This is a genomic window from Streptomyces sp. NPDC005195 (assembly GCF_040608315.1).
In the GTDB taxonomy this organism is placed as follows: domain Bacteria; phylum Actinomycetota; class Actinomycetes; order Streptomycetales; family Streptomycetaceae; genus Streptomyces; species Streptomyces kaempferi.
In genome coordinates, this window is record NZ_JBEXHZ010000011.1 from 57,672 (window position 1) to 115,342 (window position 57,671).

The 57,671-nt window shown below is 71.9% G+C and carries 47 protein-coding genes (1 of these 47 only partly in view); 14 read left to right on the plus strand and 33 right to left on the minus strand.

From position 1 onward, the window contains the following. Window positions 1-134: 134 nt before the first annotated feature. Complete coding sequence (locus ABZV34_RS15040; RefSeq protein WP_356275391.1) at window positions 135-974, minus strand: polysaccharide deacetylase family protein; 840 nt, start codon at window positions 972-974, stop codon at window positions 135-137. Window positions 975-1,062: 88 nt separating this feature from the next. Beyond that, entirely contained in the window at window positions 1,063-4,341 is a 3,279-nt protein-coding gene (gene lysX / locus ABZV34_RS15045) for a bifunctional lysylphosphatidylglycerol synthetase/lysine--tRNA ligase LysX (protein WP_356275394.1), read from the minus strand. 303 nt (window positions 4,342-4,644) lie between these two features. On the opposite strand from lysX, the gene ABZV34_RS15050 reads away from it, so the two are divergent. From ABZV34_RS15050 to ABZV34_RS15065, 4 genes are all read left to right on the plus strand, one after another. Then, on the plus strand, window positions 4,645-5,109 hold the full coding sequence (locus ABZV34_RS15050) for a universal stress protein (RefSeq protein WP_356275397.1): 465 nt from the start codon (window positions 4,645-4,647) through the stop codon (window positions 5,107-5,109). 304 nt (window positions 5,110-5,413) lie between these two features. Further along, a complete protein-coding gene (locus ABZV34_RS15055) occupies window positions 5,414-5,953 on the plus strand; it encodes a sigma-70 family RNA polymerase sigma factor (protein WP_168531333.1) in 540 nt (179 codons plus the stop codon). Window positions 5,954-6,087: 134 nt separating this feature from the next. After that, window positions 6,088-6,603: a hypothetical protein gene (locus ABZV34_RS15060; protein ID WP_356275400.1), complete on the plus strand. Its 516-nt coding sequence runs from the start codon at window positions 6,088-6,090 to the stop codon at window positions 6,601-6,603. A 410-nt stretch (window positions 6,604-7,013) separates the two neighbouring features. Further along, complete coding sequence (locus ABZV34_RS15065) at window positions 7,014-7,679, plus strand: zf-HC2 domain-containing protein (protein ID WP_356275683.1); 666 nt, start codon at window positions 7,014-7,016, stop codon at window positions 7,677-7,679. A 7-nt stretch (window positions 7,680-7,686) separates the two neighbouring features. On the opposite strand, the gene ABZV34_RS15070 is transcribed toward ABZV34_RS15065, so the two are convergent. The 3 genes from ABZV34_RS15070 to ABZV34_RS15080 form a co-directional block, all read right to left on the minus strand. After that, complete coding sequence (locus ABZV34_RS15070; protein WP_356275403.1) at window positions 7,687-8,547, minus strand: DNA-formamidopyrimidine glycosylase family protein; 861 nt, start codon at window positions 8,545-8,547, stop codon at window positions 7,687-7,689. 121 nt (window positions 8,548-8,668) lie between these two features. Continuing rightward, window positions 8,669-10,744: a SpoIIE family protein phosphatase gene (locus tag ABZV34_RS15075; protein ID WP_356275406.1), complete on the minus strand. Its 2,076-nt coding sequence runs from the start codon at window positions 10,742-10,744 to the stop codon at window positions 8,669-8,671. Between the two features lie 108 nt (window positions 10,745-10,852). Beyond that, on the minus strand, window positions 10,853-12,091 hold the full coding sequence (locus tag ABZV34_RS15080) for a DUF6777 domain-containing protein (protein ID WP_356275409.1): 1,239 nt from the start codon (window positions 12,089-12,091) through the stop codon (window positions 10,853-10,855). Between the two features lie 117 nt (window positions 12,092-12,208). Here ABZV34_RS15080 and ABZV34_RS15085 point away from each other — a divergent pair, with 117 nt between their 5' ends. Further along, window positions 12,209-13,630 carry a lipase maturation factor family protein gene (locus tag ABZV34_RS15085; RefSeq protein ID WP_356275412.1) on the plus strand — a complete coding sequence of 474 codons (1,422 nt, stop codon included), beginning with the start codon at window positions 12,209-12,211 and terminating at the stop codon, window positions 13,628-13,630. On the opposite strand, the gene ABZV34_RS15090 is transcribed toward ABZV34_RS15085, so the two are convergent. The 8 genes from ABZV34_RS15090 to ABZV34_RS15125 all read right to left on the minus strand — a co-directional run bounded on the left by ABZV34_RS15090 (window position 13,618) and on the right by ABZV34_RS15125 (window position 21,567). Then, entirely contained in the window at window positions 13,618-14,457 is an 840-nt protein-coding gene (locus ABZV34_RS15090; RefSeq protein WP_356275415.1) for an amidohydrolase family protein, read from the minus strand. The genes ABZV34_RS15085 and ABZV34_RS15090 overlap by 13 nt on opposite strands. Then, entirely contained in the window at window positions 14,454-14,768 is a 315-nt protein-coding gene (locus ABZV34_RS15095) for an L-rhamnose mutarotase (protein ID WP_356275418.1), read from the minus strand. The genes ABZV34_RS15090 and ABZV34_RS15095 overlap by 4 nt, the downstream gene beginning before the upstream one ends. After that, window positions 14,765-15,751 carry an aldo/keto reductase gene (locus ABZV34_RS15100; protein ID WP_356275421.1) on the minus strand — a complete coding sequence of 329 codons (987 nt, stop codon included), beginning with the start codon at window positions 15,749-15,751 and terminating at the stop codon, window positions 14,765-14,767. Before ABZV34_RS15100 ends, ABZV34_RS15095 begins: the two co-directional genes overlap by 4 nt. Further along, window positions 15,748-16,506 carry an SDR family oxidoreductase gene (locus tag ABZV34_RS15105; protein WP_356275424.1) on the minus strand — a complete coding sequence of 253 codons (759 nt, stop codon included), beginning with the start codon at window positions 16,504-16,506 and terminating at the stop codon, window positions 15,748-15,750. Before ABZV34_RS15105 ends, ABZV34_RS15100 begins: the two co-directional genes overlap by 4 nt. Further along, window positions 16,503-17,858, minus strand: coding sequence for an L-fuconate dehydratase (locus ABZV34_RS15110; RefSeq protein WP_356275427.1), 1,356 nt, complete (start codon window positions 17,856-17,858; stop codon window positions 16,503-16,505). Before ABZV34_RS15110 ends, ABZV34_RS15105 begins: the two co-directional genes overlap by 4 nt. A gap of 61 nt (window positions 17,859-17,919) precedes the next feature. Next, window positions 17,920-18,945: an ABC transporter permease gene (locus tag ABZV34_RS15115; RefSeq protein WP_356275686.1), complete on the minus strand. Its 1,026-nt coding sequence runs from the start codon at window positions 18,943-18,945 to the stop codon at window positions 17,920-17,922. Next, entirely contained in the window at window positions 18,938-20,494 is a 1,557-nt protein-coding gene (locus tag ABZV34_RS15120; RefSeq protein WP_356275430.1) for a sugar ABC transporter ATP-binding protein, read from the minus strand. The genes ABZV34_RS15115 and ABZV34_RS15120 overlap by 8 nt, the downstream gene beginning before the upstream one ends. Beyond that, on the minus strand, window positions 20,491-21,567 hold the full coding sequence (locus ABZV34_RS15125; RefSeq protein WP_356275433.1) for a sugar ABC transporter substrate-binding protein: 1,077 nt from the start codon (window positions 21,565-21,567) through the stop codon (window positions 20,491-20,493). The genes ABZV34_RS15120 and ABZV34_RS15125 overlap by 4 nt, the downstream gene beginning before the upstream one ends. 193 nt (window positions 21,568-21,760) lie before the next feature. Here ABZV34_RS15125 and ABZV34_RS15130 point away from each other — a divergent pair, with 193 nt between their 5' ends. Further along, complete coding sequence (locus tag ABZV34_RS15130) at window positions 21,761-22,483, plus strand: FadR/GntR family transcriptional regulator (RefSeq protein ID WP_356275436.1); 723 nt, start codon at window positions 21,761-21,763, stop codon at window positions 22,481-22,483. A gap of 24 nt (window positions 22,484-22,507) precedes the next feature. Here the strand turns inward: ABZV34_RS15130 and ABZV34_RS15135 are convergent, their stop codons facing one another. The 6 genes from ABZV34_RS15135 to ABZV34_RS15160 are packed head-to-tail and all read right to left on the minus strand — an operon-like array spanning window position 22,508 to window position 32,021. After that, window positions 22,508-25,525, minus strand: coding sequence for a glycoside hydrolase family 38 C-terminal domain-containing protein (locus tag ABZV34_RS15135; RefSeq protein WP_356275439.1), 3,018 nt, complete (start codon window positions 25,523-25,525; stop codon window positions 22,508-22,510). A gap of 30 nt (window positions 25,526-25,555) precedes the next feature. Beyond that, a complete protein-coding gene (locus ABZV34_RS15140) occupies window positions 25,556-27,565 on the minus strand; it encodes an endo-beta-N-acetylglucosaminidase (RefSeq protein ID WP_356275442.1) in 2,010 nt (669 codons plus the stop codon). A gap of 39 nt (window positions 27,566-27,604) precedes the next feature. Beyond that, entirely contained in the window at window positions 27,605-28,837 is a 1,233-nt protein-coding gene (locus ABZV34_RS15145) for a glycosyl hydrolase (RefSeq protein WP_356275445.1), read from the minus strand. 38 nt (window positions 28,838-28,875) lie between these two features. After that, window positions 28,876-29,787 carry a carbohydrate ABC transporter permease gene (locus ABZV34_RS15150; protein ID WP_356275448.1) on the minus strand — a complete coding sequence of 304 codons (912 nt, stop codon included), beginning with the start codon at window positions 29,785-29,787 and terminating at the stop codon, window positions 28,876-28,878. Next, window positions 29,784-30,722 (minus strand): sugar ABC transporter permease, encoded by a 939-nt coding sequence (locus ABZV34_RS15155; RefSeq protein WP_356275451.1) that lies wholly within the window; start codon window positions 30,720-30,722, stop codon window positions 29,784-29,786. Before ABZV34_RS15155 ends, ABZV34_RS15150 begins: the two co-directional genes overlap by 4 nt. A 6-nt stretch (window positions 30,723-30,728) precedes the next feature. Then, window positions 30,729-32,021 carry a sugar ABC transporter substrate-binding protein gene (locus ABZV34_RS15160; protein ID WP_356275454.1) on the minus strand — a complete coding sequence of 431 codons (1,293 nt, stop codon included), beginning with the start codon at window positions 32,019-32,021 and terminating at the stop codon, window positions 30,729-30,731. Between the two features lie 221 nt (window positions 32,022-32,242). Between ABZV34_RS15160 and ABZV34_RS15165 the strand changes: the two genes are divergently transcribed. Both ABZV34_RS15165 and ABZV34_RS15170 read left to right on the plus strand, forming a co-directional pair. Beyond that, window positions 32,243-33,289, plus strand: coding sequence for a LacI family DNA-binding transcriptional regulator (locus tag ABZV34_RS15165; protein ID WP_356275458.1), 1,047 nt, complete (start codon window positions 32,243-32,245; stop codon window positions 33,287-33,289). Between the two features lie 340 nt (window positions 33,290-33,629). Next, on the plus strand, window positions 33,630-34,370 hold the full coding sequence (locus tag ABZV34_RS15170) for an alpha/beta hydrolase (protein WP_356275461.1): 741 nt from the start codon (window positions 33,630-33,632) through the stop codon (window positions 34,368-34,370). A 309-nt stretch (window positions 34,371-34,679) separates the two neighbouring features. On the opposite strand, the gene ABZV34_RS15175 is transcribed toward ABZV34_RS15170, so the two are convergent. Then, a complete protein-coding gene (locus ABZV34_RS15175) occupies window positions 34,680-37,025 on the minus strand; it encodes an alpha-L-fucosidase (RefSeq protein ID WP_356275464.1) in 2,346 nt (781 codons plus the stop codon). Window positions 37,026-37,279: 254 nt separating this feature from the next. Between ABZV34_RS15175 and ABZV34_RS15180 the strand changes: the two genes are divergently transcribed. Next, window positions 37,280-38,623 carry an amidase gene (locus ABZV34_RS15180; protein WP_356275467.1) on the plus strand — a complete coding sequence of 448 codons (1,344 nt, stop codon included), beginning with the start codon at window positions 37,280-37,282 and terminating at the stop codon, window positions 38,621-38,623. A gap of 76 nt (window positions 38,624-38,699) precedes the next feature. Here ABZV34_RS15180 and ABZV34_RS15185 read toward each other — a convergent pair whose 3' ends face one another. Beyond that, window positions 38,700-39,182 (minus strand): GNAT family N-acetyltransferase, encoded by a 483-nt coding sequence (locus ABZV34_RS15185; RefSeq protein WP_356275470.1) that lies wholly within the window; start codon window positions 39,180-39,182, stop codon window positions 38,700-38,702. A 61-nt stretch (window positions 39,183-39,243) separates the two neighbouring features. Then, window positions 39,244-39,366, minus strand: a complete 123-nt coding sequence (locus tag ABZV34_RS15190) for a hypothetical protein (protein ID WP_356275709.1) — start codon at window positions 39,364-39,366, stop codon at window positions 39,244-39,246. Between the two features lie 544 nt (window positions 39,367-39,910). Between ABZV34_RS15190 and ABZV34_RS15195 the strand changes: the two genes are divergently transcribed. From ABZV34_RS15195 to ABZV34_RS15205, 3 genes are all read left to right on the plus strand, one after another. After that, on the plus strand, window positions 39,911-41,095 hold the full coding sequence (locus ABZV34_RS15195) for a permease (RefSeq protein ID WP_356275473.1): 1,185 nt from the start codon (window positions 39,911-39,913) through the stop codon (window positions 41,093-41,095). Between the two features lie 95 nt (window positions 41,096-41,190). Beyond that, on the plus strand, window positions 41,191-41,646 hold the full coding sequence (locus ABZV34_RS15200; RefSeq protein WP_356275476.1) for a hypothetical protein: 456 nt from the start codon (window positions 41,191-41,193) through the stop codon (window positions 41,644-41,646). Between the two features lie 25 nt (window positions 41,647-41,671). Next, entirely contained in the window at window positions 41,672-42,478 is an 807-nt protein-coding gene (locus ABZV34_RS15205; protein ID WP_356275479.1) for an SDR family oxidoreductase, read from the plus strand. A gap of 193 nt (window positions 42,479-42,671) precedes the next feature. On the opposite strand, the gene ABZV34_RS15210 is transcribed toward ABZV34_RS15205, so the two are convergent. From ABZV34_RS15210 to ABZV34_RS15230, 5 genes are all read right to left on the minus strand, one after another. Next, window positions 42,672-44,195 carry an SDR family NAD(P)-dependent oxidoreductase gene (locus ABZV34_RS15210; protein WP_356275482.1) on the minus strand — a complete coding sequence of 508 codons (1,524 nt, stop codon included), beginning with the start codon at window positions 44,193-44,195 and terminating at the stop codon, window positions 42,672-42,674. Window positions 44,196-44,311: 116 nt separating this feature from the next. After that, window positions 44,312-45,643, minus strand: coding sequence for a wax ester/triacylglycerol synthase family O-acyltransferase (locus ABZV34_RS15215; protein WP_356275485.1), 1,332 nt, complete (start codon window positions 45,641-45,643; stop codon window positions 44,312-44,314). A gap of 401 nt (window positions 45,644-46,044) precedes the next feature. Then, window positions 46,045-47,304: a glucose-1-phosphate adenylyltransferase gene (gene glgC, locus ABZV34_RS15220; RefSeq protein ID WP_356275488.1), complete on the minus strand. Its 1,260-nt coding sequence runs from the start codon at window positions 47,302-47,304 to the stop codon at window positions 46,045-46,047. Window positions 47,305-47,384: 80 nt separating this feature from the next. Further along, a complete protein-coding gene (gene glgA / locus ABZV34_RS15225) occupies window positions 47,385-48,536 on the minus strand; it encodes a glycogen synthase (RefSeq protein WP_356275689.1) in 1,152 nt (383 codons plus the stop codon). A 74-nt stretch (window positions 48,537-48,610) separates the two neighbouring features. Continuing rightward, window positions 48,611-49,390 carry a (2Fe-2S)-binding protein gene (locus tag ABZV34_RS15230; protein ID WP_356275491.1) on the minus strand — a complete coding sequence of 260 codons (780 nt, stop codon included), beginning with the start codon at window positions 49,388-49,390 and terminating at the stop codon, window positions 48,611-48,613. Window positions 49,391-49,601: 211 nt separating this feature from the next. Between ABZV34_RS15230 and ABZV34_RS15235 the strand changes: the two genes are divergently transcribed. Then, entirely contained in the window at window positions 49,602-50,813 is a 1,212-nt protein-coding gene (locus tag ABZV34_RS15235; RefSeq protein ID WP_356275494.1) for a DMT family transporter, read from the plus strand. Here the strand turns inward: ABZV34_RS15235 and ABZV34_RS15240 are convergent. Further along, the gene (locus tag ABZV34_RS15240; protein ID WP_356275497.1) at window positions 50,803-52,008 is read right to left on the minus strand and encodes a transglycosylase family protein; all 1,206 of its coding nucleotides are present in this window, start codon (window positions 52,006-52,008) and stop codon (window positions 50,803-50,805) included. The genes ABZV34_RS15235 and ABZV34_RS15240 overlap by 11 nt on opposite strands. A 375-nt stretch (window positions 52,009-52,383) precedes the next feature. On the opposite strand from ABZV34_RS15240, the gene gndA reads away from it, so the two are divergent. Next, complete coding sequence (gndA, locus tag ABZV34_RS15245) at window positions 52,384-53,823, plus strand: NADP-dependent phosphogluconate dehydrogenase (protein WP_356275500.1); 1,440 nt, start codon at window positions 52,384-52,386, stop codon at window positions 53,821-53,823. Window positions 53,824-54,305: 482 nt separating this feature from the next. Here gndA and ABZV34_RS15250 read toward each other — a convergent pair whose 3' ends face one another. The 5 genes from ABZV34_RS15250 to ABZV34_RS15270 form a co-directional block, all read right to left on the minus strand. Continuing rightward, window positions 54,306-54,995: an arylsulfatase gene (locus ABZV34_RS15250; protein WP_356275692.1), complete on the minus strand. Its 690-nt coding sequence runs from the start codon at window positions 54,993-54,995 to the stop codon at window positions 54,306-54,308. Window positions 54,996-55,048: 53 nt separating this feature from the next. Next, window positions 55,049-55,393 carry a GNAT family N-acetyltransferase gene (locus ABZV34_RS15255; RefSeq protein ID WP_356275503.1) on the minus strand — a complete coding sequence of 115 codons (345 nt, stop codon included), beginning with the start codon at window positions 55,391-55,393 and terminating at the stop codon, window positions 55,049-55,051. 110 nt (window positions 55,394-55,503) lie between these two features. Next, a complete protein-coding gene (panD, locus tag ABZV34_RS15260) occupies window positions 55,504-55,923 on the minus strand; it encodes an aspartate 1-decarboxylase (RefSeq protein WP_356275506.1) in 420 nt (139 codons plus the stop codon). A gap of 528 nt (window positions 55,924-56,451) precedes the next feature. After that, complete coding sequence (locus tag ABZV34_RS15265) at window positions 56,452-57,543, minus strand: DNA helicase (RefSeq protein WP_356275509.1); 1,092 nt, start codon at window positions 57,541-57,543, stop codon at window positions 56,452-56,454. Further along, on the minus strand, window positions 57,540-57,671 hold the final stretch of the coding sequence (locus ABZV34_RS15270) for a DUF1998 domain-containing protein (protein WP_356275512.1). 1,722 nt of this gene lie beyond the right edge of the window; only the last 132 of its 1,854 coding nucleotides appear in the window; the start codon falls outside the window, past its right edge — the gene reads right to left on this strand; it ends in the stop codon at window positions 57,540-57,542. The genes ABZV34_RS15265 and ABZV34_RS15270 overlap by 4 nt, the downstream gene beginning before the upstream one ends.

The window sequence follows — 57,671 nt, forward strand, 5'->3', positions numbered from 1 at the left end:
CACGGCCCGTCCCGCCGGTCGCCGGCGGCGGACCGCGGACGGGACACGGCGGACCGCTGACGACACGGAAGCCGTCGGCCGCTGCCGCCGGACCGCACACGGCACACGGCGGCCCCGGACGGCGCCCCGCGGTCTCAGGTGTAGCGCCGTCGCGGCACGGTGAGGTGGTAGCCGCTGTCCAGCAGTTGGGGCAGGTAGTCGCGCAGCGCCCGTACGGTCTGGGAGCGGTCGCCGCCCGCGTCGTGGGAGAGCACGATGACGCCCGGGGCGGCGCCGTGCTCCACCCGGTGGACGATGGTGCCGGTGCCGGGCGTGGTCCAGTCGCGGGAGTCGACCGTCCACGCCAACGGCTCCATGTCCAGGTCGGCGCCGATCTGGAAGGTCGCACGGTTCCAGGCACCGTAGGGCGCGCGGAACCACAGGGGCCGCTCGCCGTAGGCGTCCTCGATGACGTCGCTGGTGCGCTCGATCTCGGAGCGGATCTGCGGGCGCCGGAGGCGGGTCAGCAAGGGGTGCGTCCACGTGTGGTTGCCGACGATGTGCCCGTCGTCGGCCATCTCCGCCAGCAGGTGTTTGCTGGCCGCGGCCATCCTGCCGCAGACGAAGAACATCGCCCGCACGTCGTACGTGCGCAGGGTCTTCAGGATGGTCGGGGTGTAGTGCGGATCGGGGCCGTCGTCGAAGGTCAGCACCATGCTGCGGCCACGCCCGGACATGTGCAGGAGCGGCTCGCGCCGGACGGGGGGAGGCAGGGGTCTGCTGCTCGGTGGCCCGTCTCCGGCCATGGGCAGCAGCCGGTGGGCGGACGGCTTGAGGGCCGTGCGTGCCTGCGGGCCGGCGGCCGGGGGGCGCACCGGGCTCTCCGCCGGTTCGGCGGTGAGGACGCGGGCCGTGCCCGTCGCCCCCGCCGCCCCCAGGACGGCGGCGCCGGCGATCAATGCCCGGCGTCGCGTGAGCAGCTGGTCCATTTCCATGACCCATCAGTCGCCCAACGGGCGGGCGACGCGGCTGAGAAACACCGGCGCGACCTCGGGAAAGCACCCGTTGGGACCAGTTCGGCGATCAGCGACGACGCACCAGGGGGAACGGCAGCGTCTCACGGATCGTCAGACCGGTGAGGAACATGACCGTCCGGTCGACGCCGATGCCGAGCCCGCCGGTGGGCGGCATGGCGTACTCGAGCGCCTCGAGGAAGTCCTCGTCGAGTTCCATCGCCTCGGGATCGCCTCCGGCCGCCAGCAGCGACTGCGCGGTCAGCCGCCGGCGCTGCTCCACCGGATCGGTCAACTCGGAGTAGGCGGTGCCCAGTTCGGTACCGAAGGCGACGAGGTCCCAGCGCTCGGCGAGGCGGGGGTCGGTGCGGTGCTGCCGGGTGAGCGGCGAGACCTCGGTCGGGAAGTCCTTGTAGAACGTGGGCAGTCGGGTCTTCGCCTCCACCAGGCGTTCGTACATCTCCAGTACGACGTCGCCGCGGCCGTCGTCCGCCCGGTACGGCACGCCCGCACGGTCGCACAGCCCTTGCAGCGCCGCCGGCGAGGTGTCGGCGTCGACCTCCTCCCCCAGTGCCTCGGAGAGGGCGCCGTACACCGTCCTGACGGGCCACGGGCCGGAGATGTCGTACTCGGTGCCGTCCCGGCGGGCGACGGGTGTCCCGAAGGCGGCGGTCGCCGCGCCCTGGATCAGTTCGCGGGCGAGGTCGAGCATGACATCGTAGTCGGCGAACGCCTGGTAGGCCTCCAGCATGGTGAACTCGGGGTTGTGCTTGTGGGAGACGCCCTCGTTGCGGAAGGTGCGGCCCATCTCGAAGACCTTCTCCAGGCCACCGACGCACAGCCGCTTGAGGTACAGCTCGGGGGCGATGCGCAGATAGAGATCCAGGTCGTAGGCGTTGATGTGGGTCGTGAAGGGGCGGGCGTTGGCACCGCCGTGGATCTGCTGGAGGATCGGCGTCTCGACCTCCAGGTAGCCGCGGTCCAACAGCCCCTGGCGCAGCGCCTGCACGGCGGTGGAGCGGACCCGGACGACCTGGCGCGCCTCGGGGCTCGACACCAGGTCGACATGGCGGCGGCGCACCTTCGCCTCGGGATCGGTCAGGCCCCGGTGCTTGTCGGGCAGCGGGCGCAGGCACTTGCCGGTGAGCTGCCAGCCGGTCACGAAGACGGTGAGGGTGCCGCTGTCGCTGGCACCGGAGACGCCGTCGGCGGTGAGGTGGTCGCCGATGTCGACGTCCGTGCGGAACCGGTCGAGGGCGGGTCCTGACCGGGAGCGGGTGAGGGCGATCTGCAGGTCGCCCGACCAGTCGCGCAGTACGGCGAAGACCAGGCCGCCGAAGTCGCGTACGAGGACGACCCGTCCGGCGACGGTCACCCGCTGTCCCGCGCGCACCTCGGCGAGGGTGTGGGTGCGCGCCGCGACGCCCACCGGGTACGGGTCGGTGCCCTCGGCGCGGAGCCGTTCGAGCGTGCGGTGCCGGAGGCGGACCTGCTCGGGCAGGCCCGCGGCCGGATCGGGGACCCCGGCCGGCTCCTCTCCGCCGGTGCCCGGAGCCGGCGGTGCGGGCGGGCTCTCGGTGCCCACGGGTGCGGGCCGGGCCTTCGTGCGTCCCTTGCCCCACAGCTTGCGCAGCGACGGCACGGAGACGAAGCCCTCGGCGATGCCGGACGCCATGCCGATACGGGCGAGGGAGCCCGCGTCTCCGTAGCAGAGGAAGCGGGGGTACCACTCGGGGTGGTACTTGGCGTTGGACCGGTACAGGGCCTCCAGTTGCCACCACCGGGAGAAGAACAGCAGCAGCTTGCGCCAGAGCCGCAGCACCGGTCCGGCGCCGATCCGGGCGCCCTCCTCGAAGACCGAACGGAACACCGCGAAGTTGAGGGAGACACGGCGTACGCCGAACTTCCCGGCCACCGCGCACACCTCGGCGACCATGTACTCCATGACGCCGTTGGGGGCTTCGCGGTCACGGCGCATCAGGTCGAGCGAGACGCCGTCGTCGCCCCAGGGCACGAAGGAGAGCAGTGCGAGGAGCCTGCCGTCGGCGTCCATGGCCTCGACGAGGAGGCAGTCCCCGTCCGCCGGGTCGCCGAGGCGGTCCAGGGCCATGGAGAAGCCCCGCTCCGTCTCGGTGTCGCGCCAGGCGTCGGCCCGGTCGACGACTTCCTCCATCTCCTCGTCGGTGAGGGTGGAATGGCGGCGTACCCGGCAGGTGGCCCCGGTGCGGCGTACGCGGTTGACGGCCTGGCGGGTGACGCGCATGTCGCGGCCGTCCAGGTCGAACCCGGCGACGTACAGGATCGCCTCGTCCCCGAGTTCGAGTGCTCCGAGGCCGGCGCGCACGAAGGCCTTGGCGCCGTCCTCGGAGGCGCCCATGACGGCGGGCACCCAGGCATAGCGGCGGGCCAGGTCCAGCCAGGCGTCGATGGCGTGCGGCCAGGCCTCGCGGTCGCCGACCGGATCGCCGCTGGCGAGGCAGACCCCGGCCTCGACGCGGTAGGTGACGGCGGCCTTGCCGCTGGACGAGAAGACGACGGCCTTGTCCCGGCGGGTGGCGAAGTAGCCGAGGGAGTCGTCCGCGCCGTAGGCCCGCAGCAGCGAGCGGATACGGGACTCCTCGCCGCCGTGCAGGGCCGCCTCCAGCCGTTGGGAGCGGAAGAGCGTGGTGGCGGCGTTGAGCAGGGCGACGGCGCCGAAGAGGCCGAGGAGGAAGTAGATCTGGTGGGGTGGGCGTCCGCCGAACGAGTCGGCGGAGACGAGTCCGCCGCACACCCGGCCGGCCGCCCACGTCAGCCGGTCGCCGCGCGGCAGGGTGCCGGGGAACAGCTCGACCAGGCCCCAGCCGAGCAGGATCGCCACGACGAGCCCGGCGACCAGGACGGCCAGGGCGCGCCACACGGCGCCGCGCCGGGAGTCGGCGTAGAACTCGCGGCGCGCCACCACCAGGAGCACCAGGGCGGTTCCGCAGACGGCGAAGGACGGCAGCGACTCGGCGTACAGGCCCATCGCGAGGCCGACGACATCGGACAGGACCAGCAGGCCGAGGTAGACGACGACCAGCCACCAGGCGACCTTCTTGCGGGCGGCGGTCGCGGCGGCGAGCAGGAAGAGGAAGGCCGCGTACGCGAGGTTCGCGCTGACGGGGACGATCAGCCGGTCGAGGAAGTCCACCACGGGACGCAGCAGACGGCGCAGGGGCTCGATGAAGGCCAGCACGACGCAGAGCGCGCAGAGGGCGCCGAAGAAGGCGCCATAACCCTCCGGCACCTTGCTGAGGAACCCCTCCCGGGACGGTCGAACGGGGCCTTCGGCGCCCTTCGGTCCGCGGGCCTCGACGGTGGCACTCATGGTTCCGACTCTAGGAAGAGCCGGGCGGCCCCGCCCGTCGAGCGACCCGGTGCCCGGTAGCGCGTCGCGCGCGGGAGCCACCCCTGGCGTACGCCCCCGCAAGCCGACCGGAGGACACTCCCCGTGCGGCGGCCCGGGTGCTTCGTCCCGCGATCACTTGGTACGCCGGTCGGGACCGGGCGTCGTCCGGCCGCCGGTGCGGCACCCCATCCCCTCGCGCGGGTACGGCCGACACGCCGTCCCCCTGGTGTCCACACGCCCCACCCGCCTCCCGGACCTGCGGCTACCGATAGCCTCAGCGGTGTGGCGGAACAGCAACCCTCGCACCAGTTCGAGCGCGGCACGGACGGTCCCAAGGTCATCGTCGTCGGCGTGGACGGCTCCGACTCCTCGCTGCGCGCCGCGGCGTACGCGAGCGGCCTGGCCAGGCGGCAGAACGCGCTGCTCGCCGTCGTCTACATCCAGCCCGTCATGGCCGCGGGAGCGGCCTTCGGGGCGCCGGTCGCGGAGACGACGGACCGGATCGCGGAGGACCTCATCGCGCAGATCCGTGAGGCCGCCGGACGGCTCAAGGGCATATTCGCCGTGCGCTGGGAGTTCCACACCTTCCGCGGCGACCCGTACAACGGCCTGGTGAAGGCGGCGGACGAACTGACGGCGGACGCCGTGGTGGTCGGCGCCTCCGAGCAGGCGGGGCACCGCATCGTCGGTTCGGTGGCGATCCGGCTGGTGAAGGCGGGGCGCTGGCCGGTCACGGTCGTTCCGTAGCGGCCGGGGCCGCGTGCCCGTCGTCGGCGGGCCCTCACCGGTCGTCGCCGTCACCGGTCGTCGCCCTCACCCGGAGGTGGTCCCCTTCGGCCGGAGGGAGCCCGGGAGCCGAGGAGTCCCGAGGCCGTAGGCCCGTCCGTCCCCCGCTGACGCGCCCGTTGGCGGAAGGGGCGCGCGCCGGGCAGCGGGCGCGCGGGGCCCGCTGAACCGTTCACCGTGCCGTTCACCGACTGCATCGACCGCCCACCGCAGACCCGTGCCCCGCCCCTGTCCGAGCGGGGCGGCAGCCGCTGGCATACAGGCCATGACGGCCGGAACCACCACCAAGACGACCGCCGAACACGAGCTGGCCGCGCTGCAGCGCGAGCACGGACGGCCCCTCTTCGCCCTGCTGCTGCGCCTGTCCGACGGCGACCGGCAGCGCGCCGAGGATCTGCTGCAGGAGACGTTCGTACGGGCCTGGCAGCACCCCGAGGCGCTGCGCGCCGACGACTTCGCCTCCGTACGCCCCTGGCTGCTCACCGTAGGACGACGGCTCGCGATCGACGCGCGGCGGGCCCGTCAGGCGCGGCCCCCCGAGGTGGGTGACGCGGTGCTGGACAACGCGCGGGTGTGCGCGGATCACGCCGAAAGGTCGGCGGCGACGCTCGATGTGCGGGAGGCTGTGAAGACTCTCACTCCCGAGCACCGTGAAGTCCTGGTGCAGGTGTACTTCCAGGGGGCGAGTGTGGCGGAGGCCGCCGCCGCGCTCGGAATTCCGCCCGGTACCGTGAAGTCGCGGGCCTACTACGCGTTGCGGGCCCTGCGCCGGGTCCTTCCGGGATACGCGGCCGACCTGCGATGAAACCGAGCGCCGGGTCAAGCCTCCGTAAAGCGCCTGCCAAGGACCATGGTTGAGTATTCCGCTTGTCCTCATCCGTGTTCCGACCGAGAGCCCGGGTCGGGCGACGCGCACGCACCGGAGGAAGGCAGGAAGGGATGCTGCACAGAGGTCAAGAGAGCACGGACGGCACCGGCGGTGGGGAACTCACGGTCCCCATGGCGTGGTTGTACGCCGAGTACATCGCCGACGAGTTGTTGCGGACCGGCGACCTGATGCCGCCGACGTCCTTCGAGTTCCGCGCCGGGCGTGACGCCCTGGCACTGACCATCTTCCTCTCCGACAGCGACGGTGAGCTCTCGGGCATCCGGGTCGTCTCGCAACTGGAGACGTGGCTCTCGCTGACCGCGTACGACCAGCCGTGGCAGGACTGGGTGCGCGAGCACCTGGGCCGTCTCGCGGCCGAGGCGGCCGACCTCGGGGGGCCCGCCCCGGACCTGGAGCTGGCCACGGCGGCCTGGCGCTGGCTGGAGGAGACCGAACTGCTCGCCCCCGACCTGGACGCCGTACCCGGCGGGGGGCCGATCCCGGGCGAGGACGACGGCCCCAAGGTGTGGACACCGGCCTGGCAGCTGGGCCTGCCACTGGGGCACCTGGCGATCCATCTCTTCTGACTTCTTCCGGCTCCTTCCGGCTTCCGGCTTCTTCCGACCGCGCTCTCCGATTCTCCTCCGATCGCCCCTCCCCCTTCCGACCGCACTTCTCGATCCTCATCCGGCCAGATCCCTCCCTCTCCGGCCGCACCCTTCGATCCTCCGTCCGTACCCTCCGAACAGTTCTTCCCTCTTGCCGAACAGCCCCTTCCTCCTGCGACAGACCTCCCAGCAATCTCCGGGCAGCCGTCCCGCGGACGCGTCCCGGGCAACTTTTCCGGGCACGCACCAATCCGCGGGCGCGCTCGCTCCGAACGTCTTCGCCGCGATTCCGGACGGGCTTGAGTGATTCGGCGGTCTGGTCCGTACCGATGGGCAGCAGCAACACCACCCCCACCCCGCTCGATCGCCACGAGGATTCGGTATTCGGTATGAGGTCCCTGGAACGGCATCGTGACGTCGGCGCCTACGCGCTCGGCGTGCTGGACGAGGCGGATGCCTTCCGCTTCGAGGAACACCTCATGGAGTGCCCCCGGTGCACGGCGCATGTGAGTGAGTTCCGACCCGCCGCACGGCAGATGATGCTGTACCGGCGGGCCACACCGCGCTCCGTGCACCCGTTCGCGGCACCCGGCCCGCGACTGCTGGACACGCTGCTCGACGAGGTGTCTGCCCGTCGGCGGGCCGGCCGCAGGCGCTGGCTGTACGCGGTGGCGGCCTCCGTGGTCTTCGCGGCGGGCGGCCCCACGATCGCGATGGTGACCTCCCACGACTCGGCGTCCGACGGCTCCGCGTCCAACCAGGCCGCCGCGACCGACGCGGACACCGGCGTCTGGGCCCGGATCACCACCCAGGACCGGATCTGGGGCAGCGAGGTCGGCGTCGAGGTCAAGGACTCCGGGGGCCCGCGGCCCTGTCAGCTCGTCGCCGTCGGCAAGGACGGCTCGGAGCAGACGGTCACGAGCTGGATGGTGCCCGGGCACGACGGGGCGTCCACCAGCATGCAGGGCGGCGCCTCGATGCCCTCCTCGGACATCAGCCGGTTCGAGGTGCGCACAGCGGACGGCAAGCATCTGGTGACGGTCAAGTCCCCCTGAGCGGAGGCTATTTGAGCAGCCGGGACATCCGGCGGTCGGCCAGTGGCCTGCCTCCCGTCTGACAGGTCGGGCAGTACTGCAACGAGGAATCGCTGAAGGAGACCTCGCGGATGGTGTCGCCGCACACCGGACAGGGCTCGCCCGCCCTGCCGTGCACCCGCAGTCCGCTCTTCTTCTCCCTCTTGAGGCGACCCGCGGCCAGCCCGTGGGAGCGCTCCACCGCCTCGGTGAGCGTCCCGCGCAGCGCCTCGTACAGACGGCCGGTCTCCTCGGGCGTGAGCGAGGAGGCCAGTTTGAAGGGGGACATCCTGGCGGCGTGCAGGATCTCGTCGCTGTACGCGTTCCCCACGCCCGCGATCAGGCTCTGGTCCCGGAGGGCGCCCTTGAGCCGGCGCCGCTCCCCCTCGAGCAGTCGCGCGAACCGTGGCTCGTCGAAGTCGGCGGCGAGCGGGTCGGGGCCGAGACGCGCCACGCCGGGGATCTCCCGCGGGTCCCGGACCACATGGACGGCGAGTCTCTTCTGGGTGCCCGCCTCGGTGAGGTCGAAGCCCTCGCCGTTCGCCAGGGCGACGCGCAGCGCCAGTGGGCCCTTGCCCGGTCTGGGCGGGCCGTCGGGCAACGGGTCCCGCCACTGCAGCCAGCCCGCGCGGGCCAGATGCGTCACGAAGTGCAGGCCGTCGGCCTCGATGTCGAGGAACTTCCCCAGCCGGCGCACGGCGGTGACCTCACGGCCCTCGAAGGCGGTGACGGGCGGGTCGTAGGTCTTCAGGACACTGATGGCGACGGGCAGCACCCGTACGACCTCGCGGCCGACGAGATGGTCGGCCAGGAAGTCCCTGAGCGCTTCGACCTCTGGCAGTTCCGGCATGCGTCCAGAGTGCCACCCGGCACCGACACCACCATCCGGATCACCGGCCACGCCCCCTCCGTGGCGCGCCACGGAGGGGGCGTGCCGCGCCGTGCCGTGCCGTGCCGTGCCACGGCGTCTGTCAGTCCCGTCCCGGGACGAGGAACTCGCACCACACGCACTTGCCGCCGCCCCGGGCCTCGACGCCCCAGACGTCGGCGAGGCGGTCGACCAGCAGCAGACCGCGGCCGGAGACACCCGACTCGCCCGCCTCCCGGCGGCGCGGCAGGGCACTGGAGGAGTCCTCCACCTCGACGCGCAGCCTGCGGTCGGGGCCGGTGAGGACCCGCAGGGTGACGATCGCGGGGCCCTCGGTGTGCATGAGGGCGTTGGTGATCAGTTCGTCGGCGACGAGTTCGATCTCGTCGGCGCGCTCCGCGGCCCCCCAGGCACGGACCGCCGCCCGGATCATGTGCCGGGCCTCGGTGAGGGCCTCGGAATCGCCGGGCAGGACCCGCTGCTGAAGCCGGCCGCCGGACTGCCGGAGGCCGGGGCCGCAGCGCCGCAGGAGCAGCAGCGCCACGTCGTCCTCGCCGCCGCGTTCCTCGGCGACGTCGATGAGCCGGTCGGCGAGATCGCGCACGTCCTCCGGACCCGACCGGATCAGCTCCATGAGGGTGTGCATCCCCTCGTCGAGGTCGACGCCGGGCTGCTCCACGAGGCCGTCGGTACACAGCATCAGGGTCTGGCCCGGGTCGAGTTCGACCGTCTCGACCGGGTATTCGAGGCGTCCGAAGAGGGCGGACAGGCCGAGCGGCAGGCCCCCTTCGACGGACAGCCGGCGGCAGGTGCCGTCGGTCTGCCGGACCAGCGGGTCGATGTGGCCGGCCCGCACCAACTGGACGACGCCGGTGGACAGGTCGGCCTCCGCGTACAGGCAGGTCGCGAAGCGTTCGGTGTCGAGTTCGTGCAGGAAGACGGAGGCGCGGGCCATCACGGTGGCGGGGGTGTGTCCCTCGGCGGCGTAGGCGCGCAGCACGATGCGCAACTGGCCCATGACGGCCGCCGCGTGCGTGTCGTGGCCCTGGACGTCGCCGATGACGGCGCCGACACGGCCGCCCGGCAGCGGGATCAGGTCGTACCAGTCACCGCCGATGTCCCGGCCGAGTGAGGCCGAACGGTAGCGGACGGCGGTGTCGGCGCCGGGCACGCTGGGGATGGAGCGCGGCAGCATGGCCTGCTGGAGTCCCTGGGCGAGGTCCTTCTCCTGCTCGTAGAACATGGCCCGCTGCAGGCTCTGCGCGATGCTGCTGCCGAGTGCGACGAGGACGTTGCGCTCCTCGGCGGAGAAGCCGTACCGGTCGTTGTAGAGGAGGCCGAGCGCACCGATGGGCCGGGCCTGCGCGATCAGCGGCAGATAGGCGGCCGAGGTGATCTGCAGGTCGGTGATGTGCGGCCACAACACCGGGTACGACGCGGCGAAGTCGTCGGGCGACTCGATGAAGCGCGGGGCGAGGGTGCGCACGACCTCGCTCATCGGGTACTCCTCGTCGATCCGGGTGATCAGGGTGCCGGGCACGAAACTGCCCGCGGGTCCCTCGGCGACGAGCCGGATGCGGCCGGCCTCGACCAGTCCCATCACCATGCTCGTCGCCCCGAGATGGGTGAGGCCGTGCGTGTCCTTGAGAATCTCGATGACGTCCTGGACCGTACGGGCGTGGGCCAGCGCCGCCGTGGTGATCTGCACGACGCTGGTCTGCTGGCGGCGGGCCTCGTCCTGGACGGCGAGCTCGTGGCGCGCCGCGCCCTCGCTCAGTTCCTGGGTGGCGTCGCGCACGATGCCGATGATCCGGCGCGGCCTGCCGGTCTCGTCGCGCCGGATGCAGCCCTGGGTGTGCGTCCAGCGCAGGGAGCCGTCACGGCGGCGGACGCGGAAGTAGGCGCCGTAGTTCTCACTGCCGTCCTTGATGGCCTGGGACACCACGGTGTCGAGGCGTATGCCCTCCGCCGGGGGCACACGGACGGACAGGCCGTCGGGGGACCCGTCGAACTCGCCGGGGCGGAGGTCGAAGATCTCGTGGGCCTGGACGTCCATGTGGAACAGGCCGCTGTCCAGGTCCCAGTCGAAGCTGCCCATGCGGTTGAGCGCCAGGATCGGATCCGGGTGGGCGGGCCAGTCGTCCGGGAGAGACAGGGCGCTCGCTCCCCGATCAACCATGGGGCCACCTTGTCAGGATTTGCCGGATTATTCGACTTCTGGGGAGCCCGATTCCGGGCCCTTCGCGGTGTGGGGCCGGGGCCGCCGTACGGGCGGCTTCCCGCCCCCTCAGCTGTCGAAGACGTCGGTCGGGGCGTCGAACACGGTGCCCCCACCGGGGGACTCGTCGGGCAGGCCGGGGAGCTCCGGAAGGGTGTCGGGGCCGGTCCCCTCGTCCGGCCCGGGAACGGTGCCCTCGTCCGACGGCCCGGCCGTGGGCTCGCCCCCGGTCGGAGGCGGGGAGGTGACGGTGGCCGTGGGGCAGTCCGGGGGCGCCACCACCGGAGTCTGGGCGGGCGGCACCTCGTCCGGAACGCTCCCCGTCGGACCGGGCGGGACGGTCACGGTCGGCGTCGCGCAGTCGGAGCCCCCGGGCGAGCGGCCCGCTCCGCTCGGCGAGTCGCCGGGGTCCGCGGGGCCGGACGCGGACGGCGAGGCCTGCGGGCTCGTGTCCGGGCCCGTCGGGGGAACACCGGAAGGCCCGATGTCCGGCACTCCGGCCACGGGCGGCCGGACGACGACGTCGCGGTGCCCGTCGTCGCCGGTCCGGCGCTCGATCCAGGTGTGGTCGTCGAGGTCGATGATCGTGACGCTGCCGAGCGCCGCGGGCGCGGGCGTCACCTCGATGACCTCGCCGGGCCGGTAGGCGGACCAGGACTGCCCCCGGGTGGCCGCGCTCCCGCGCGGGGCGACCGGCGGATTCAGCGGGTTGCCGCAGGCGCAGCGGAGCCGGGGCACACCCCGGTCGTCGACGAGGACGGCGGTGCCCGCCTGCAGCACGGACTGGAAGCCGGTCACCCGGCCGTCCCGGTAGCCGTGGTCGGTGACGCGGGTGTCGGCGCGCAGGACGACCGACGTCAGCCCGCGCAGGAAGTCCGGGACGGCGGCCTGTGCGATGCCCGCGGCCCGCGCGAAGGCCTGCGCCCTACGGGGGTCGGCGGCGAGCAGACCGGCCTGCCGGCCGACGTCACAGCTGCCGGCCGACCGGGTACCGCCGTACAGGCCGGGGGTACCGCCCGGGAAACGGGCCGGGTGCGCCGCGGTCGTGGTGTCACCGGGCGTCGAGAAGTCCTCCGCCCCCGATTGCGGTGTTCGGGTGACGCGCGGCAGGGTGACGGAGGTGGTGACCGTCGAGCCGGTGAAGGGGTCGGGCCCCTGGGCGGCGGCCGGCTGGAGGAGGATCTCGCCGTCGGAGGCGTCGGACGCCGTGTTCTCGCCGGTCCCGTCGCCGTTGCCGCCGCACCCGGCGACGAGGAGGGCCGCCGTGAGTGCGCAGGCCGTGACGAAGGTGGGGGTGGGTATGCGCACCGCGTTCTCCCGTTCATCCCGGACAGGTCGATGACCATTGTCTGCGTCGCCCGGTTTGCTCACGCAAGCGGAGACGATCACCCAGCGTCACAATGGAAGGGAGAGGAGTGAGTCGCCGTGGAGTGGTTCACCGCCCCCGAGTACTGGCTGAGCCGGCTGGTCTTCCAGCGCGCGCTGGCCGTGGTCTATCTCGTCGCGTTCCTCGGCGCGGCGCTGCAGTTCCGGGCGCTCATCGGGGAGCGCGGGATGCTGCCCGTGCCCCGGTTCGTGGCGCGGGTGGGGTTCCGCCACGCTCCGAGCGTGTTCCACCTGCACTATTCGGACCGCTTCTTCGCGCTCTGGTCCTGGACGGGATGCGCGGTGTCGGCGGCCTTGGTGGCAGGTCTCGACGGGTGCCTCCCGCTCTGGGGCGGCATGGTGCTGTGGCTCGTCCCCTGGGTGCTGTATCTGTCGATCGTGAACGTCGGCCAGACCTGGTACGCGTTCGGCTGGGAGTCGCTGCTCCTGGAGGTGGGCTTCCTCGCCGTCTTCCTCGGCAACGACGAGGTCGCCCCGCCGGTCGTGGTCCTCTTCCTGCTGCGCTGGGTGCTGTTCCGGGTGGAGTTCGGCGCCGGTCTGATCAAGCTGCGCGGCGACGCCTGCTGGCGGAAGCTGACGTGCCTGGACTACCACCACGAGACCCAGCCGATGCCGGGCCCGTTGAGCTGGTTCTTCCATCACCTCCCGAGGCCGCTGCACCGGGTGGAGGTGGCCGCGAACCACGTCACCCAGCTCGTCGTCCCCGTCCTGCTGTTCGCCCCGCAGCCGGTCGCCACGGCCGCCGCCTCGCTGATGGTGCTGACGCAGCTCTGGCTGGTGCTGTCGGGCAACTTCTCCTGGCTGAACTGGACCACGATCGTGCTGGCCCTGGCCGCCGTCGAGTTCCCGGCCACTCCCCCACGGGTGCCGGGGCCGCCCCTCTGGTACGAGATCGTGGTCCTCGCCGTCGCCGCCTGTCTGGTGGTCCTCGGCTACCGTCCCGCCCGCAACATGGTCTCCCGGCGCCAGGTCATGAACCGCTCCTTCGACCCGTTGCGCCTGGTCAACACCTACGGAGCGTTCGGCAGTGTGAGCCGGGTGCGTCACGAGGTGGTCGTCGAGGGCACCTCGGACGCGGTGCCGCGCGAGGACTCGGACTGGCGGGAGTACGAGTTCCGGGGCAAGCCCGGTGATCCGCGCCGCTGGCCGCGCCAGTTCGCGCCGTACCATCTGCGGCTCGACTGGATGATGTGGTTCGCGGCGCTCTCCCCCGCCTACGCCGGTTCCTGGTTCACCGGTCTGGTCGAGCGGCTGCTGGAGAACGACCGCGACACGCTGCGGCTGCTGCGCCGTTCCCCGTTCCCGGCGGACGCGCCGCCCCGGTATGTCCGGGCCCGCCTGTACTGCTACCGCTACACGACCTGGCGCGAGCTTCGGGAGACGGGCGCGTGCTGGCACCGGACCCCTGTGCGGGAGTTCCTGCCGCCGACGCGGCTGGAGTGGGGCGATCAGAGCCGGTAGACGCGCAGGGCGGTGCCGCCGAACACGTCGGCGCGCTCCCCCTCATCGAGAACATCGGTCAACTCCTCGGTTGCCGCGACGACTTGGGCGTACGACGCGGCCAGCGTGCACACCGGCCAGTCGGAGCCGAACATCAGACGGCCGGGGCCGAAGGCCGCCAGGGCGGTCTCCGCGTAGGGACGCAGGTCGTCGACCGTCCACTTCGCGAGGTCGGCCTCGGTGACCAGGCCGGAGAGCTTGCCCACCGTGTTGGGGAGCGCCGCCAGCTCCCGGACATGGCCCGCCCACGGGTCCAGGGCGCCGGCCGCGATCGGCGGCTTCCCCAAGTGGTCGAGGACGAAGGTGAGTTCGGGATGGTCCAGGGCCGCGCGGACACAGCCGGGCAGGTGGTGGGGCAGCACGACCAGGTCGTAGACCAGGCCGGCCGCCGCGACGGCCGCCAGCCCGCGCCGTACGTCCGGCCGCAGCAGCCACTCGGGGTCCGGCTCGCCCTGCACCTGGTGACGGATGCCCTTGAGGTACCGGCCGCCCGGCAGTTCCCGCAGCCGGGCCAGCTCGTCGGCGACGTCCGGCCGGGTCAGGTCGGTCCAGCCCACCACTCCGGCGATCAGGTCGCTCCGCAGGGCGAGGCCGAGGAACTCCGGGGTCTCCTCGGCCACGGTGACGGTCTGGACCAGGACGGTCCGCCCGATCCCGGCGGCGGCCGCCTCGGGCCGGAGGTCGTCAGCGGTGAAGTTCCTGCGCAGTGGGCGGAGTCCGGGCCCGGTGATCCAGTCCTGGTCCCGGACGGAGAGGTCCCACACATGGTGGTGCGCGTCCACCCTCACGGCAGCTCCCACACGACGGGCAACCCCGCCGCCGCGCCTTCGCCGGAGTAGTCGTGGACGACGTCGAGGAGTTCGGCCATCCGCGCCTGCCAGGCGATGTTGACCGGCAGCCCCTCCAGTTCGGCGAGCATCCGGCCGTAGTCCTCGCACTCCAGGAGGTGGAACAGGTCGGTACCGCTGCGCCAGATCGTCCAGGAGGTGGCTCCGGCGGCCCGGATGGCGGCGGTGAGCTCCGCGGGGACCTTGCGGTGGGCGGCCTCGTACGCGTCGACGCGGTCGGCGCGCACCTTGGTGTGCAGGGCGATTCTCATGACGGGTCCTGTACGGGTACGGGGGCCTCCTCGGGCAGCAGTCCCGCCTCCCGCAGCTCCCGCCAGAACGCGGCGGGCACGGGAGTGGCGAACTGCTCGGCGCAGTCGCGGACTTCGTGTGCCGAGCGGGCGCCGACGAGCACGCTGACGACGGCCGGGTGGGCGGCGGGGAAGGCGAGCGCGGCGGCGCGCAGGGTGGTGCCGTGCCGCCCCGCGATGTCCTGGAGCCGCAGGGCCCGCTCCAGCGTCTCCCGGGGCGCGGTCGCGTAGTCGTAGGTCGCTCCCGGCCGCGGGTCGGCCAGCAGGCCGGAGTTGAAGGCGCCCCCGACGACGACCGAGGTGCCGCGTTCCAGGGCGGCGGGCAGCAGTCCGGCCAGCGCGCGGTGGTCGAGCAGGGTGTAGCGTCCGGCGCAGAGCACCACGTCCACGTCCGTGTCGCGGACGAAGCGGGTGAGCATCTCCGCTTGGTTCATGCCCGCGCCGATCGCGCCCACCACGCCTTGCGAGCGGAGCTTCTCCAGCGCCGGGTAGCCCTCGCGGAAGGCCTGTTCGGCGTGGTCGTCCGGGTCGTGGAGGTAGACGACGTCGACGCGGTCGAGGCCGAGCCGTTCGAGGCCGGCCTCCAGGGCGCGTCGTACTCCGTCGGCGCTGAAGTCCCAGACCCGCCGGTGCGTGGCGGGAACGGCGAATCCGTGTTCCAGGTCGTCGCCGCCCGTGCCGGTGGGCTCCAGGAGGCGGCCCACCTTGGTGGAGAGGGTGTACGCGTGGCGGGGCCGCTCGCGCAGGGCCGCCCCGAGTCGCCGCTCGGAGAGGCCGAGACCGTAGTGCGGCGCGGTGTCGAAGGAGCGGATGCCGCCGTCCCAGGCCGCGTCCACGGCCTCGTGCGCCTCCTCGTCGCTCACCGCCGTGAACAGGTTGCCGATGCCCGCGGCGCCGAAGGACAGGGCGCTGACCTCGACGCCGCTTCTCCCGAGGGTTCTCACCGGCCCACCGGCCGCAGCCGCAGTCCCTGCATACCGCCGTCCACGGCGAGCGCCGTGCCGGTGGTGGCGCCCGACAACGGACTCGCCAAGTAGGCGATGGCGCCCGCGACTTCGGCGGCCGAGACGAGCCGCCCGGAGGGCTGGCGGGCCTCCAGAGCGGCGCGTTCGGCAGCCGGATCGGGGGCGGCGTCGAGGAGCCGGCCGACCCAGGGGGTGTCGGCCGTGCCGGGGTTCACGCAGTTGACACGGATGCCCTCGCGGAGGTGGTCGGCGGCCATGGCGAGGGTGAGGGAGAGGACGGCGCCCTTCGACGCGGAGTACACGGCGCGCTGCGGCAGTCCGGCGGTGGCGGCGATGGAACAGGTGTTCACGATCGCCGCATGCGCCGATTCCCGCAGATGCGGCAGAGCGGCGCGGGTCGTCCGCACCATGCCGAGGACGTTGACGTCCAGGACCCGGTGCCACTCGGTGTCGTCGTTGTCCTCGACGGTGCCCTGGGCGCCGATGCCCGCGTTGTTGACCAGGACGTCGAGTCCCCCGAGGTCCGCCACCGCCGCGGCCACCGCCACGCGGACGGAGGCGTCGTCGCCGACGTCGGCGCGATGGCCCAGCAGCGGCTTCTCGACCCGCGAGAGGTCGAGGTCGAGGACGGCGACCTGGGCGCCGCGGGCCGCGAGCAGTTCGGCGGCGGCGCGGCCGATGCCGGAGGCTCCTCCGGTGACCAGCGCCTTGAGACCTTCGAAGTCCGCGGTCATGCCGCTTCCCCCTTCTGACTGCCGGGTTCCTGCCGGGCGAGGTCGGCGGCCCAGAAGGTGCCGCCGGGATAGGTGAACTCCGCGATGGACTCCGGACGCATGGCGGCGGAGAAGCCCGGCGCGGTGGGTGCCGTGTAGTGACCCTGCCGGATCACCACCGGGTCGAGGAAGTGGTCGTGCAGATGGTCGACGTATTCGATGACCCGGTCGTCGGTGGTGCCGGAGAGCGCCACGAAGTCGAACATCGACAAGTGCTGGACGAGTTCGCACAGGCCGACGCCGCCCGCGTGCGGGCAGACGGGCACCCCGAACTTGGCCGCGAGCAGCAGGATGGCGAGGTTCTCGTTGACGCCGGCGACCCGGGCCGCGTCGATCTGCAGGATGTCGATGGCGCCGGCCTGGAGAAGCTGTTTGAAGACGATGCGGTTGTGGACGTGCTCGCCGGTGGCGACCTTGACGGGGGCGACCGCCTTGCGCACGGCGGCGTGCCCGAGGACGTCGTCGGGGCTGGTGGGCTCCTCGATCCAGTACGGTTCGAACTCGGAGAGGGCCCTGGTCCAGTCGATGGCCTCGTCCACGTTCCAGCGCTGGTTGGCGTCGATCGCGATGCGGATGCCGGGGCCGACGACGGAGCGGGCGACCCGGCAGCGCCGTACGTCGTCCGTCAGGTCGGCGCCGACCTTCAGCTTGATCTGGGTGAAGCCGTCGGCGACCGCCTCGGCGGCCAGCCGGGTGAGCTTCTCGTCGCTGTAGCCGAGCCAGCCCGGCGAGGTGGTGTAGGCGGGGAACCCGTTCTCGCGAAGGGTGTCGGCTCGCTCGGCCGCTCCCTGTCTGCCGTGCCGCAGCAGTTCCAGCGCCTCGTCCGGGGTGAGGGCGTCCGTGAGGTAGCGGAAGTCGACCTGGCTCACCAGCCATTCCGGTTCGGCGTCCGCGAGCAGTTGCCACAGCGGCTTGCCCGCCCGCTTGGCGGCCAGGTCCCACACGGCGTTGACGACGGCACCGATCGCCATGTGCATCACGCCCTTCTCGGGCCCCAGCCAGCGCAGTTGGCTGTCACCGATCAGGTCCCGGGCGAGGGAGCCCGGGTCGGCGCACAGCTCCTCCACGGACCGTCCCACCACGTGCCCCCGCAGCGCCTCGATCGCCGCGACCTGGACGTCGTTGCCCCGTCCGATGGTGAAGGTGAATCCGTGCCCCTCGGGACAGTCGGCCGTGTCGCCGCGCAGCACGACGTAGGCCGCCGAGTAGTCGGGGTCCGGGTTCATCGCGTCCGAGCCGTCGAGCTCGCGCGAGGTGGGGAAACGGACGTCGTAGGTGTCGACCGCGGTGATGCGAGCGGCAGTTGGGGACACGGGAGGCCTTTCGGTCCGGAACAGGGGGTACGGAGGGGTCCGTACGAGAGCGAAGGGGCGGTCAGTCCTGGGCGCGTCCGGTGGTCACGCGGGCGATCATCAGGGCGACCAGGATGATTCCGCCGTAGATCGCCTGGATCCAGAAGGACGGCACCTGCGCGAGGGTGAGCAGGTTCTGCACGACGCCCAGCAGCAGGACGCCGGTGAGGGCGCCGAACATGGTGCCCCTGCCGCCGTCGAGGCTGATGCCGCCGATGACCGCGGCCGCCATCACCGTGAAGATCATGTTGTTGCCCTGGTTGGCGCTGATCGCGCCGACGTAGCCGGTCTGCATGATGCCGCCGACCGAGGCGAGGACGCCCGCGACGACCGACACCCCGAGCAGTACCCGGTCGACGCGGATGCCGGCCGCGCGGGCGGCGTCCGTGTTGCCGCCGATCGCGTACAGGGCGCGGCCGATCCGGTGGTACTTGAGGATCAGCCCGGCGATGCCGAAGGCGATCGCCGCCAGCCACACCGAGAGCGGAACGCGCAGGAAGGTCGAGGTGGCCAGGGAGAAGAAGGCGTCGGGCATGCCGAACAGCGTCTTGCCCTTGGTCGCGCCGACCAGCAGTCCGCGCAGGACGATCAGCATCGCGAGGGTGACGATGAAGGCGTTGAGCTTGAACTTCACGACGAGGACGCCGTTGAAGGCGCCGATGACGCCGCCCACGACGAGGACCGCGAGGAGGGCGAGCCCGGCGGGCCATTCCGTGCCCCAGCCGGACTGGGCGGCGGGCAGGACCAGCAGGGCGCCGACGGCGGGCGCGATACCGACGACCGACTCCAGTGACAGGTCGATCTTGCCGGTGATCAGGACGAGCGACTCGGCGAGGACCACCATCGCGAGCGCCGCCGAGGCACCGAGGATGGAGATGAGGTTCCGCTCGGTGAGGAAGGAGTCGTTGACGATCGCGCCGAGCACCATGAGCAGCAACAGGGCGGGAACGAGGGCGAGTTCGCGTGCCCGGCGGAGCAGTACGGCCTTGGTGGCGCGCCCGTCGCGCACGCGTGCGGCGGCGAGCGGCGGGGCCTTGGTCTCAGCCACCGGGGCCTCGCTCTCCTCGGCCGGGGGTCCGGGGTTGACCCCCTGGGGAGATGCCGTAGCCATGGTCCACTCCTTCGATGGAGGCGATCAGCTCATGGTCGTGCCAGCCCGCCGGGTGCTCGGCGACGACACGGCCGTGGAAGAGGACGAGGACGCGGTCGCAGCGGCGCAGGTCGTCGAGTTCGTCGGAGACGACGAGCACGGCGGTGCCGTCGTCACGGGCACTGTCCACGCGGGAGAGCAGCGACTCCTTGGACTTCACGTCGACGCCCGCGGTGGGGTTGATGAGGATGAGCAGACGGGGGTCGGAGGCGAGGGCGCGGGCCATCACGACCTTCTGCGCGTTGCCGCCGGAGAGGTCGGAGACCGGCTGGTCGGGTCCTTCGGCGTGGATGTCGAGGCGGTCGATCAGCTCCTGGGCGAACCCGCGCCTGCGGTCGGTGGCGATGAAGCCGTGGCGGCCGAGTCGCTTCAGGACACTCAGGGTGGTGTTGTCGCCGATGGTCATGCCGGAGACGAGCCCCTGCTCGTGCCGGTCGCGCGGTACGCAGCCGACGCCCGCCCTGAGCGCGGCCTGCACATCGCCGAACGGAAGCCGCTCGCCGTCGAGTCGGGCCGTGCCGCCCGTCGGCCGGTACAGGCCGGCGAGCGACTCGGCCAGCTCGATCTTGCCGCTCGCGCTGGAGCCGGCGAGTCCGACGACCTCACCGCGGCGGACGGTGAGATCGATGGCGTCGTACGCGTCCGAGGCGAGGCCCTCGGTGCGCAGCACGACGGGCGCGTCCTTCGGCGCGGTGTCCCGGACGGCCGCCCGTTCGGCGATCGCCTCGCCCGCCATGGCCTCCACCAGCGCCGGGCGGGGAAGTTCGGCGACCGGCGCGGTGGTGATCCAGCGGGCGTCGCGCAGCACGGTGACCGTCTGGCACACCTCGTACACCTCCTGGAGGTGGTGCGAGATGAACAGGAAGGTGACACCGGACTCCTGGAGCGTGCGCATCCGGGTGAAGAGGCGCTCGATCTCCCGGTTGTCGAGCTGGGCCGTGGGTTCGTCGAGGACGATGAAGCGAGCGCCGAAACTCAACGCCCGCGCGATTTCCACCATTTGGCGGTCCTCGACCTTGAGGTCGGCGGTGCGGGCCTCCGGGTCGACCCGTACGTCCCAGGTGGCCAGGACGTCGGCCGCCTCGGACCGCAGTCTGCGCCAGCTGATCAGTCCGCCGCGTCCGGTCGGCTGCCGGTTGATGAAGAGGTTCTCCGCGACCGTCAACTCGGGTACCACGGTGGGCTTCTGGTAGACACAGGCCACCTTGCGGCGCCAGGCGTCGCGGTCGGTGAGCGGGGGCGCGGGTTCGCCGTCGAAGCGGACCGTGCCCTCGTCGGGGGCCTGCAGACCGGTGAGGATCGTGACGAGGGTGGACTTGCCCGCGCCGTTGCGTCCTACGAGGGCGTGGGACTCGCCCGGCAGGACGGTGAGCCGGCCGTCTTGGAGGGCGACGGTGGGGCCGTACCGTTTGGCGACCCCGCGCGCCTCCACCAGTGGTGTACTCATTTGACCGTGTTGCCCCAGAGCTCGGGGTCGTCGACGTTGTCCTTGGTGACCAGCGGGGCGGGCAGCTGGTCCTCCAGGATGCCGCTGGGAAGCTTGACGATCGTGGAGTCGTGGTCCGTCGGTCCGGTCTTGAACGTCTTCCCCTGCATGGCCGCCTTGATGTAGTACATGCCGTACTTGGCGTAGGCGTCGGCGGGCTGGGAGACGGTGGCGTCGATCTCGCCCTTGCGGATGGCGTCGAACTCCTGCGGGATGCCGTCGTTCGAGACGATCGCGATGTGGCCCGCCTGGCCGGCCTTCTTGAGCATCCCCTTGGACTTCAGGGTCTGCAGGGTGGGCGCGAGGTAGACACCGCCCGCCTGCATGTAGATGCCCTTGATGTCGGGGTTGGCGTTCAGCAGCGTGTCCAGTTTGGAGGCCGCGGTGTCGGACTCCCACTTGGCGGGGATCTCCAGGACCTTCAGCTTCGGGTAGTTCTTCTTCACGCAGGAGCGGAACGCCTCGGAGCGGTCACGGCCGTTGACCGACGCCAGGTCGCCCATGATCTGCACGACCTTGCCCGAACCGACCTGCTTGCCGAGGAACTCGCAGGCCTTCTCGCCGTACGCGACGTTGTCGGCGCGGACGACCATGGCGACCTTCCCCTTGTCGGGAGCCACGTCGACGGCGACCACGGGGACGCCCTTGCGCTCGGCCTGGTCGAGACCGGCGACGATCGCGGCGCTGTCCAGCGGGGCCACGACCAGACCCTTCACGCCCTGGTTCAGCTGGTTGTTGATGTCGGTGATCTGCTGCGACGGATCACTGTTGGAGTTGACGGTCTTGAGGGCGTCGACGCCCTCGGACTTCGCCATCTTCGGCACGTAGTCGTTGTAGGACTGCCAGAACGGCGAGGTCAGCAGGGGCAGGATCACTCCGACCTTGCCGCTGCCGTCGCCTCCCCCGCCGCCGGAGGCGACGTCGTCCTTGGTGCTGCCGCACGCCGCGAGCACGAGGGTCGCGCAGGCGGCCACAGCCGCCGCACTCACTGCCCGCGACGGGATTCGCCTGTTCCGCACTGTTCTGCCGGCCATCTGACGGCTCCTCATTGAGCGAGATCGAGCAGGACGCGTGGCCGGAGTCCCTCTTCCAGCCGGGACGAATATTTATCAGACCACTTTGGGTCCGCAACACCCTGCGGAGCCATAATTTCCGGGATTCTGGCCATAGTGGTCCGACCACATCGGTGGTTAGACTGCGGCGCACCCGGCAACAGGAGGAAGCGGCGTGGACGAGACCCTGTCCCACGGGACGGAGGGCGCCCCCCAGAAGGGCACCGTGACCCAGCGCGCCATCGAGCGGATCAAGGCGATGATCAAGGAGGGCCGTCTCGAGCCCGGCCAGCGACTGCCGACGGAGCGCGATCTCGCCGTCCAGCTGGGCATGTCCCGCAGCTCGATGCGCGAGGCGATCCGTGCGCTCACGGTCCTCGGCGTGCTGGAGGCCCGGCACGGATCGGGCATCTACGTCACGCAGTTGGAGGCCGGAGACCTTCTGGAGACCTTCGGCGTGGTGGCCGACCTCTCGCGCGGGCCGCGGCTGGTGGAACTGCTGGAGGTGCGCCGGATCCTGGAGTCGACGGCGACGGCGCTGGCCGCCGCGCGGATCACCCCCGACCAGCTCGCCGAGGTGGAGAAGCACCTCACGGCGATGAACGCGACCGACGACCCGGAGGAGATCCTCGCCCACGACCTGGCCTTCCACCGCGAGATCGCCGCCGCCGCGGGCAACGAGACGATGGCGGCCATCCTGGAGGGGCTCTCCTCGCGCACCTTCCGCGCCCGGGTCTGGCGCGGCTACCAGGAGGAGGGTGCCTTCGAGCGCACCCGCCGCGAGCACGCGGCGATCCACCGCGCCCTGCTGGCCCACGACCCGGAGGCGGCCAGAGCGGCCGCCGCCGCGCACGTGGGCGAGGTGGAGCAGTGGCTGCGGACCCAGCTCACGCCGTAGCCGGGTCCGCGGCCCGTACGGTGGTCAGGCCCGCTTCAGCCGCAGCGTCACCAGCTCGAAGGGGCGCAGCGTCAGGGTGATCCGGTCGCCTTCGCGCTCCGGCGGCGCGGCGTCCGCGAGGGGCCGCTCCAGCAGATCGGTCACCGTGACGGCCCCGGTCGCGAAGCCCGCGGTGAGCGTGGCCCGGGTCCGGCCGCCGCGGGACTCGTGGAAGCGTACGACCACGTCACCGCTGCCGTCGTCGGCGAGCTTGACGGCGGTCACCACGACCGCGTCCTGCTCGACGCCCACCAGCGGTGCGACCTCGCGCGCCCCCGTCAGAGTCCGCTCGGGCAGGTTGATCCGCCATCCCTCGCGCACGGCGTCCCCGATCCCGGCCCCCGGCACCAGCGCGTGCCGGAAGCGGTGGACGCCCTGGTCGGTCTCCGGGTCCGGGAAGCGCGGGGCGCGCAGCAGGGACACGCGCACGGTGGTGGTCGTCCCGGAGTCGCGTTCGCGCACGGTCCGGGTCACGTCGTGTCCGTACGTGGAGTCGTTGACGATCGCGACACCCCAGCCCGGCTCCTCGACGTGCACGAAGCGGTGGTTGCACGCCTCGAACTTGGCGGCCTCCCACGAGGTGTTGGTGTGGGTGGGCCGGTGGAAGTGCCCGAACTGGGTCTCGGACGCGTACCGTTCGGCGTGCACGTCGAGCGGGAAGGCGAGCTTCAGGAACTTCTCGGTCTCGTGCCAGTCGACCTCGGTGTCGATGCCGAGCCGCCGCTCCCCCGCTGCCAGCGACAGCACCTGCGTGACCCTCGACGCGCCGAAGGACCGCACGATCCGGACCGACACGCCGTCGTCGCCGGGCCCGACCTCGTCGGCGTCCACCAGATCCGTGACCGTGTTGCGGTAGAACTCGTCGACGTCCCAGGCGTCCCACATGTTCGGGAAGTCGGGGTGGATCTGGAGCAGGTTCGCGGCCCGGTCCGGTGCGATCGTCTCGCGGCCGGCCCCGATGTCGTACGCCGAGACGACCAGTCCCCGGGCGTCGACCTCGACCCGCAGCAGACCGTTGTCGAGGACGTGCCCGCCGCCCGGTCGTGGTGCGAGCGAGACCGGGCCGGGGTCGGTGGCCGGGCGGGCCGCGCCCGCGGGCACCCCGTCGCGGGTGTGCGGAGCGGAGTTGAACACGAGCCGGGTGGTCCCCTCACCGGCGAGCGCGCGCTGTGCCGCGCCGATGATGCCGTCCAGTTCCTCGGCGACCCGCTCGTAGGTCCGCCGGGCCTCCCGGTGCACCCAGGCGATGGACGAGCCGGGCAGGATGTCGTGGAACTGGTGGAGCAGCACCGTCTTCCAGATTCGGTCCAGGTCCTCGTACGGATAGGGGAACCCGGTCCGCACCGCCGCGGTCGACGCCCACAGTTCGGCCTCGCGCAGCAGGTGCTCGCTGCGGCGGTTGCCCTGCTTGGTCCTCGCCTGGCTGGTGAGGGTCGCGCGGTGCAGTTCGAGGTACAACTCGCCCACCCAGACGGGCGCGTCGGGGTGTTCGGCCTCGGCCTTCGCGAAGAACTCCGCCGGGGTCTCCCACACGACGGTGGCGGAGCCTTCGAGGTCCTTGAGACGGGCCGCCTTCGCGACCATCTCGCGGGTGGTGCCGCCGCCGCCGTCGCCCCAGCCGGTGGGCGCGAGGGAGTGCCGTGCGACGCCCTTGTCCTTGAAGTTCCTGGCCGCGTGGGCGATCTCGCCGCCCCGCATGGAGCAGTTGTAGGTGTCGACGGGCGGGAAGTGGGTGAAGATGCGGGTGCCGTCGATGCCCTCCCAACGGAAGGTGTGGTGCGGGAACTTGTTGGTCTGCGACCACGAGATCTTCTGTGTGAGCAGCCACTTGGAGCCCGCGGCCTTGATGATCTGCGGGAGTCCGGCGGCGAAGCCGAAGGTGTCCGGCAGCCACGCCTCCTCGTTCTCGATGCCGAACTCGTCGATGAAGAACCGCTTGCCGTGGACGAACTGACGGGCCATCGCCTCCGAGCCGGGCATGTTCGTGTCCGACTCGACCCACATGCCTCCGGCCGGGACGAACCGGCCCTCCTCGACGGCCTTCTTCACCCGCGCCCACACCTCGGGCCGGTGCTCCTTCACCCAGGCCCACTGCTGCGCCTGCGACATCGCGAAGACGAACTCGGGTTCGTCCTCGATGAGCGCGGTCATGTTGGAGGTCGTGCGCGCCACCTTGCGGACCGTCTCGCGCAGCGGCCACAGCCAGGCCGAGTCGATGTGCGCGTGCCCGACGGCGCTGATCCGGTGCGCGGAGGGCACGGCGGGTTCCGCGAGGACGCCCTCCAGCCGGGCCCGGGCCGCGGCGGCGGTGCCGCCCACGTCCTGGAGGTCGACGGCGTCCAGTGCCCGTTCCACCGCGCGCAGGATGTCCCAGCGCCGCGCGGACTCCACCGGGAGCTCGGCCATCAGCTCGCCGAGCACCTCCAGGTCGAGTACCAGTTCCCACACTGTCTCGTCGAGGACCGCGAGGTCCATCCGGGTGAGCGTGTACTGCGGCTCGCTGCCCGCCGTCTCCTTGTCGCCGAGCCGGGTGGGCAGGAAGGGGTGGTAGTCGAGGATCACCGGATTGGAGGCGGCCTCGATGTGCAGCCGGACCTCTTCGCCGCCCTCCACCGGCGCGCCGACGCGCACCCACTGGTTGCGCGGGTTGAGTCCCTTCACCGGAGTGCCGTCGGGCCGGTAGACGAGCCCCTCGCACTGGAATCCGGGCATGTTCTCGTCGAATCCGAGGTCGAGGACCGCCTCCACGGTCCGGCCGGCCCAGGACTCGGGGACGGTCCCGGTGACCCGGAACCAACTGGTGCCCCACGGAGCGCCCCAGCGCGCGCCCACCTCGATCGGTTCCGGGACGGCCGCGAGCCCCTCGGCGACCGGCACGGGCTCTCCGGGCGCGTTCCACACCGCCACGTCCAGCGGTACGGACTCGGGGTACACGGCGGGTCGGATGCGCTCGTCGAGGACACGCTTGAGGCGGGCTTCGACCAGGGTGCGGTCGTCATGCATGGGTGGGCTCCGTGGGGTGAGGGGTGCGGGTTACCAGGTGTGGGCGGTCGTGGCGGGGGTCGAGACGGTGAACAGCTCCCCCACCGCGCGCAGTTCGAATCCTGCGGCCGCCTCGCCCTGCTCGGCGGTGAGACCGCCCGCGTAGAACGCGGTCTGGCAGGTGCCGCCGAGGAAACGCCGTGTGCCGTCGGGGAACGTCCGGTACAGCTCGTAGTGGCGTACGTCGCCGGCGGCACTCTGCCACGCGAAGCGCAGGTTTCCGCCGTCGGCGTCGGTGACGCGCAGGCCGGTGGGCGCGTCGGGGGTCACCGTCGCGTCCCGGACCGCGAGCCGGCCCAGCCGCCAGCCGACCGGACCGGATCCCGGGGCCAGCCGGACGCCCAGCGTGTGCACGGTCCCCGACAGTCCGGTCAGCCGAACGGTGGACGTCTGCCAGCCGGCGCCACCGGTGGTGGGCACGGACAGGTAGGTGTACGGGGGTGCCCCGCCCGCCGCGCCCGGCTCCGCGGTGGCGACGGCCAGCTCCAGGGAGGTGCTGCCCGCGTCCGTACGGTGGGTCAGCTCGACCACCGTGTCCGCGCCGAGCGGCAGCCGGGTCGCGTACAGGTCCAGTGTCGTCGGCGCGTCGAGGGTGCCGGAGACCAGGAGGCTGCTGCCGCCCCGCCAGGCGTCCGCGAAGTCGAAGGTGACGGTCGGGCGGTGGCCGGTGGTGCGCACGACCCAGCGGCGGGAGGGCAGCCGGTCCTGGAGACCCAGATGGTTCCAGGCGGTGTCCGAGGTGACCTCGCCGTCCTCGTACCACCTCAGGCCGTGACCGGTGTTGAAGACGGTCGCGAACGGCAGCGAGCCGACGGTCGAGCGGTCGGCGACGGAGAGCGCCGGGGCGCGCCAGCCGGCGTTCGTGGCCGGCCGGGAGGGGTCGAGGGAGGAGCCGGTCCAGAACAGGTCGTCGGCGGCGTGGAAGTCGCCGGGGGTGCGGCTCGCGGGCAGGTGATTGCGGGTCCACTCGGGCCGGTAGAAGCCGATGGAGGTGACGTGCGTCTTGGTGGTCGGCACGATGGCGTCCCAGTTGACGGACGCGTTGGTGCCGCTCGCCTCGACGTCGACGCCCGCCCACAACTCGTAGGGGCTGCGGCCGAGTTGCCGGGCGGTGGTGGCGGAGGAGGCAAGACCGCTCTGCGACCAGCGGAAGTCGACGAACATCGTGTCGGCGGCCTGGAAGAACGTCTTGTTCTGGTTGTTGAGCGCGCCCTGCCAGCCGACCGAGCCGCTCACGGTCATCGCGTCGTACCAGGTGACGCGCTGCCCCTCAGCCGCGCCGAGTGCCTTGAGCTCCTTCAGGAAGCCGAGCACGGCGGTGGCGAGCGCGGTGTCGCCGCCGCCGGTCTCGGCGTTGACGAACCAGCCGTCGAAGCCGTACGCCGCTGCCACCGCGACCAGTTGGGCCGCGAGCGGGTAGTGCCCGCCGGCGTCCTTCTGCACCAGGTCACGGGTCCACTGGAGGCGGCCGCCGTAGGCGACGGGCGGCAGGAAGACGTTGCCGAGCACCGGCACGCCGTGCCGGTGGGCCGCGTCCACGATCGGGGCGTTCGGCGCGAGGATCAGGCCCTCGCCCGACGAGCCTCCCCAGAAGACGAGTTCGTCGAGGTAGGCCCAGTGGGTGAGGGCGTAGTAGTCGGCGTCGGCCGCGCCCTGAGCGGGGTTGCCCGACGTGGGGCCGAAGGAGACGAGGGACTGCACACGGGCCTGGCCGGCGCGGGCCGTGGTGTTCACGGAGGTCGGGGCGAAGCGAGCGGCGAGCGGCACGGAGGCGGCGTTGAACGCCAGGTCCGTGTCACCGTCGGCGCTCCAATCCTTCAGGCCGCGCCAGGTGATGCCGGCGCCCGGGGTGCCCGAGGGCAGCGAGTCCGGGTACCAGTAGGAGGCGTACGGCTGGAGGTCGCGGCCTGCCGCCGCCGCGCGGCCGGGGAGGCCGGGCACGGCGGGGGTGAGCGCCGCCGCGGCTCCGGCGAGCAGAAGGGCGCGTCTGCTGAGGTTCACTGTGTGCTCCGTATCGTCGTGAGGACGGGTGGGGACGGGCTACTCGGTGACCTGATCGGGTGTGACGACTTCGGTGATGCCACGGGCCGCGAGGTGTTCCTTGTCGTCGGCGCGGCTCGCGAGAACGGTGGTGGGACGGGCGCCGTCGGCGGTCAGCCGGGCGAAGGCCTCGAAGACGGGGCCGCCGGGGGCGCAGCCGGAGCGGCCCGGCGCGGTGTCGACGACGAGGGCGGTGGTGCGTGCGCAGGGCCGGTGCGCCCGTCCCTCGCCGACGATGCGGGCGAGGGTCCGTGCGGCGGGCTTGGGCCGCCGGTCGCTCGTCAACAGGCCCAGGCTGTACTCGAGTTCGGGGAAGTCGGCGAGGTCACGGCTGACGTCGTGCGAGCACCACCAGGTGACGCCCCACAGGTCGGGGCAGTCGAGCGCGTTCGCGACGGTCGCCTCGGTGAAGGCGGCCGCGTGCTCGGCCGGGATCAGCGGGGCGGGAGCGCCGACCTCCTGGAGCCAGACCGCCCGGCCTGGATCGTCGGCCCAGGCCTTGGAGAGCTCGACGAGGTACGCGGCGTGGTGCTCGGTGGCGACGCCCCGGCGGCCGTGCCGCTGGGCCGTCCCGTTGAACACCCAGGAGTGGACGGCGGTGAGGGCGCCGAGCCGGGCCGAGTGCTCCGGCGTGAAGGGCTGGTCGTCCTGGTACCAGGCGGCGTCGTAGGAGGCGTGCAGATGCGTCTTGCCGGGAGCGCCCTCCTCACAGGCCGCGAGCAGGCGGGTCAGCCATGCCCCGGCCTGCTCGGGCGTGATGCGGTCCGGGTCGGGATGCGGCCCGGCGGCGAACTGGTTGACCTCGTTGCCGATCGTCATGCCGATGAAGTTCGCCCGGTCGGCGAGGGCGGAGGCCAGTGTGCGCAGGTACTCGGCCTCCGCCTCGACGACCTCCGGGGCGGTGAAGATGTTCCGCCGGTGCCAGGTCCGGGTCCACGCGGGCAGGAAGTCGAAGCTCGACAGGTGCCCCTGCAGTCCGTCCACGTTGACGTCGAGTCCGCGTTCGGCCGCGGCGTCGGCGAGCGCCACGAGCTGTTCGACGGCGCGCGGGCGGATCAGGGTGCGGTTGGGCTGGAAGTAGGGCCACAGCGGGAAGACCCGGATGTGGTCGAGACCGAGCGCGGCGATCGAGTCGAGGTCCGCGCGTACGGAGTCGAGGTCGAAGTCGAGCCAGTGGTGGAACCACCCCTCGCTCGGGGTGTAGTTGACGCCGAAGCGCACGGCAGAGGACATGCGGGATCCTTGCGAATCGGAAGGACGGACGGACGGTCTCAGCCCTTGACCGCGCCCTCGCCCACACCGCGGAAGAAGTACCGCTGGAGACAGGCGAAGAGGGCGATCAGCGGTGCCACCGCGATGATCGTGCCCGCGGCGACGAGCCGTTCGTCGTTGGCGAACGTGCCGTGCAGGTAGTTGAGGCCGATGGTGAGGGTGAACTTGGAGGGATCACTGAGCACGATGAGCGGCCACAGGAAGTCGTCCCAGGCGCCCATGAAGGCGAAGATGGCGACGACGGCCAGGGTTCCCTTCACCGACGGCAGCGCGATCCGCAGGAACCGCTGCCAGACGTTCGCCCCGTCGACGTAGGCCGCCTCCTCGATCTCGTAGGGGAGGTTGAGGAAGGCGTTGCGCATCAGCAGCACGTTCATCGCGCCGACGCAGCCGGGCAGGACCACACCGATGAGCGTGTTGTTCAGGCCGAGTTCCCGCATGGTGGTGAACTGGGCGATGATGATGCCCTCGACGGGGACCAGCATCGCGAGGATGAAGACGAGCGTCGCCACCCTGCGGCCGCGGTAGCGCAGCCGGGCCAGGGCGTACCCGGCGAGGGCCGAACCGACGCAGTTCGTCACGACGTTGGCGCCCGCGACCCTGAGCGAGTTCACGGCGTAGTCCCAGACGGGGATGGTGTCGGCGACGCGCTGGTAGTTGTGCAGCGTCGGGTGGCCGGGCAGGAGCGCCGGCGGCGAGTCGAAGATGTCCTCGGTCGGGCCCTTGAGCGACGTGGACAGCTGCCACAGGAACGGACCGACGGTGAGGGCGAGGACGGCGAGCAGCAGCAGGTAGCGCAGGGCGAGTTCCCCCACCCGGATCCGGCGGCCGTGCTCGTCGGTGACGCGGGGGCTGGGGCGCCGCTGTGGCGCCGGACGCTCCGCGGGTCGTACCTTCTCCAGCACGCTCACGCGTCCTCCTTCCGGTCGGCGCGCAGCACGAGCAGCATCAGCGCGACGGTGACGACGAAGACGACGACGGAGAGGGCGGAGGCGTAGCCCACCCGGCCGGTCAGTCCGGTGCCGGTGCGCTGGACCAGCATGACGAGGGTGGTGTCCTCGCCCGCCGGTCCGCCGTCCGGGCCTGCCATCAGGTACACCTCGGAGAACACCTTGAAGGCGGCGACCGAGGAGAGCGCGCCGACCAGCACCATGGTGGAGCGGACGGCGGGCACGGTGACGGTGAGGAAGCGGCGTACCGCCCCCGCGCCGTCGACCGACGCCGCCTCGTGCAGCTCGCGGGGCACGTTGGCGAGCGCGGCCAGGTAAATGATCATGTAGTAGCCGAGGCCCTTCCAGACCGTGACGGCCATGGCGCTCAGCAGAAGCAGCCACTGGTCGCTGAGGAAGCCGACCCTGCCGATGCCGACCGTCTCCAGCAGCGAGTTCACCAGGCCGCGTTCGTCCAGCAGCCACACCCAGATCAGGCCGACCACGACGATGGAGGCGACCACCGGGGTGTAGAAGGCCGAGCGGAAGAAGGTGATGCCGGGGATGTTCTTCTGGACCAGCAGGGCGAGCAGCAGCGGCAGCAGGACGAGCGCGGGGACGACCCCGACGACGTACAGCGCGCTGTTGCGCAGGCCGATCCAGAACATGTCGTCGTGCAGCAGCTCCCGGAAGTTGGCGAGTCCCACGAACGTGCCGGGGATCAGGGTGCGGCGGTCGGTGAAGGAGTTGACCACCGTCGAGACGAACGGGTACAGGATGAAGGCACCCGTGACCAGCAGTCCCGGCGCCGCGAACAGCCAAGGGCTGGACGGGAGCTGGCGTCGCACCCGGGAGGCCGCGCGGGGCGTCCGCGCACCGCGCCGCACGTCGCCGGACAGGGCCGAGGAACTCGCCATGCCGGATCAGCCCTGCTGCTGGAGGAGTCGGTCGCAGGCCTTGACAGCGTTGTCAAGAGCCGCCTCGGGGCTCTCCTTGCCCTGGAGCGCCTTGGCTACCTCGTTGCGCAGCGCGGTCTTCATCTGCTCACTGAACAGGACGGGCGTGTAATTGACCGCGTTCTTGAGGGACTTGGCTGCGGCGATCCGCACCCGCGTCTCGTCGCTCCCGTCCTCCTTGGTGAAGTACGGGTCGTCCAGCGAGCCGGCGGTGCTCGGGAAGATCGCGACCTTCTTGGCGAACGACATCTGGTTCCGCGCGTCGGTGACGAAGTGGGCGAAGGCGACCGCGGCCGGAGTGTGCTTGGTGCGCGAGTTGACCATCACGCCCATGACGTACATGTTCACCTTGCCGGTGCTGGTGATCTGGTCCGTGATGCCGATGTTCTTGTACAGGTTCGGCGCCTGCTTCTTGAAGTTGCCGAGGTCCAGGGCGCTGCCCGGGTTCATGGCGACGGCGCCGGTGAGGAACTTCTTGCCGGACGACTCCGGGGTCGCGGTGAGCGCCTGCGGGTCGAGCGCCTTGGCGTCGTACAACTCCTGGTACTTGGTGAGGAGTTCGACACCCTTGGCGTCGTTGAAGGCAAAGGCGGTGCCTTGCTTGTTCATCAGATCGACGCCGTAGCGGCCGAAGTCCTCGATGGTGGGGACGTTGGCGAGGGTGGCGACCTTGCCGTCGCTCTTGCCGGCCAGCCGCAGCGCGTCGGAGAACAGTTCGTCGTAGGTCGTCGGCGGCTTGGAGGCGTCGAGTCCGGCCTCCTCGAACAGCGACTTGTTGTAGAAGAGCGGGCCGGTGTTGAGGTACCAGGGGAAGGCGTACGTCCCGGTCATGCCCGGTACTTCGTGACCGGCCCAGGCGCCTGCCAGGTACTCCTTCTTGTACTGGGCGGCCGACTTGTCGAGGTCCAGAGCGAGGCCCGCCTTGGCGAGCGGGGCGACGAGGTCCGGGGAGACGTTCACGACGTCCGGCAGGGTGCCGCCGGCCGCGTCCGCGCTGATTTTGTCGGCGTAGCCCTCGGCGGGCTGGTCGACCCACTTCACCTGGGTGTCCGGGTACTTCTTCTCGAAGTCCGCGATCACACCCTCGAAGTACGACTTGAAGTTGGCCCTCAGGTTCCAGGTCTGGAAGGTGATGTCGCCCTCGACCTTGCCGGAGGCGTCCGTCGAGCCACCGCCGTCGTTCCCGGAGCCGCAGGCACTCAGCGGCAGGACGACGGCGACGGCGGCAGCGGCGGCGAGAACTCTGCGGGAGATGCGCACGGATGGGGCTCCTCTGCGGTGGGGGGCGAGTGGTGCCGGGGCAGACCTTGCACGCAACTCTCCTTAGTAGTCAATGGATTTGGATCAGCTAAACTCTTTAGTAAGGGAACATGGCAGGTCAGAGACGTGTGGTCGGCCTCTTGCAATCGATCACTAATGCGCTTTAGATTGCTTCAGCTCAAGCGCATTAGTGCGCGGTCTCAGCGGAACGGGGAGCAAGGTTGCCAGCCAGGCGGTCACCCGCGCGCCGGCCGACGATGAAGGACATCGCGCAGCGGGCCGGGGTCTCGGAGAGCGCGGTCTCCTTCGCTCTCAACGGCCGCCCCGGGGTCTCCGAGATCACCCGCGACCGGGTGCGCCGGGTCGCCGACCAGCTGGGCTGGCGGCCGAGCACGGCGGCCCGCGCGCTGTCCGGCGAGGGCGCGGCCACGGTCGGGCTCGTCGTCGCCCGTCCCGCCGACACCCTGGGCGTGGACTCGTTCTTCCTGCAGCTGATCTCCGGCATCCAGGAGGTCCTGGCCGAGCGGCATCTCGGGCTCCTCTTCCAGGTGGTGGAGGACGTGGACGACGAGTGCGCGGTCTACCGGCGCTGGTGGGCCGAACACCGTGTGGACGGGGTCCTGGTCGTCGATCCGCGGACCGACGATCCGCGCCCCGACCTGCTGGAGGAGCTGGGCCTGCCCGCGGTGGTGATCGGCGGTGTGCCGGACGCGGTCCACCCCGGGATGTCCACGGTCTGGGCGGACGACGCGGGCGCGATGGCCTCGGTGGTGGACGAGCTGTACGCGCTCGGGCACCGCCGGATCGCGCACATCGCGGGCTTGCCGGGGCTCGCCCACACCGAGCGGCGCATCCGCGCCCTGCGTGCGGAGGCGGAGCGGCGGGGGTTGTCCGAGGTGCGGTCACTGACCACGGACTACTCGGACGCCGAGGGCGCCGCCGTCACCCGCCGGGTCCTGGAGAGCGAGGCTCCGCCGACGGCGCTGGTCTACGACAACGACGTGATGGCCGTCGCCGGGGTCGCCACCTCGACGGAACTGGGCTTCCTGGTACCACGCGACGTGTCCGTCGTGGCCTGGGAGGATTCGGCGCTGTGCCGCATGGTCAGACCGTGGCTGTCCGCGCTCTCCCGCGACACCGTGGAGTTCGGGCGCACGGCGGCGCGGGAACTGACCGCGCTGCTGGACGGCGGCCCGGCACGGACGGTCCAGGTGCCGGTGCCACGGCTGATCGAACGGGAGAGCACGGGGCCGGCGGCCGGCGTCTGACACCGGGCCGGCGGCCCGGCCTCGGGGACCTGGGTACAGCGGTCGCCGGTGAGAACGGCCACGGCCGGCAGACGCACCGCACGGCGGTGTCGTCGAGGCTCACCGCAAGGCGGTCGGGCGAGTGGCTCCCTGTCCTTGGGCATCCGGCCACGGAGGCTCCGCGAAAAACCTGTTGGCGGACCACGGAGACCGCTGTTACTTTTCCGGAGGCCGTGCGAGAGAACGAGGAGGTGGTACCCGTGAACACAGTATCGACATGGGTGCTCCCCTCCGGGGTCACGGTCGGGCGATAGGTCGCGTCCGGGAGCGCCATTCCTGAGCACTCCCGAAAGGCACGACCATGCGACTCACTTCTGAACAGCACCTCGACGGCGGCGTCCTCGAGCGTGAATTCACCCTCGGCGAGATCCCCGGCATCCTGTGGACACCCGCGTCCGCGTCCCCGTCCACCCCGGCGCCGCTGATCCTGCTCGGCCATCCTCCCCTCGGGCTGCGCAAGATGTACCCCCGGCTGGTGGCCCGGGCCCAGCACTCCGCGGCGGACGGCTTCGCCACGGCGACCATCGAGCTCCCCGGGAGCGGCGACCGGCCCCGTTGGCCCGCCGCCGAGCAGGCCCGCGCCGACCTGCGCCAAGCGATGGCGGCCGGCGAGCCGGTGAGCGACGAGATCGTCGACGCTCTCGTCCTCCCACTGGTCGACCAGGCGGTCCCGGAATGGCAGGCCGCCCTGGACGCCCTCCTCTCGCTGCCCGAGATCGGCGGCCCGGTCGGGTACTCGGGGGGAGTGATCTCCATCGGCATCCGGCTGGCCGTGGTCGAGCCGCGCGTCTCGGCCGCCGTTCTGTTCGCCGGGAGTTTCGTGCCTCGCGCCCTGTTCGAGGAGGCGCGGCAGGTCAGCATCCCCCTGCACGTGCTGCTGCAGTGGGACGACGAAGGGAACAACCGGCAGGCGGCCCTCGACCTGTTCGACGTCTTCGGCTCCAGGGAGAAGTCCCTGCACGCCCATTTGGGCGGGCACGCCGGCGTCCCGCAGTTCGCGGGGGACGCCGCGGCCCAGTTCTTCGCCCGGCACCTGAAGTGAGGCCGGGCCTTCGGGTCAGCAGCGGACGGTAGCTGAGGCCGGCCGGCATGCCGCTCATCGAGGACAGGTCCCGGCCCTCCTCGATGGCGGTGGCCGGTCGACGGGCGGCGCCCGTCGACCATCGGTCAACCGTCAACCGTCAACCGTCAACCGTCAACCGTCAACCGTCAACCGTCAACGATGGTCCGGGGCCGGCCCGCAGCCGGTCCCCGGTCCGCGCGCGGATGCTCGGCAGGGGGTGGCCGCGGGCACAAGCGGACCGGTCGCGTGCGGCGACCCGGGAGTCACGGTCGCCGCACGGGATGGACGTCAGTCACGCCACTCCACCTTGAACACCCAGACGTACCGGCCGGACCTGCGGGCCGCCGTCGGCACGTCGATCACCAAAGCCCCGTTCCGTACCGTCCAGTTGAGCGGCCGGTCGTGGCCGAGCAGGGTCACCCGGTCACCGCCGCGGACCGGCACCGGCGCCTCGACGGTGAGGGTGGCGCCCGGCGCGGTCAGCGAGTGGATGTAGAAGGCCTCGTTCTGCCGCACGGTGAACCGCAGGTCCTCACCGAGCTGCGCCATCCGTGACCAGTACGTCGTGTCGTAGATCGCCTCGCCGTTGGTCTTCAGCCACCGGCCGGTCTCCCGCAGCCGGGTCTGCATGATCTCGGGGATGGTGCCGTCGGCGCGCGGCCCGATGTCGAGCAGGAGGTTGCCGTTCTTGGACACGATGTCGACCAGGCTGCGGACCACCTCCTCGGCGGTCATGTAGGCGGTGTCGGGGGTGGCCCGGTTGTAGCCGTAGCTGAACGGGTCGAGGCCCCGGCTGGACTCCCACTTGGCGACGACGGTGTTCTCGTAGGTCGTGTACTCGGGGGTCGTGAAGTCGTGGAAGCCGATGCCCGAGCGGTTGTTGACGGTGACCTCGTAGGGCTTCGGCCGGTTCTTGCCGTGGTTGAAGTACTCGGCGAGCACCCGCTGGCTGTCGTTGGCGCCGCCGATGTCGCACCAGATGACGGACGGGTCGTAGCCGTGGATCAGTTCGAGCATCTGAGCGGCCTGATAGTCCTTCACATAGTCCTTGCCGGCGGTGTATCCGGTGTACGGGACCGGTTCCTGGGTGTACGGATTGCGCGGGGCGTGGCCCGACCAGGGGTTGTCGGGGTTGAACCACTCGGGCATGGAGAAGTACAGGCCGCGGTGCAGCTCGGGCGTGAACCGCTTTGAGGCGTCGAAGAGTTCGCGGACCAGGTCCCGCCCCGGGCCCATCTTCACGGCGTTGCGGTCGGATACCCGCGTGTCCCACAGGGCGAAGCCCTCGTGGTGTTTGGCGGTGAGGACGTGGTACTGGGCGCCGGCGTCCCGGAACAACTCCACCCAGGCGCGCGGATCGAAGCGCTCGGCCGTGAACATCGGGATGAAGTCGTCGTAGGCGAAGTTCTCGCCGTACCTCTCCCGGTGGTAGGCGTACACCGCGTTGTCCGGGCTCTGGAGGTGGTTCCAGTACCACTCGGCGTACTGTTCGCCCACCGGTGACCAGGCGGGCACCGAGTAGACGCCCCAGTGGATGAAGATGCCGAACTTGGCGCGGTGGAACCAGTACGGGGCCTGGTGGCCGGCGAGGGACTCCTCGGTGGGGCGGTAGTCGGGCACGCCGAGGGTCAGGGTGCGGCGGACGGCGGCCGCCTGTCGGCCGCGGCCTTCGACGACCACCGTTCCCTCGTGTGCGGTGCCGGGTGCCGTGCCCACCCGGTTGCGGATGCCGACACGGACCCGCGCCTGCTCGCCGGGGTCCAGGCGGGTCACCCGCGCGGGCTCCACGGTGCGGGCCCCGGGCACCTCGACGCCGACCGTCACCCGGTCGCCCGCGAGGACGGCGACCGTTCCGGCGTTGACGACGGTGGCCTCCACGCTCTGCGCGCCGGTCGACTCCAGCAGCGAGAAGGTGGTGTGCGCGTCCCGCAGGGCCAACGCCCGTCCTTGGGCCACCGGTTGGAGGGAGAGGGCGAAGACGTGCAGTGAGGTCTGGTTCTCCCCGGCCGGCCGGGTGGTCGGCAGGGTGAGGGCGACCGCCTCGCGCCGCGGGTCGACCCAGACCTCCGCCGTGCCGATCCCGACGCTGTGCTCGTCCTTGCCGCCGTCCGGCCGGTAGCGGTACGGGGCGGACAGCGAGCCGCCCGTCGCGTACCAGTCCGCGCCGCCGAGTCCGGCGGTCGTCGTCGAACCGTCGGCGTAGTGCACGGTGGCCGTGCCGGAGGCGTCGCCGTAGCTGCCCGCCGTGAGGAACAGGGCCGAGAGGTAGTGGCCACGGGGGAGGTCGAGGCGCTGGCCGAGGGCGACCACGTTGTTCCGGGTGCCCTCGGCGGAGGACGGGAAGAGGAAGGCGATGCCGTCCACCTCGACCGGGCCTTCGGGGAGTTCCTCGCCGGGGAAGGTGTAGCCCGAGCCGTCGAAGTCGCCGCCTGGGGCGGCCGCGCGGCCGAGGCCGTCGTTGTCGAAGTGGGCGTCGAGCGGTACGGGGAGCGGGGCGGGGACGGGAAGCCACTGCCCCGCCCGCCCATCGGCCGTTTCGGCGGCCCGTGCCCCGGTCGCGGCGGTGAGGGGAAGAGCCGTCGCGGCGACGGCCGCGGCGGCTCCCAGAACCTGACGTCTTGGATACGTACTCATGAGCGGCCCCAATTCATCGGATGTCTGATGATGAGACGGGTTCCGATGGCTGTCAACGAGGCCTGAACACGGGCAAGTTGCGGTAGTGGTCGGATGACCTGGCATCGCGGCCGGACCGCGGGGCGGTCTCCCTGTGAAAAGCCCCGGGGAACCGGGGTGAATGTCCCGGCGCGGCGGCCCTCGACGCGGCACCCCACGGCCCGGCACAGTGCTCCTCGTACTCACCAGTAATTCCCCGTCCCCGAGGAGCACCCGTGAGCAGTTGGGCCGGCCGGACCGCCACCGAGATCGCCGCAGCCGTCCGCGAGAAGCGGATCACCCCCCGCGAGGTGGTGGCCGAGCACCTCGCCCGGATCGAGCGGTTCGACGCCCGGGTCGGCGCCTTCCGGCTCGTACGGTCCGAAGCGGCCCTCGCGGAGGCCGACGCGCTCGCCGCCCACCCGGACCTGGCCGAGCTCCCCCTCGCGGGCGTGCCCGTGGCCGTCAAGGACAACCTGCCGGTACGCGGCGAGTCCTGTCGGCAGGGCTCCGCCGCGACCCCGGACACCGCCGCCGAGCAGGACCATGTCACCGTGGCGCGGCTGCGCGCGGCGGGCGCCGTGGTGGTGGGCCTGACGAACGTGCCCGAGCTCTGTGTCTTCGGCACCTCGGACAGCGTGTACGGCATCGCCCGCAACCCGTGGGACACCTCGCGCACGGCCGGCGGCTCCTCGGGCGGCGGCGCGGCCGCCGTCGCCGCCGGGATGGTGCCCCTCGCGCTGGGCAACGACGGGATGGGGTCGCTGCGCATCCCGGCGGCCAACTGCGGCCTGGTCGGTCTCAAGCCGGGGCACGGCACGGTCCCGGCCGGCATCGGCCACGGCGACTGGTTCGGGATGGCGGAGAACGGGCCGCTCGCGACCACCGTGGCGGACGCCCGGCTGATGCTGGCGGTCCTCGCGGGCACCGAGGCGGTACGGCCCTCCGGGGACCTCGTCCGGAAGGTGGCGGTCTCCGTACGCAGCCCCCTGGCCGGTGTGACCGTGAGCCGCCCGTACGCGACGGCGGCCCGGGAGGCGGCCGTGCTGCTGGCCGGGGCGGGTCACCGGGTGCGGCCCTCCGACCCCCCGTACCCGCTCTGGCTGGGCACCACCTCGCTCGCGCACTGGACGGCGGGGACCGCGGTGGACGCCGCGGACCTCGACCCGCGGCGGCTCAGCCGGCGCACGCGGGTGCACGCCGCCGTGGGGCGCCGCTTCGTGGCCGGTGTGCGTACGGGTGAGCGGCGTGAGCAGTTGCGCGCGCGCCTGACGCCGTTCTTCGAGGAGCACGACGTGCTGCTGACCCCCGCGCTGGCCCGGCGGGCACCGGCCGCCGCGGCCTGGCACGAGCGGGGCTGGCTGCGCAACCTGCTGGCCAACACGAACTACTCGCCGCTGACTCCGCCCTGGAACCTGACCGGCTGGCCCGCGATGGCGGTGCCGTTCGGCACCCTGCCGGGCGGCGCCCCGTGCGCCGTCCAGCTCGTCGGGCGGCCCGGCTCCGAACCGGAACTGCTGCAGCTCGCTGGACAGTTGGAGGAGCTGCGGCCGTGGAGGCGGACGGCGCCGCTGGACTGAGGCCGGTCGGCGTCACCGGCCCGGCGGGAAGGGACGGACCCGACCGCCGGGAACCGCCCCGGCCGGGAACCGCTTCTCAGAGCGCGCGGTACATGATGTGCAGTCCGACGCGCCCGTGCCGGGGGTGCTCGTAGGCGTCCGGCACGGTCGCCAGGACGGTGAAACCGAGTGAGGTCCACAGTGCGACGGCGGGGTTGGTCTCCACGACGGCGTTGAAGACCATGCCCCGGTATCCGTCGGCCCTGGCGGCGGTCAGGACGTGCTCGGCGAGAGCACGGCCGATGCCGCGCCCCGCGTGGTCGGGGTCGACCATGAATCCGGCGTTGGCGATGCGGTCGGCGGGGCCGCCGTAGTTCGGGGTGACGAAGGCCGAGCCGACGACCGTGCCGGCGGCGTCCTCGGCGACGTACACGCGCTTGCCCGGCGCCATCCACAGCGCCCGGGCCGCTTCGGCCGGGGTGTCGGGGTCCCAGGTGTAGCTCTCGCCCGCGGCGACGATGCGGTGCCAGAAAGGCCAGATCCGCGGCCAGTCGTCGGTCACGGCTTCTCTGATCGGCATGGGCGTGAGTCTGACACGCCCATGCCGTCAGCTGTCGCGAGGGGGTTTCGCGCCGGGTCGGTCAGTCGACGCTGGGCAGGATGTGGGGTTCGGCGAGGTCGTCCTCGTAACCCGCGAGGCGGATCGGCGCGGACCTGGCCCACACGTCGAGGCTTCCCAGCTTCTTCTCGGGCCGGCGGCCCACGCGCTCCGTGCGTTCCTTGGGGCGATCGCTATTCGTCTTCTCCGGTGTCACCGCGCACTCCTTATGTGTCGGGTCACCCTCGGGACGTGCAAGGGCCAGTCTGTTTCCGGCCGCCTGACGCCCGCTCGGGTCTGAGTCGAAGGCAGTTAGGGACGCGGTGGCGCCGGTAACTCGTGTGAGAGCAGGCCGTGGTGACCGGCTGTCCCGGGACGGACCATGGGTGTGGGTGGGACCCCTTCAGGCTGTCCGTCGGTACAGGGTAACCAAATGAGCGGATGCCCGCTCTATGGGGCTGAAAACAAGAGGTAACCGTCTCGCGTCGATCGGCGTCCCCCAAGCGCTGATCTGCGTCTATTTGGTGACGTATCGCCCCTCCGCATCACTCGTTCGGCGTAGCGATCGCACCCACCGCCGCCCCCGGGCGAATCCGCGGATTCGCGTCGACACCCCCGCCGACCCGCCGGAACACTCCGCGATTCATACCCCCAGGGGGTACAGTCGCGCGGACGGTCAGGAAGTCGCCCACCGGGAGAGAGCGAAGCCGATGCACGCGATCCTGCACGCGCTGTCCATCGCCGGGTCGATGACCTGGGAGATCACCTGGGCGCTGATCCTGGGATTCGCCCTGTCCGCCGTCGTCCAGGCGGTGGTGCGGCGCGCGACGGTCGCGCGGCTGCTCGGCGACGACCGGCCGCGGACGCTCGTACTGGCCGCCGGGCTCGGAGCGGCGTCCTCGTCCTGCTCGTACGCGGCCGTGGCGCTCGCGCGCTCGTTGTTCCGCAAGGGTGCGAACTTCACCGCGGCGATGGCGTTCGAGATCGCCTCCACCAATCTCGTGGTCGAACTCGGCGTGATTCTCGCCCTGTTGATGGGCTGGCAGTTCACCGTCGCCGAGTTCGTCGGCGGCCCGGTCATGATCGTGGTACTCGCCGTGCTCTTCCGGATGCTGCTGCGCGAGCCGCTGCTGCGGCAGGCCCGGGAGCAGGCGGACCGGGGACTCGCCGGGTCCATGGAGGGGCACGCGGCGATGGACATGTCGGTGCGGGGTGAGGGCTCCTTCGGACGCCGCCTGTTCTCCGGCGCGGGCTTCACCTCTGTCGCACATGTGTTCGTCATGGAGTGGGCGGCGATCCTGCGCGACCTGGTGGGCGGTCTGCTGATCGCCGGCGCCATCACCGCCTGGGTGCCCGACTCCTTCTGGCGTTCCTTCTTCCTGGACGGACATCCGCTCGCCGCGAAGCTGGTCGGACCCCTGATCGGGCCGCTCGTGGCGATCGCCTCCTTCGTGTGCTCGATCGGGAACGTGCCGTTGGCCGTCGTGCTGTGGAAGGGCGGCATCAGCTTCGGGGGCGTGGTCGCGTTCGTCTTCGCCGACCTGCTGATCCTGCCGATCCTGCACATCTACCGGAAGTACTACGGCCTGCGGATGACGGGCTTCCTGCTGGCCACCTTCTACGGGGCCATGGTGTTCGCCGGGTACGTCGTGGAGATCCTCTTCGGCGGCCTCGGGCTCGTCCCCGACCAGGCCGACGCCCGGATTCCCATGGAGGGCGTCTCCTGGGACTACACGACCTGGCTCAACATCGCCTTCCTGCTGCTCGCGGCGGCACTGGTGTGGCGCTTCCTGCGCACCGGCGGCCCGATGATGCTGCGGGCCATGGGCGGCTCACCGCAGGCGGAGGAGCACCCGGGCCACGGAGGTCATGACCACCCGCACGGCCACCGCTGAACACGGCGCGCAGTTCAGGTCCCGTTGGCCGGTTCGCAAGCCGGCCATGTTGTGCTGGCGCCCGGCAACGGCTTTTCTCGCGGAAGGACCGACGCATGGAGCTGCGCAGCGTCGAGGAGCTGATGGATCTGCTGCACGCCTGCCGGGGCACCCGGCACACCGCGGACGGCGGCGGCGGCCCGGTGGATGTGCACGACCACGCGCTGCAGACCGCCGCTCTGCTGCGCCGGAGCCATCCCGCCGACAAGGAACTCCAGGTGGCGGGTCTGGTCCACGGCATCGGCCGGCTGCTGCGCCCCGGCGACGCCACCGCGCACGCCCGGCTGGCGCCGGAATTGGTGGGACCGCTGCTCGGCGACCGCGTCTCGCGGCTGGGGCGCCTCCACTCCGGCGGCCGTCCGGACCCCCGTGACACCGACGACGCGCTGAGCCTGCGCCAGGCCTGCGACGCGGGCCGGGTCGCCGGACTCGACGCCGGGGTGCTGGAGGACTGGCGCACGGTCGTGGAGCTGGTGGCGTCGCAGAACTCCCGGCTCGGGGCTGTCGACTGACGGTCCGTCATGAGACGGTACGCGGATGACGTCACCGTACGGGCTGCGGGGCAGGGCCGCCATCGTCACCGGAGCCTCCCGCGGGATCGGGCTGGCCGTCGCCGAGGAGCTCTCCCGGGCGGGGGCGCGGGTGTGCGTGACCGCCCGGGACGCGGACGCGGTGGGCCGGGCGGCCGAGCGGCTCGGCGGGGTCGCGCTCGCCGGTTCGGTCGCCGATCCGGCGCATCTGAGAGCCGTGACCGAGCTGACGCTGCGCGAGTTCGGGCGCATCGACCTCGTGGTGAACAACGCCGCGACCAATCAGCCGTACGGCCCGCTCATGGACGTCGACCCGGACCGCTGGCGGGCGGCGTTCACCGTCAACGTCGAGGCCGCGCTGCGGTTGGCGCAGTACGCCTGGCACGGCTGGATGGGCGAGCACGGCGGCGCGATCGTGAACGTGTGCACGGAGGGCGCGGACCACGCGGGGCCCCATGTCGGCGCGTACGGCACCAGCAAGGCGGCCCTGCTGCACCTCACCCGGCAGCTCGCGGGCGAACTGGCCCCGGGGGTCCGGGTCAACTCCGTCTCCCCCGGTCTCGTCCGCACCGAGATGGCGCGCTTCGTCTGGGAGGACTCCGAGGACGAGCTCGGCGCCGGGCTCCCGCTGGGCCGTATCGGCCGGCCCGAGGACGTCGCGCGGGCGGTGGTGTGGCTGGCCTCCGACGCCGCCGAGTGGATCACGGGCGCCGACCTGCTGGTCGACGGCGGGACCCGGGTCCGGGCCGCGCGCGGGGCCGGCCAGGCCCTGCACGACCGTCTGCGCTCCCGCGCACCGGACGGCGGACACTGAGACCCGCGTGTGCGCCGTGAGCGCCTTCCGGGCCCCGCCGTCACCGCGGCGCCCTTCCCCGGGGTCCGGTGGTCCGAAGGCGCCGGAGAGGTCCGCCGAGGCCTGCGCCGGGAACGGTCCGGGGGCGGCCTCACCCGTCGCCCGCGATCACCCGCGGCCCGCGCACGGGCGGGACTCCCCTTGGCGGCCGGGACTACCACTTGCCGGGCGCGTAGTCCTTCATGAAGACCCCGTAGAGCTCCTCGCCCTGCTCGCCGCGCACGATCGGGTCGTACACCCGGGCCGCGCCGTCGACGAGGTCGAGGGGGGCGTGGAAGCCCGCGTCGGCGAGGCGCATCTTGTCGGGGTGCGGACGCTCGTCGGTGATCCAGCCGGTGTCGACGGCGGTCATGAGGATGCGGTCCTTCTCGAACATCTCCTGGGCGCTGGTGCGCGTGAGCATGTTCAGGGCGGCCTTGGCCATGTTGGTGTGGGGGTGGCCTGCGCCCTTGTAGCCGCGGTTGAAGACGCCCTCCATCGCGGAGACGTTCACGATGTACGTCCGCTCGGCCCCCGCGGCCGCCATCGCCGCGCGCAGGCGGCTGATGAGGATGAACGGCGCGGTGGAGTTGCAGAGCTGGACCTCGAGCAGCTCGACCGGCGTGACCTCCTCGACGGCCTGGATCCAGCTGTTGGTGTCGTGCAGGTCGGGCACGAGGCCGCCGGCGTCGATGGCCGTACCGGCCGCGATCCGCTCCAGCGACGCGGATCCGGACACCAGCGCGAGGTCCGTGACGTCCTGGGCGGTCAGCGCGCCGCCGCCGGGGACCGGGAGCGCGGCCACCGCGCCGGAGCCGAAGGTGCCGATGACCTCGGCGGGCGGCAGCTCACCGGCGGGCAGCGGGCCGGACTCTGCGGCGAGCAGTTCGCCGTAGGCCTGGGGCGAGCGGCGCACGGTCTGGGCCGCGTTGTTGATCAGGATGTCGAGCGGGCCCGCGGCGGCGACGGAGTCGGCGAGCGCGACGACCTGGGCCGGGTCGCGCAGGTCGATGCCGACGATCTTCAGGCGGCCGATCCACTCGTCGCTGTCGGGCATGGCCTTGAAGCGGCGGATCGCGTCGTTCGGGAAGCGGGTGGTGATGGTGGTGTGGGCACCGTCACGCAGCAGCCGCAGCGCGATGTACATGCCGATCTTGGCCCGGCCGCCGGTGAGCAGCGCGCGCCTGCCGGTGAGGTCGGTGCGGGCGTCGCGGCGGGCGCGGTTCTCGGCCGCGCAGTTCTGGCAGAGCTGGTGGTAGAAGTAGTCGACCTCGACGTAGCGCGACTTGCAGATGTAGCAGGAGCGCGGGCGCTGGAGTATCCCCGCGATCTCGCCGGCGTCGGTGACGGACGAGGGCAGGATGCCCTCGGTCTCGTCGTCGATGCGCTGGGCGGAACCGGTCGCGGTGGACTCGGTGACGGCCTTGTCGTGGGCGGTCTTGGCGGCCCTGCGATCCTGGCGGCGGCGCTGCTTCACCGTGCGGTAGACGCCCGCGGTGGCACGGCGCACGGCGATGGCGTCGGGGTGGTCGACGTCGATCCTGTCGAGCTCGTCGAGCACGCTGAGGCAGACGGCCAGCCGCTGCGGGTCGATGCCCGGCCCGTACGCCTCCGCTGCCACGTCGACGGCGGAAGCCGCCCGGTCGTCCTCTGCCGTGTCCACGGCGAGAGCCGCCTGGCCGTCCTCTGTCACCGTCATCGCCGTTGCCGCTTCCTGGGGTTTCGCGCCGCGCTCGAACCGCGCTCGCTTTCGAAGGCGGAATTTTACGTGAGCAAGGGGGCAAGGCGCCAAACCCGCGATGATCACCGGCCCGCTCAGGGGCCGCAGGCGATGATCAGCGTCTCCACCTCCTCGGTCAGCGCGCGGGCCAGCCGGTGCAGGTCCGGCACGGCCTCCGCGTCGGCGACGAGCCCGTAGTGGACCCGCCCGCGGAAGGTCGAGACCGCCACCGCCAGTGCCTGGCCGCGGGCCAGCGGAGCGAGCGGATAGACCTCGGCGAGCGGGCAGCCGCCGAGCTTCAGGCCCAGGCTGGGCAGCGGCACGCTGGTGACGAGGATGTCGAAGAGCAGCCGGGCCGCCTGGCCGACGACGGGGCCGCCGAGACGATGGCCGAGCGGCGGCACGTGGTCGGCGAGCAGCGCCACGGCGCCCGCTCCCCGGTTGGGGCCCGCGTCCTTGTTGCGGTCCATGGCCGTACGCACCGCGCGCAGCCTGCCGACCGGGTCCGGGTCGTCCACCGGAAGCCGTATCAGGTAGCCGGAGAGCCGGTTGCCCTGTGGGTGCGCGGTGCGCGGGCGGCGCCTGGAGACGGGGATCAGGGCGCGGGGCGCCACGCCCTCGCTGCCGTCGCCGCGCTCGTCGAGCCAGCTGCGCAGGGCGCCCGCGACGACGGCGATCAGGACGTCGTTGACGGTGCCGCCGACGCTCTTGCGGACGCGGTGCACGTCGTCCAGGTCGAGGGAGACGCCCGCGATGCGGCGGGTGCCGGTGGGGCGCGAGGTCAGCGCGGGTGAGGAGCGGACGCCGAGGGTGGCGCGGGCGACCGAGGTACCGATGTCCAGGGCGCGGCCCACGTCGGAGAGGGTGCCGCGGACGAGTCCCGGCAGCTTGCGGACGTCCGGGAAGAGCCCCCGTGGCGGCTCCGCGGGCCGCGGGCGGGGTTCCGGCATGTCCACCGGGTCCATGAGGGCGGCCGCGAGCATCAGCGCCCGCAGCCCGTCGGCCAGGGCGTGGTGGAACTTGAAGAACACGGCGAACGAGGTGCCGTCCCCGCCGGGCAGGACATGCGCCTCCCAGGGCGGCCGGCCGCGCAGCAGCGGGCGCTCCATGAGCCGTCCCGCCGCCGTGTGGAAGTCCGTGGTCGGCGCGTGCAGCCGGACGTGGTCGAGGGGGTCGAAGTGGGGCGCGGGTTCCCGGGTCGCGCTTCCGAAGGTCGGCGGATAGACGAGAGGCCGCCAGACGTCGCGGATCCGCATGCGCAGCCCGGGGACCCCGACCGCGCGGGCCGCGAGCAGGTCGGCGGCGTGCGCGCCCGCCGCGGGCGAGGGCGCCGTGAAGACACCGAGGGCGCCGAGGTGCATCGGGTGCTGGGCGGACTCGATGTTCCAGAACGCCAGGTCGAGTGGTGCGAGGAGATCGGAAGTCAAGGGCTTGCTCTCGCGTCGACGACGGTTGAGCAAGCAGTCAAACCCCGAGAGGCGATTACGGTCAAGTACGATCAAGCTACGCACAGTTAACAGCAGATTAAGCCCGGCCCCTGAAAGGGGGGTCGGACACAAGGGACACTTGAGGTCAGTTCACACCCAAGAGCCCCAAAGGGCCCTCGGAACCCCAGCCGGACGGCTCAGCGCCGAGAGTGAACGCGTCGCACGGAGACCTCACCCGGCGGCCGGGACCGGACGCGTACGCCCATGCGAAGCGCTCGCCGCGCACGGCCGTGCGGGGCATCAAAACCGTACGGCCGTACGAGGATCGGCCGGATTTCCGGATGTCCGCACGCCCCGGCGCCCCTGACCGGGTGGTCGTCGGTCCGGGTGGTCGGGCGGGTCTACGACACGAGCCGGCCCTTCCCGAGCGCGATCACCCCGTTTCCGGAGACCGTGTAGAGCTCCGCGTCCCGCTCGGGGTTGACGCCGATCGTCGCGCCCGGGGGCACCTCGACGTTCTTGTCGAGGACCGCGCCGCGCACCACCGCGCCACGCCCTATGCGGACGTTGTCGTGCAGGACGGAGCCCTGGACCACGGCGCCCGGGTCGACGAGGACGCCCGGCGACAGCACCGACCGCGTGACCTGCCCCCGGATCAGACAGCCCGCGCTGACGATCGACTCACTCGCGATGCCCCCGGCGCTGAATCTCGCGGGCGAGAGCTGTCCCGAGTGCGTGTAGACGGGCCACCTGCGGTTGTAGAGGTTGAAGGCGGGACGTTCGGCGATCAGGTCCATGTGGGCGTCGTAGTACGCGTCGAGCGTCCCGACGTCGCGCCAGTACCCCTGGTCCCGGGTCGTCTCCCCGGGGACGTGGTTCTCGCTGAAGTCGTAGAGCCGCGCCTCGCCGCGCTCGGTGAGCATGGGCAGGATCGACCCGCCCATGTCGTGCACCGAGTGCTCGTCCTCGGCGTCCCGCTGGAGCGCCTCCACCAGGGCCTTGGTGGTGAAGATGTAGTTGCCCATCGAGGCGAAGACGCACCCGGGGTCGTCGGGCAGTCCCGGCGGGTCGGCGGGCTTCTCCAGGAATCCCCGCACGGTCTGCCCGTCGGAGCCGGGGGTGATGACACCGAACGAGGAGGACTCGGTGCGCGGCACCCGTATCCCCGCCACGGTCACGCCCGCGCCGCTCTCGATGTGCTGGGCGAGCATCTGCCGCGGGTCCATGCGATAGACGTGGTCGGCGCCGAACACCGCGATGTAGTCGGGCCGTTCGTCGTACACGAGGTTGAGGGACTGCAGGATCGCGTCCGCGCTGCCCAGGTACCAGCGCGGGCCGAGCCGCTGCTGGGCGGGGACCGGCGTGACGTAGTTGCCGAGCAGGCTCGACATCCGCCAGGTCGTCGTCACATGCCGGTCCAGCGAGTGCGACTTGTACTGCGTCAGGACGCAGATGCGCAGGATGTCCGCGTTGACGAGATTGGAGAGCACGAAGTCCACCAGGCGGTAGGTTCCGCCGAAGGTGACCGCGGGTTTCGCGCGGTCCGCGGTGAGGGGCATCAGACGCTTGCCCTCTCCCCCCGCGAGTACGATTCCCAGTACGGAAGGTCCCTCCCCCAGGTCCCGGCTCCACTCGCCCAGGGGGTGTCCCGTTCGCCGCATGCCGCCGCCCCTCTACGCCCGCTCGGGCCGCGTCCGGTTGCCGGACGGGACCCTGTTGCCGAAGTACGCCTCTTCGATGGTTACCCCGCTTTGAGGACTTCCTCGTACAACTGGACGGTCCTTCGGGCCACCGCGTCCCAGCCGAACTCCCGTACCGCGCGCTCCTGTCCGGCCTCGCCCATCCGCCGGGCGGCCGCGGGATCGGCGAGAACCGAGTCGAGGGCGCGCGCCAGACCGGCCTCGAAGTCCTCGTCCACCGGCACCAGTACGCCCGTCACCCCGTCCTCGACGACCTCCGGGATGCCGCCGACCCGGGACGCGACGACCGCCGTTCCGCAGGCCATCGCCTCCAGGTTGACGATGCCGAGCGGCTCGTAGACCGAGGGGCAGACGAACACGGCCGCGTGCGTGAGGAGTTGGATGACGTCCGGGCGCGGCAGCATCTGCGGGATCCAGTGCACCCCCTCGCGGACACCGCTCAGCTCCTCGAAGAGTTCACGGAACTCCCGCCCGATCTCCGGGGTGTCGGGGGCGCCCGCGCACAGCACCACCTGCACGGCCGGATCGATGTCCCGTACCGCCCGCAGGAGTTGGGGTACGCCCTTCTGCCGGGTGATGCGGCCGACGAACAGTACGTAGGGGCGGCCGGTGTCGACGCCGACGCGGTCGAGGACGTCCGTCCCGTGGTCCGGCCGGTAGAGGGAGGTGTCGATCCCGTTGTGCACGACCCGCACCTTCGCCGGGTCCAGGGCCGGATAGCAGGTCAGGATGTCCTCGCGCATGGCTCCCGAGACGGCGATGACGGCGTCGGCGGACTCGATGGCGGTGCGCTCGGCCCAGCTGGAGAGGGCGTAACCGCCGCCGAGCTGCTCGGCCTTCCAGGGGCGCAGCGGCTCCAGGGAGTGCGCGGTCATCACGTGCGGGATGCCGTACAGCAGCTTGCCGAAGTGGCCGGCGAGGTTGGCGTACCAGGTGTGCGAGTGGACGAGTTCGCGGCCTTCGAGGGCGGCCGCGATGGCGAGGTCCACGGAGAAGGTACGCAGGGCGTCGTTGGCGCCGTCGAGCGAGGACCAGGGCCGGTGGCGCACGACGCCGCCCGCCGAACCCTCGCCCCAGCAGTGCACGTCCAGCTCGGTGAGCGCACGCAACTCCCGGGCGAGGAACTCGACATGGACGCCCGCGCCGCCGTACACGTCCGGCGGATACTCCCGGGTCAGCAGTCCCACTCGCACACAGAACCCCCCGTCGTTCCGGTCGGTGTCCCTCATGGTCACCCACAAGGAGCGCGCGCGGAAGACCACGGTCCTCAGGAACGGGGCGCTGTTCCCCGGCGGCCCCCCGCGCCGTCCGGCGGGCGGCCCGGCGGGCGGTCGAAGCAGCAGTCGCCGCAGAGACCGCCGCCGGGCAGGCGGTAGTAGAGGCAGCAGCTGCGGCGGCGGAGCGTGCGGGGATCGAGGGTGCCGGCCAGACCGGGTCCCTGGAGAAGGCCGACGGCGAGGGTGCGGGCCCGGTCGGCCACGTCCGTACGGCCGTGGGCCCGCGCCCAGCGGTCCACCTGGCGCCAGGCGCCCGCCAGCGCCGAGGCCGCGTTTCCCCGCAGCAGGCCCCGCGAGACGCGGTACCGGCACCGCAGGGCGGTCTCCAGCGGGCCGAGATGGCCGTCGCGTACGACCGTCCCGATCGCGCTCACCGGCAGGGCGCGCACCTCGGACAGCCACAGGTCGTCCGGAGCGCTGCCGTCCGGGTCCCAGCGCAGCAGTTGCGGATCGAGGTCGGGCAGGTGCCCGTAGACCGCCGCCGCGCCCAGCGCGATCGACCAGAGGCGGGCCGCCAGCGCCTGCTGCGCCACCGACACCGCGATGCGGGGCTCCGGGGCCCGCAGACCCTCCGCGACTTTCCGGACACGGAAAATTATCGGATCCCCGTAAACCTCTCCAGGGTGATCGACTTCCGGCGCCGCGTACGTCCGGGCGAGGGTCGGCAGCGGCCCGCGCGGCGGCACGCCGGTGCGTAGTACGGAGAAGCCGCCGAGCGCGTCGAGCGCCGCGAGATCGGGGTCGAGGTCCACGAAAACCAGTAGTACCAAGCCCCCTAGGGGATTTCACCGCCGGGCCTCCCCCTCGTGTCGCCCACCCAGGGGAGGACACGGCGCGTGTCGTACTCCATCGGCAGTAGTACGCATTGCCTGCTCAGGTACGACGACGTGAGGGGGCCGGACGAGGGATCGTAGTCACCATGAAGGCCGATCGTTCGCCGCGCCGGGCACCGCGTCCACGCCGCACGCAGAGGAGGGACTCATGAGCGCGCTCGCGCTGTCCGTCCTGCTCTCGTTCGTCTCCGCCGTCGCGTACGCGGGTGGCGCCATCGTGCAGGAGCAGGTCGCGCTGACCTCTCCCGACCAGACGTACGCCCCGCTGCGTCGTCCCGGCTGGTGGGCGGCCGTCGCCCTGTCCGGCCTCGGCGGCGTGCTGCACGTGGTGGCGCTCGCCTACGGGCCGCTGAGTCTGGTGCAGCCGCTGGGCGCGCTGACCATCGTGTTCGCCCTGCCGATGGCGGCGGTCTTCGTCGGCCGCAGGGCCGGGGCGACCGCCTGGCGCGGCGCGATCATGGCCACGGTGGGTCTCGCGGTCCTGCTCGCGCTGGTCGGCTCGGCCGACGCGCAGTCCCTGAGCACCACCCAGCGCACGGTGCTGGCCGTGGTGGCCGGCGGCGCGGTGGTGGCGTTCATGGTCGCGGGCCGCGCCGCGCACCGGCACCCGGCCGTGCGCAGTACGCTGCTCGCGGTGGGATCGGGCACGGCCTTCAGCATGTCCTCGGTGTTCACCAAGACGGTCGCGGTCGACTGGGAACACCGGGCCTCGCTCTCCGACCTGCCGAGCCTCGCGCTCATCGCTGTCTTCGCGACAGCCGGGATGCTGCTGTCGCAGGCCTCCTACCGCGGCGGCGGCCTCGCCGCGCCGCTGGCCACGCTGACGGTCGTGAACCCCGTCGTCGCCGCCGCCGTCGGCATCACGATGTTCGGTGAGACGTTCCGCTACGGCGAGACGGGCACCGTGCTCGCACTGGCCTGCGGGATCGTCGCCGCGGGCGGTCTGATCCTCCTCACGACGGAGCAGATCGGCAGCACCCGGCGTCCCGCCGAGGACGCCCTGGCCGAGGACGCCCCGGCCGGGGACACGGAGTCCGCGGCCGGGCCGGACGACACGGCCACCGCCGTCCCCGCGACGCCGGACCCCGTCGAGGAACTGCTGCTGCTCGCCGTCCTGCCCGACCAGACCGTCCCCCCGGCCCGCGCGGGCGACGCCGGTCGTGAGAACGGGATCGCCGGGGGGCACGGCGAGGACGCCCTCGTACCCCGCGTACCGGCGTCGGTGACGGCGCCGTCCCCGGAGAGCGCGTCACCGCAGGACGCGCCGTCCGGATACGTGGCTGGTTTTGGCCCTCTGTACGCGGCGTACATACCGACGACGCCGCTCCCGACGCCCCGGCGCACCCGCGTCAGATCCTGACGCCGCCCGCCCGCAGGTACGCCAGCGGGTCGACGTCGGTACCGAAGCCGGGCCCGGACCGCACCTCGAAGTGCAGATGCGGGCCCGTGCTGTTGCCCGTGGACCCGGAGCGGCCGATGCGCTGCCCCTCCCCCACGCTCTGGCCGTCCTTCACGGAGATCGCCGAGAGGTGGGCGTACTGGGTGTAGCGGCCGTCGGCGTGCCGGATGACCACCTGGTAGCCGAACGAGCCGCCCCAGCCCGCGCTGACGACATGGCCCGCGGCGACCGCCTTCACCGAGGTGCCGGTGGGCACCGGGAAGTCGACGCCCGTGTGGTAGCCCTTCGACCAGGACGCGCCCGCGGCGTGGTACTGCGTCCCCGTCGCGGCGTTCACGGGGGCGACCAGGGTGTGCCGCTCGGTGGAGCGGTCCGGGGTGGTCTTGTGCGGGGTGGTCTTGTGCGGGGTCGTCTTGTGCGGGGTGCTTCTGTGCTCCGCGGGCTGCTTCACCGGCGCGCTCGGCGTGTGCACGGGGGCCTGGGCCTTGCCGTGCAGGTCCAGGCGCTGGCCGGGGAGGATCAGGTCGGGGTCGGAGCCGACGGTCGCGCGGTTCGTGTCGTACAGCCGGTGCCATCCGCCCTCGACGTGCCGGGAGCCGGCGATGCCGGAGAGCGTGTCGCCGTGGACGACGGTGTACATCTCGGCCGTGCCCGCGTGCGACTGGGGTGTGGTCTGCGGCTTCACGTCACGGACGGAACGCTTGACCGGCTGCGGCGACGCGCTCGCGGTGGCCGCCCGCGGGGAGCCGCCGGACGGGTCGACGGCGGGGGTGCCGCCGCCGCGGGTGAGGCCCGCGCGCACCGAGCAGACCGGCCAGGCTCCGGGCCCCTGGCCCTTCAGCACCTTCTCGGCGACGGCGATCTGCTGGTCCTTGGTGGCCTGATCCGCCCGGTGGGCGTAGACCTTGCCGCCGTACGCCTCCCAGGTGGACTGGGTGAACTGCAGTCCCCCGTAGTAGCCGTTGCCCGTGTTGATGCTCCAGTTGTCGCCGGACTCGCAGGCGGCGACCTTGTTCCAGGTGTCCACGTCGGCCGCGTGCGCCACGCCGGTGGCGATGAGCGGGAGAGCCATTCCGGCACCGCCCGCCGTGACGGTGAGTGAGGCGCGGTTGATCCTGTTCGGCTGATACCGGCGGTGCCGGCCGCGTACGGCCATGTGGGAGCCCCCTCGACATGCGTCAGGAGCGGCAAAAGTAAACGCTGCGAACAGGCCAGGACAAGACGGCAATCGGCCTTGCTGCGCCGGGGGCCGCCCGGGTGGCCGGCGGTCCGCGCCCGCCCTCTCCCCGGGGAACGCCACTCGCGGCAGAGCGGCGTGCGCGGCGATCGGAAACACCGGGTGATATCTCTCGTGTGGAGATCGCCCGCGCCTCGCCGCGTCGACGGCTGAGGTACCGGGGGGTTGTTCTGCGTACACATCCTCGACGCGTCAGGATGGCCCGTGGCGATGACGGCCAGAGGCGATACTGACGAGCACGACCGGCACTACCGAATACAGGACCTCTTACAGGACCTTTTAGGAGCCAACCGTATGAGCACTTCAGCCCAGATCGGCGTCACGGGTCTCGCGGTCATGGGGCGCAACCTCGCCCGCAACTTCGCACGCAACGGCTATACGGTCGCCGTGCACAACCGCACCGTGGCCAAGACGAACGCGCTGGTGGAGGAGTTCGGTCACGAGGGCGGATTCGTGGCCGCGGAGACGGCGAAGGAGTTCGTGGCGGCGCTGGAGCGGCCGCGGCGCCTGGTGATCATGGTGAAGGCGGGCGAGCCGACCGACGCGGTGATCCAGGAGTTCGCCCCGCTCCTCGAGCCCGGCGACATGATCATCGACGGTGGGAACGCGCACTTCGCGGACACCCGGCGCCGGGAGCGCGAACTGCGCGGACAGGGCATCCACTTCGTCGGCACCGGTGTCTCCGGCGGCGAGGAGGGCGCGCTGAACGGGCCGAGCATCATGCCCGGCGGCTCGCCCGAGTCGTACGAGTCGCTCGGTCCCATGCTGGAGAAGATCTCCGCGAAGGCCGAGGACGGCGCCCCGTGCGTGACGCACGTCGGCCCCGACGGCGCCGGACACTTCGTCAAGATGGTCCACAACGGCATCGAGTACGCCGACATGCAGCTGATCGGCGAGGCCTACCAGCTGCTGCGTGACGTCGCCGGGTACTCCCCCGCGCAGATCGCCGACATCTTCCGCACCTGGAACACCGGCCGCCTCGACTCCTATCTGATCGAGATCACGGCGGAGGTCCTGTCGCACGTGGACGCGGCGACGGGCAAGCCGTTCGTGGACGTGGTCGAGGACCGCGCCGAGCAGAAGGGCACGGGCCGCTGGACCGTGCAGATCGCGCTCGACCTGGGAGTCCCGGTCTCCGGTATCGCGGAGGCGGTCTTCGCGCGCTCGCTGTCCGGGCACGCCGATCTGCGGGCGGCCTCGCGCGGCCTCGCGGGCCCCACGGCGCAGCAGCTCGACGAGGTCGACGCGGCGGCCTTCGCCGACCGGGTGGAGCAGGCGCTGTACGCCTCGAAGATCGTGTCGTACACGCAGGGCTTCCACGAGATCACCGCGGGCAGCGACGAGTACGACTGGAACATCGACCTCGGCGCGGTCGCCTCGATCTGGCGTGGCGGCTGCATCATCCGGGCGGCGTTCCTGAACCGTATCCGTGCCGCCTACGACGCCCGGCCGGACCTGCCGAGCCTGCTGTCCGACGACACGTTCGCGCAGGAGATCGCGGCGGCCCAGGACGACTGGCGCGAGGTCGTGGTGGCCGCCACCCGCCAGGGCGTGCCGACGCCCGGATTCTCCGCGGCCCTGGCCTACTACGACGCGCTGCGCGCCGAGCGGCTGCCCGCCGCGCTGACCCAGGGACAGCGCGACTTCTTCGGGGCGCACACCTACCGGCGTACGGACCGGGAGGGCTCGTTCCACACGCTGTGGGGCGACGACCGGTCGGAGGTCGAGGCGTAGGCGCCGTCCACGCCATGGGCGAGGCCGTCACACCCCCTCGGTCGGGGGTGTGACGGCCTCGTCATGTCGCTCGCCGGATGTCCCGGCCGTCTCCGCGCGGCGGATGTCCCGGCCGTCTCGGCGCGCCGGACCACCGTTCACCGCGGCTGTTCACGACAGGGGTGGCCCGGGGTCGGGCTGCGGCACCGGCTCGGGGCCCGGCGGAACGGGCTCGGGGCCCGGCGGAGCCGGGGACGGCGGCGGAGTGGGCTGCGGGGTGGGACGGGGGCCCGGTTCCGGCGTCGGGGTGGGGAAGGGGTTCGGGTCCGGGAAGGGCTGTGGGCGGTCGGGCCCCGGCCCGGGGGTGGGACCCGGCTTCACCGGTTCGGGGTGCGGATGCGTCATCGTGTCCTCCAGCCAGTCGGTACGTGCCAGTCGGTACGTCCCTGTCGGTACGTCGGCTCTGGACTTGTCCCACGCGTACCCGGCCCCCGCGCCCCCACTCACCCCGTCGCGCGAGGGATGCGGACCGGGTGGTCCTGCGCGCGGACCGGGTGGGTCCGCGCGAGCCGCGCCGCGTCCGCCCCGGCCGCGAGTCCCGGGCGGGGGCTCGACAGGACCGGAACCGCGGTCGTGGCCAGCCGCTGGGCCGGCGCCATGGACGCCTGGGCGAGGACGATCACATCGGCGTCGGTGACCGTGTCCGCGGTCGCCGCGACCGCGGCGGCGAAGCCGTCCTGGTCGCCCGCCTCGAAGCGGGCCCACGCGCCGTCGGCCAGCAGGGTGCGGACGCTCACGGGCCGGCCGGCGGCGCGGGCCTCGTCCTCGACGAGGGCGACCGTCGGTGCGAGGGTGCTCTCCAGCGCCGCCACCACCGTGACACGCGGGCCGATGGCCACCGCGGCGGCGGCCATCGGGCGGTCCACCCGCAGCACGGGCACACCGGCCTCCGCCCGCTCGGCGATGCCGCCGATGGTCGAGCACGTGCACAGCACGGCGCCGGCCCCGTCCGCGACGGCCAGGCCGATCGCCGCCCGCACCTCGTCCGCGACCGCGGCCGGGCCTTCCGTCCGGGCCCGGGCCAACAGCTCCTCGTCCACGGTGTGCCGCAGTTCCAGGTCGGGATGGTCCTCGTCGCGGAGCGCGTCGAAGACGGGAACGTGCACGGGCGAGGTGTGCAGCAGGGCGAGCACCCCGCCCGGGACCGGCATCCGCGGCGCCCGAGACATCCGAGGCGCCTGAGACATCAGAAGCGTCCGGGATGCGCCTGGAGCCACTCCACCGCCGCGTCCAGCAGCGCCGGGTCGGCCGCCGGGGCCTCCTCGGGGTGACGCGCCGCCCACTTCACGACGTACGGGCACAGGGGCGCGACCACGACGCCCTCACGTGCGGCGAGGGTGTAAAGCTCACGCGCGAGGGAGCCCGCGATGCCCTTTCCCTCGTGCTCGGGTTCCACGATGGTGTGCACCGGGACGAGGGCGCGCGCGGGGGCTTCGAGGACGAAGTACTCGATGTGGCCCACCACCTCGTCCCCGGCGAGGGCCTCCAGACGGCCGGCGGCCCGGTCGTCGCGGATCACGATGTCGCTCATGGGTACTCCTCGGGTCCTGGTTCCTCGGGTCCTGGCTCCTCGGCCCCGGCTCGTGGATCCGCCGGTGCGGCTGACGGCCTCGGACACCCCCGGACTTCCTCGGCCGGGGCTCAGGCGGTGGCCGCCTGGGGGCTGCGTTCCTGGTCCGAGCCCGGCACCGGCTCGGACGGATCGGCCCCCAGGGCCACGATCCTGTTGTCGCGGTCCACGTGCACGACCCGCGGCCGCAGTGCCCGCGCCTCGGCGTCGGAGACCTGAGCGTAACTGATGATGATCACCAGATCACCGGGATGGACGAGGTGGGCCGCCGCACCGTTGATCCCGATCACTCCGGAGCCGCGCTCGCCCTCGATGACGTACGTCTCCAGGCGCGCGCCGTTGGTGACGTCGACGATGTGGACGAGCTCGCCGGGCAGCAGATCCGCGGCGTCGAGCAGATCGGCGTCGATGGTCACGGACCCGACGTAGTGCAGGTCGGCCTGGGTGACGGTGGCACGGTGGATCTTTGACTTGAACAGAGTACGCAGCACTTTGGACTCCTGGAAGACGGCTCCCTGCCTGCTTTCTGCAGGTCAAGGGCAGTTTCGGTAGCCTACAACGCTCCGGAAAAACGGTCGGCCAATCCCGCCTTCCCGGTACGAACACTGCCGCGCGGCCGACTCCACCGACGAGCCCTCAGGTCGAACGCGTCCCAACCACACGGCCCGTTCGTCAACTCAAGCCCGCTTGACGGCGGCTCCCCGTCGAGCCCGGTCGGAGTTGACCCATGCCAGTCGATCAGAGCCGCCGATCGCGAGGCAGGATCCAGGCCCTGCTCCACCTCTACAACGTCCCGAACGAGGCACCTCGGGACGCACCGAACCCGCTCGCCGCTCCTCCAGGAGTTTTTCTCCCGCGTCGAGCGGAGGGGGGTGCAAGGTCTCGGCCAGCAGATTCTACTGAGAGCCGCGGAAACCACGATTCCTCAATGGCGTACGTCATGGCTGGCACACCGACCCTCCACTCAGGCTGCGGCATCGGGTTGTTGTCGCGCCGACGTCGCACCTCCGAAGGCGTCGCTATCCGCGAAGCAGGTCCCTGGATCCCACCTGCGCGCACAGAGGCGGCTCCTTGTCGCCCTCATACGCCAGATGGAGCTCATGTCTCGCCCGGGTCGCCAGAACGTAGTACGCCATCCGCAGGGCGGCTGAGGTGGGGTCGACCGCCGCATCTGTATGCGTGTCCGGGATGACCACCGTGTCGAAACCCAGCCCCTTGGCACTCGCCCGGTGAACAAGCACGATCCCTGGACGGCCTAGATCCAGCGTGCGATACCGGTTGCTTCCCGCACGGGCCTGAGACGTGTACAACTGCGGTTTCAGTCGCGGTGCCCTGCGTTCCAGGCTGCCGAGCAGTGAGAACTGGGTGTGGGTGGAATTCACGATCACACCGATGCTCTGCTGCGGGTGTCTCTGTGCCAGCAGGATCAGCAGGTCGGCGGCACCGTGGTGCGGCAGATGGTGCAGTCGCGGGGGTGGCCCTTCGCCTTCCGGCAGAGCGGGAAGGCCGCTCCCCGTGTGGAAGTGAGCGGCGAAGGAGGCGATCTGACGGGTGTTGCGGTGGTTGCCGTCGAGTTCGAACCGTGTGCAGCGGCCCAGCCTCTCAGCGATCTCTGCAAGCGTGGAGTTGGTGTCGGTCAGCCGCTGGCACTCGTCCGCGAACACCGTCGTACGCCCTCCGAGCAGCCGGCACAGGCGGTAGAACTCCGGCGGCAGATCCTGGCCCTCGTCGACGACCAGAGTGAGTCCGGGGACCGGGCCGGTCTTCGCGGCACGCTCGTAGAAGGCGGACCAGTCGAACCAGCCGTCGGTTCCGCGGGGCGGCTGTCCGCCGTACCACTCGGTGAGCCACGCGTGTGCGGTCTCCACACGCACGCTGCGGTCCGCCGGGCCAAGCGCGTGTACGGTCGCGGCCAGTGACTGGCGGAGCAGATTGGAACGGGTCAGGAGGACGGCAGGGGTTCCGGTGAGGGCCAGCATGATGGCCCTCTGGACTGCGAGGAGGCTCTTCCCACTGCCGGGCGGACCGCTGACCAGATGGTTGCCGTCGAAGGGGAGCCCTTCCAGACAGGAGCGCTGTTCCGGTACGAGGTCGCGGTAAGTGAGGGTCACAGTTCCTCCAGGACATCCACTGCGGCGATCCGAGCGGCAGTGACGATCGACTCCAGGTACCCGGGTACCTGTTCACCTCCGACGACGAGAGCACGGTCGAGGAGGGTGTTGCCGGTCTCGCAGCTCGT

Bases quoted from the DNA above. Each gene is read 5' to 3' on its own strand.
- ABZV34_RS15040 (WP_356275391.1), bottom strand. From the start codon at position 974: ATGGAAATGGACCAGCTGCTCACGCGACGCCGGGCATTGATCGCCGGC.
- ABZV34_RS15055 (WP_168531333.1), top strand. From the start codon at position 5,414: ATGACGGCCGGAACCACCACCAAGACGACCGCCGAACACGAGCTGGCC.
- ABZV34_RS15235 (WP_356275494.1), top strand. From the start codon at position 49,602: ATGAGCGCGCTCGCGCTGTCCGTCCTGCTCTCGTTCGTCTCCGCCGTC.
- ABZV34_RS15070 (WP_356275403.1), bottom strand. From the start codon at position 8,547: ATGCCGGAACTGCCAGAGGTCGAAGCGCTCAGGGACTTCCTGGCCGAC.
- ABZV34_RS15065 (WP_356275683.1), top strand. From the start codon at position 7,014: ATGAGGTCCCTGGAACGGCATCGTGACGTCGGCGCCTACGCGCTCGGC.
- ABZV34_RS15120 (WP_356275430.1), bottom strand. From the start codon at position 20,494: ATGAGTACACCACTGGTGGAGGCGCGCGGGGTCGCCAAACGGTACGGC.
- ABZV34_RS15210 (WP_356275482.1), bottom strand. From the start codon at position 44,195: ATGACGGTGACAGAGGACGGCCAGGCGGCTCTCGCCGTGGACACGGCA.
- ABZV34_RS15135 (WP_356275439.1), bottom strand. From the start codon at position 25,525: ATGCATGACGACCGCACCCTGGTCGAAGCCCGCCTCAAGCGTGTCCTC.
- ABZV34_RS15060 (WP_356275400.1), top strand. From the start codon at position 6,088: ATGCTGCACAGAGGTCAAGAGAGCACGGACGGCACCGGCGGTGGGGAA.
- ABZV34_RS15255 (WP_356275503.1), bottom strand. From the start codon at position 55,393: ATGAGCGACATCGTGATCCGCGACGACCGGGCCGCCGGCCGTCTGGAG.
- ABZV34_RS15105 (WP_356275424.1), bottom strand. From the start codon at position 16,506: ATGACCGCGGACTTCGAAGGTCTCAAGGCGCTGGTCACCGGAGGAGCC.
- lysX (WP_356275394.1), bottom strand. From the start codon at position 4,341: ATGAGTGCCACCGTCGAGGCCCGCGGACCGAAGGGCGCCGAAGGCCCC.
- ABZV34_RS15145 (WP_356275445.1), bottom strand. From the start codon at position 28,837: ATGTCCTCTGCCGTGCGCTTCGGCGTCAACTACACCCCGAGCGAGGGG.
- ABZV34_RS15195 (WP_356275473.1), top strand. From the start codon at position 39,911: ATGCACGCGATCCTGCACGCGCTGTCCATCGCCGGGTCGATGACCTGG.
- gndA (WP_356275500.1), top strand. From the start codon at position 52,384: ATGAGCACTTCAGCCCAGATCGGCGTCACGGGTCTCGCGGTCATGGGG.
- ABZV34_RS15200 (WP_356275476.1), top strand. From the start codon at position 41,191: ATGGAGCTGCGCAGCGTCGAGGAGCTGATGGATCTGCTGCACGCCTGC.
- ABZV34_RS15185 (WP_356275470.1), bottom strand. From the start codon at position 39,182: ATGCCGATCAGAGAAGCCGTGACCGACGACTGGCCGCGGATCTGGCCT.
- glgC (WP_356275488.1), bottom strand. From the start codon at position 47,304: ATGCGGCGAACGGGACACCCCCTGGGCGAGTGGAGCCGGGACCTGGGG.
- ABZV34_RS15240 (WP_356275497.1), bottom strand. From the start codon at position 52,008: ATGGCCGTACGCGGCCGGCACCGCCGGTATCAGCCGAACAGGATCAAC.
- ABZV34_RS15205 (WP_356275479.1), top strand. From the start codon at position 41,672: ATGACGTCACCGTACGGGCTGCGGGGCAGGGCCGCCATCGTCACCGGA.
- ABZV34_RS15075 (WP_356275406.1), bottom strand. From the start codon at position 10,744: ATGGTTGATCGGGGAGCGAGCGCCCTGTCTCTCCCGGACGACTGGCCC.
- ABZV34_RS15170 (WP_356275461.1), top strand. From the start codon at position 33,630: ATGCGACTCACTTCTGAACAGCACCTCGACGGCGGCGTCCTCGAGCGT.
- ABZV34_RS15175 (WP_356275464.1), bottom strand. From the start codon at position 37,025: ATGAGTACGTATCCAAGACGTCAGGTTCTGGGAGCCGCCGCGGCCGTC.
- ABZV34_RS15125 (WP_356275433.1), bottom strand. From the start codon at position 21,567: ATGGCCGGCAGAACAGTGCGGAACAGGCGAATCCCGTCGCGGGCAGTG.
- ABZV34_RS15155 (WP_356275451.1), bottom strand. From the start codon at position 30,722: ATGGCGAGTTCCTCGGCCCTGTCCGGCGACGTGCGGCGCGGTGCGCGG.
- ABZV34_RS15095 (WP_356275418.1), bottom strand. From the start codon at position 14,768: ATGAGAATCGCCCTGCACACCAAGGTGCGCGCCGACCGCGTCGACGCG.